60 protein-coding genes and 1 tRNA gene (2 of these 61 running past the window's edge) are annotated in these 54,978 nt (G+C 69.0%); 37 read left to right on the top strand and 24 right to left on the bottom strand.

All coding sequences use genetic code 11. From position 1 onward, the window contains the following. The 17 genes from murD to EV670_RS13530 form a co-directional block, all read left to right on the top strand. Window positions 1-1,117, top strand: partial view of a UDP-N-acetylmuramoyl-L-alanine--D-glutamate ligase gene (gene murD, locus EV670_RS13450; protein WP_130432961.1) — the 3' portion only. 740 nt of this gene lie to the left of the window's left edge; only the last 1,117 of its 1,857 coding nucleotides appear in the window; its start codon lies off the left edge, out of view; its stop codon occupies window positions 1,115-1,117. Beyond that, window positions 1,114-2,391, top strand: a complete 1,278-nt coding sequence (ftsW, locus tag EV670_RS13455; protein WP_130432963.1) for a putative lipid II flippase FtsW — start codon at window positions 1,114-1,116, stop codon at window positions 2,389-2,391. Before murD ends, ftsW begins: the two co-directional genes overlap by 4 nt. Then, a complete protein-coding gene (gene murG, locus EV670_RS13460) occupies window positions 2,388-3,476 on the top strand; it encodes an undecaprenyldiphospho-muramoylpentapeptide beta-N-acetylglucosaminyltransferase (protein WP_130432965.1) in 1,089 nt (362 codons plus the stop codon). The genes ftsW and murG overlap by 4 nt, the downstream gene beginning before the upstream one ends. Continuing rightward, window positions 3,473-4,885: a UDP-N-acetylmuramate--L-alanine ligase gene (murC, locus tag EV670_RS13465; protein WP_130432967.1), complete on the top strand. Its 1,413-nt coding sequence runs from the start codon at window positions 3,473-3,475 to the stop codon at window positions 4,883-4,885. Before murG ends, murC begins: the two co-directional genes overlap by 4 nt. 409 nt (window positions 4,886-5,294) lie before the next feature. Further along, window positions 5,295-6,266, top strand: a complete 972-nt coding sequence (locus EV670_RS13470) for a D-alanine--D-alanine ligase (protein WP_130432969.1) — start codon at window positions 5,295-5,297, stop codon at window positions 6,264-6,266. A 10-nt stretch (window positions 6,267-6,276) separates the two neighbouring features. Next, window positions 6,277-7,110, top strand: coding sequence for a cell division protein FtsQ/DivIB (locus EV670_RS13475; protein ID WP_130432971.1), 834 nt, complete (start codon window positions 6,277-6,279; stop codon window positions 7,108-7,110). A gap of 17 nt (window positions 7,111-7,127) precedes the next feature. Then, entirely contained in the window at window positions 7,128-8,360 is a 1,233-nt protein-coding gene (gene ftsA, locus EV670_RS13480; protein WP_130432974.1) for a cell division protein FtsA, read from the top strand. A gap of 89 nt (window positions 8,361-8,449) precedes the next feature. Beyond that, window positions 8,450-9,688: a cell division protein FtsZ gene (ftsZ, locus tag EV670_RS13485; protein WP_130432976.1), complete on the top strand. Its 1,239-nt coding sequence runs from the start codon at window positions 8,450-8,452 to the stop codon at window positions 9,686-9,688. A 275-nt stretch (window positions 9,689-9,963) separates the two neighbouring features. Continuing rightward, entirely contained in the window at window positions 9,964-10,404 is a 441-nt protein-coding gene (locus EV670_RS13490) for a hypothetical protein (protein WP_130432978.1), read from the top strand. Window positions 10,405-10,587: 183 nt separating this feature from the next. Continuing rightward, window positions 10,588-11,856, top strand: a complete 1,269-nt coding sequence (locus tag EV670_RS13495) for a glycosyltransferase family 9 protein (RefSeq protein ID WP_130432980.1) — start codon at window positions 10,588-10,590, stop codon at window positions 11,854-11,856. A gap of 109 nt (window positions 11,857-11,965) precedes the next feature. After that, on the top strand, window positions 11,966-12,439 hold the full coding sequence (locus tag EV670_RS13500; RefSeq protein WP_242616970.1) for a GtrA family protein: 474 nt from the start codon (window positions 11,966-11,968) through the stop codon (window positions 12,437-12,439). Then, window positions 12,436-14,202: an ArnT family glycosyltransferase gene (locus tag EV670_RS13505; RefSeq protein WP_130432982.1), complete on the top strand. Its 1,767-nt coding sequence runs from the start codon at window positions 12,436-12,438 to the stop codon at window positions 14,200-14,202. The genes EV670_RS13500 and EV670_RS13505 overlap by 4 nt, the downstream gene beginning before the upstream one ends. Continuing rightward, window positions 14,202-15,458, top strand: a complete 1,257-nt coding sequence (locus EV670_RS13510) for an exo-alpha-sialidase (protein WP_130432984.1) — start codon at window positions 14,202-14,204, stop codon at window positions 15,456-15,458. Before EV670_RS13505 ends, EV670_RS13510 begins: the two co-directional genes overlap by 1 nt. Next, the gene (locus EV670_RS13515; RefSeq protein ID WP_130432986.1) at window positions 15,455-16,093 is read left to right on the top strand and encodes a hypothetical protein; all 639 of its coding nucleotides are present in this window, start codon (window positions 15,455-15,457) and stop codon (window positions 16,091-16,093) included. Before EV670_RS13510 ends, EV670_RS13515 begins: the two co-directional genes overlap by 4 nt. A gap of 38 nt (window positions 16,094-16,131) precedes the next feature. Next, window positions 16,132-17,067: a UDP-3-O-acyl-N-acetylglucosamine deacetylase gene (lpxC, locus tag EV670_RS13520; RefSeq protein WP_130432988.1), complete on the top strand. Its 936-nt coding sequence runs from the start codon at window positions 16,132-16,134 to the stop codon at window positions 17,065-17,067. A gap of 15 nt (window positions 17,068-17,082) precedes the next feature. Next, window positions 17,083-17,268 (top strand): hypothetical protein, encoded by a 186-nt coding sequence (locus EV670_RS13525; protein ID WP_130432990.1) that lies wholly within the window; start codon window positions 17,083-17,085, stop codon window positions 17,266-17,268. 47 nt (window positions 17,269-17,315) lie between these two features. Next, window positions 17,316-17,945, top strand: a complete 630-nt coding sequence (locus EV670_RS13530) for a DUF4136 domain-containing protein (RefSeq protein WP_130432992.1) — start codon at window positions 17,316-17,318, stop codon at window positions 17,943-17,945. Window positions 17,946-17,988: 43 nt separating this feature from the next. On the opposite strand, the gene EV670_RS13535 is transcribed toward EV670_RS13530, so the two are convergent. The 7 genes from EV670_RS13535 to dusB form a co-directional block, all read right to left on the bottom strand. Beyond that, window positions 17,989-19,308: a S8 family peptidase gene (locus EV670_RS13535; RefSeq protein ID WP_130432994.1), complete on the bottom strand. Its 1,320-nt coding sequence runs from the start codon at window positions 19,306-19,308 to the stop codon at window positions 17,989-17,991. Between the two features lie 181 nt (window positions 19,309-19,489). After that, complete coding sequence (gene ruvC / locus EV670_RS13540; protein WP_130433769.1) at window positions 19,490-20,038, bottom strand: crossover junction endodeoxyribonuclease RuvC; 549 nt, start codon at window positions 20,036-20,038, stop codon at window positions 19,490-19,492. Further along, window positions 20,038-21,024, bottom strand: a complete 987-nt coding sequence (locus EV670_RS13545; RefSeq protein WP_130432996.1) for a phosphatidate cytidylyltransferase — start codon at window positions 21,022-21,024, stop codon at window positions 20,038-20,040. The genes ruvC and EV670_RS13545 overlap by 1 nt, the downstream gene beginning before the upstream one ends. 109 nt (window positions 21,025-21,133) lie before the next feature. Then, a complete protein-coding gene (locus EV670_RS13550) occupies window positions 21,134-21,760 on the bottom strand; it encodes a lysophospholipid acyltransferase family protein (protein ID WP_130432998.1) in 627 nt (208 codons plus the stop codon). Next, entirely contained in the window at window positions 21,760-23,319 is a 1,560-nt protein-coding gene (gene purH, locus EV670_RS13555) for a bifunctional phosphoribosylaminoimidazolecarboxamide formyltransferase/IMP cyclohydrolase (protein WP_130433000.1), read from the bottom strand. Before purH ends, EV670_RS13550 begins: the two co-directional genes overlap by 1 nt. Before the next feature lie 100 nt (window positions 23,320-23,419). Beyond that, entirely contained in the window at window positions 23,420-23,656 is a 237-nt protein-coding gene (locus EV670_RS13560) for a Fis family transcriptional regulator (protein WP_130433002.1), read from the bottom strand. Continuing rightward, on the bottom strand, window positions 23,653-24,702 hold the full coding sequence (gene dusB, locus EV670_RS13565) for a tRNA dihydrouridine synthase DusB (protein ID WP_130433004.1): 1,050 nt from the start codon (window positions 24,700-24,702) through the stop codon (window positions 23,653-23,655). The genes EV670_RS13560 and dusB overlap by 4 nt, the downstream gene beginning before the upstream one ends. A 121-nt stretch (window positions 24,703-24,823) precedes the next feature. Between dusB and EV670_RS13570 the strand changes: the two genes are divergently transcribed. From EV670_RS13570 to EV670_RS18695, 12 genes are all read left to right on the top strand, one after another. Then, window positions 24,824-25,306, top strand: a complete 483-nt coding sequence (locus EV670_RS13570; RefSeq protein ID WP_130433006.1) for a YqaA family protein — start codon at window positions 24,824-24,826, stop codon at window positions 25,304-25,306. Between the two features lie 10 nt (window positions 25,307-25,316). Next, window positions 25,317-25,856, top strand: a complete 540-nt coding sequence (locus EV670_RS13575; RefSeq protein ID WP_130433008.1) for a GNAT family N-acetyltransferase — start codon at window positions 25,317-25,319, stop codon at window positions 25,854-25,856. Between the two features lie 261 nt (window positions 25,857-26,117). Beyond that, window positions 26,118-28,181: a sensor histidine kinase gene (locus EV670_RS13580; protein WP_130433010.1), complete on the top strand. Its 2,064-nt coding sequence runs from the start codon at window positions 26,118-26,120 to the stop codon at window positions 28,179-28,181. A gap of 16 nt (window positions 28,182-28,197) precedes the next feature. After that, a complete protein-coding gene (locus tag EV670_RS13585) occupies window positions 28,198-28,806 on the top strand; it encodes a response regulator transcription factor (RefSeq protein ID WP_130433012.1) in 609 nt (202 codons plus the stop codon). 63 nt (window positions 28,807-28,869) lie between these two features. Next, window positions 28,870-29,256: a response regulator transcription factor gene (locus EV670_RS13590; RefSeq protein WP_130433014.1), complete on the top strand. Its 387-nt coding sequence runs from the start codon at window positions 28,870-28,872 to the stop codon at window positions 29,254-29,256. Window positions 29,257-29,345: 89 nt separating this feature from the next. Next, window positions 29,346-30,197 (top strand): bile acid:sodium symporter family protein, encoded by an 852-nt coding sequence (locus EV670_RS13595; protein WP_130433016.1) that lies wholly within the window; start codon window positions 29,346-29,348, stop codon window positions 30,195-30,197. Between the two features lie 42 nt (window positions 30,198-30,239). Further along, window positions 30,240-31,226: a formylglycine-generating enzyme family protein gene (locus EV670_RS13600; RefSeq protein ID WP_207225075.1), complete on the top strand. Its 987-nt coding sequence runs from the start codon at window positions 30,240-30,242 to the stop codon at window positions 31,224-31,226. Next, complete coding sequence (locus EV670_RS13605) at window positions 31,223-31,714, top strand: YidH family protein (RefSeq protein ID WP_207225076.1); 492 nt, start codon at window positions 31,223-31,225, stop codon at window positions 31,712-31,714. The genes EV670_RS13600 and EV670_RS13605 overlap by 4 nt, the downstream gene beginning before the upstream one ends. A gap of 120 nt (window positions 31,715-31,834) precedes the next feature. Beyond that, window positions 31,835-33,349 (top strand): arylsulfatase, encoded by a 1,515-nt coding sequence (locus tag EV670_RS13610; protein ID WP_130433018.1) that lies wholly within the window; start codon window positions 31,835-31,837, stop codon window positions 33,347-33,349. Window positions 33,350-33,446: 97 nt separating this feature from the next. Next, complete coding sequence (locus EV670_RS13615; protein ID WP_130433020.1) at window positions 33,447-33,809, top strand: DUF1622 domain-containing protein; 363 nt, start codon at window positions 33,447-33,449, stop codon at window positions 33,807-33,809. Window positions 33,810-33,903: 94 nt separating this feature from the next. Continuing rightward, window positions 33,904-34,656: a porin family protein gene (locus tag EV670_RS13620; protein WP_165393324.1), complete on the top strand. Its 753-nt coding sequence runs from the start codon at window positions 33,904-33,906 to the stop codon at window positions 34,654-34,656. A 107-nt stretch (window positions 34,657-34,763) separates the two neighbouring features. Beyond that, on the top strand, window positions 34,764-34,940 hold the full coding sequence (locus tag EV670_RS18695; protein ID WP_165393325.1) for a hypothetical protein: 177 nt from the start codon (window positions 34,764-34,766) through the stop codon (window positions 34,938-34,940). Between the two features lie 24 nt (window positions 34,941-34,964). Here EV670_RS18695 and EV670_RS13625 read toward each other — a convergent pair whose 3' ends face one another. Both EV670_RS13625 and EV670_RS13630 read right to left on the bottom strand, forming a co-directional pair. Continuing rightward, window positions 34,965-36,221, bottom strand: coding sequence for a patatin-like phospholipase family protein (locus EV670_RS13625; RefSeq protein ID WP_130433024.1), 1,257 nt, complete (start codon window positions 36,219-36,221; stop codon window positions 34,965-34,967). Between the two features lie 146 nt (window positions 36,222-36,367). Next, entirely contained in the window at window positions 36,368-36,964 is a 597-nt protein-coding gene (locus EV670_RS13630; protein ID WP_130433026.1) for a phasin family protein, read from the bottom strand. 567 nt (window positions 36,965-37,531) lie between these two features. On the opposite strand from EV670_RS13630, the gene EV670_RS13635 reads away from it, so the two are divergent. Next, window positions 37,532-39,550, top strand: coding sequence for an SDR family oxidoreductase (locus tag EV670_RS13635; protein WP_130433028.1), 2,019 nt, complete (start codon window positions 37,532-37,534; stop codon window positions 39,548-39,550). 99 nt (window positions 39,551-39,649) lie between these two features. Here the strand turns inward: EV670_RS13635 and dmeF are convergent, their stop codons facing one another. The 6 genes from dmeF to EV670_RS13665 form a co-directional block, all read right to left on the bottom strand. Further along, window positions 39,650-40,648 carry a CDF family Co(II)/Ni(II) efflux transporter DmeF gene (dmeF, locus tag EV670_RS13640; RefSeq protein WP_130433030.1) on the bottom strand — a complete coding sequence of 333 codons (999 nt, stop codon included), beginning with the start codon at window positions 40,646-40,648 and terminating at the stop codon, window positions 39,650-39,652. Between the two features lie 10 nt (window positions 40,649-40,658). Continuing rightward, window positions 40,659-41,075 carry a hypothetical protein gene (locus tag EV670_RS13645; protein ID WP_242616971.1) on the bottom strand — a complete coding sequence of 139 codons (417 nt, stop codon included), beginning with the start codon at window positions 41,073-41,075 and terminating at the stop codon, window positions 40,659-40,661. Next, window positions 41,072-41,401: a heavy-metal-associated domain-containing protein gene (locus EV670_RS13650; protein WP_130433032.1), complete on the bottom strand. Its 330-nt coding sequence runs from the start codon at window positions 41,399-41,401 to the stop codon at window positions 41,072-41,074. The genes EV670_RS13645 and EV670_RS13650 overlap by 4 nt, the downstream gene beginning before the upstream one ends. A gap of 10 nt (window positions 41,402-41,411) precedes the next feature. Next, window positions 41,412-42,038: a hypothetical protein gene (locus tag EV670_RS13655; protein ID WP_242616972.1), complete on the bottom strand. Its 627-nt coding sequence runs from the start codon at window positions 42,036-42,038 to the stop codon at window positions 41,412-41,414. A gap of 32 nt (window positions 42,039-42,070) precedes the next feature. Then, window positions 42,071-42,358 (bottom strand): copper-binding protein, encoded by a 288-nt coding sequence (locus tag EV670_RS13660; protein ID WP_130433780.1) that lies wholly within the window; start codon window positions 42,356-42,358, stop codon window positions 42,071-42,073. Between the two features lie 168 nt (window positions 42,359-42,526). Then, on the bottom strand, window positions 42,527-42,868 hold the full coding sequence (locus EV670_RS13665) for a hypothetical protein (protein WP_130433034.1): 342 nt from the start codon (window positions 42,866-42,868) through the stop codon (window positions 42,527-42,529). Window positions 42,869-42,963: 95 nt separating this feature from the next. Between EV670_RS13665 and argB the strand changes: the two genes are divergently transcribed. The 7 genes from argB to EV670_RS13705 all read left to right on the top strand — a co-directional run bounded on the left by argB (window position 42,964) and on the right by EV670_RS13705 (window position 48,461). Then, window positions 42,964-43,869: an acetylglutamate kinase gene (gene argB, locus EV670_RS13670; protein WP_130433036.1), complete on the top strand. Its 906-nt coding sequence runs from the start codon at window positions 42,964-42,966 to the stop codon at window positions 43,867-43,869. Between the two features lie 418 nt (window positions 43,870-44,287). Further along, window positions 44,288-44,956 carry a Dph6-related ATP pyrophosphatase gene (locus EV670_RS13680; RefSeq protein ID WP_130433040.1) on the top strand — a complete coding sequence of 223 codons (669 nt, stop codon included), beginning with the start codon at window positions 44,288-44,290 and terminating at the stop codon, window positions 44,954-44,956. Next, on the top strand, window positions 44,953-45,654 hold the full coding sequence (locus EV670_RS13685; RefSeq protein ID WP_130433042.1) for a pyrimidine 5'-nucleotidase: 702 nt from the start codon (window positions 44,953-44,955) through the stop codon (window positions 45,652-45,654). Before EV670_RS13680 ends, EV670_RS13685 begins: the two co-directional genes overlap by 4 nt. Further along, a complete protein-coding gene (gene slmA / locus EV670_RS13690; RefSeq protein WP_130433044.1) occupies window positions 45,647-46,351 on the top strand; it encodes a nucleoid occlusion factor SlmA in 705 nt (234 codons plus the stop codon). The genes EV670_RS13685 and slmA overlap by 8 nt, the downstream gene beginning before the upstream one ends. 32 nt (window positions 46,352-46,383) lie before the next feature. Then, window positions 46,384-47,088 (top strand): ligase-associated DNA damage response endonuclease PdeM, encoded by a 705-nt coding sequence (gene pdeM / locus EV670_RS13695; RefSeq protein ID WP_130433046.1) that lies wholly within the window; start codon window positions 46,384-46,386, stop codon window positions 47,086-47,088. A gap of 39 nt (window positions 47,089-47,127) precedes the next feature. Next, entirely contained in the window at window positions 47,128-48,027 is a 900-nt protein-coding gene (locus EV670_RS13700; protein WP_130433048.1) for an ATP-binding protein, read from the top strand. Beyond that, entirely contained in the window at window positions 48,024-48,461 is a 438-nt protein-coding gene (locus tag EV670_RS13705) for an NUDIX domain-containing protein (RefSeq protein WP_130433050.1), read from the top strand. Before EV670_RS13700 ends, EV670_RS13705 begins: the two co-directional genes overlap by 4 nt. 23 nt (window positions 48,462-48,484) lie before the next feature. Here EV670_RS13705 and EV670_RS13710 read toward each other — a convergent pair whose 3' ends face one another. The 9 genes from EV670_RS13710 to ispB all read right to left on the bottom strand — a co-directional run. Next, window positions 48,485-48,715 (bottom strand): hypothetical protein, encoded by a 231-nt coding sequence (locus EV670_RS13710; RefSeq protein ID WP_207225077.1) that lies wholly within the window; start codon window positions 48,713-48,715, stop codon window positions 48,485-48,487. A gap of 175 nt (window positions 48,716-48,890) precedes the next feature. Next, complete coding sequence (locus EV670_RS13715) at window positions 48,891-49,115, bottom strand: DNA gyrase inhibitor YacG (RefSeq protein ID WP_130433054.1); 225 nt, start codon at window positions 49,113-49,115, stop codon at window positions 48,891-48,893. Beyond that, window positions 49,112-49,867, bottom strand: a complete 756-nt coding sequence (gene zapD / locus EV670_RS13720) for a cell division protein ZapD (RefSeq protein ID WP_130433056.1) — start codon at window positions 49,865-49,867, stop codon at window positions 49,112-49,114. The genes EV670_RS13715 and zapD overlap by 4 nt, the downstream gene beginning before the upstream one ends. 55 nt (window positions 49,868-49,922) lie before the next feature. After that, complete coding sequence (gene coaE, locus EV670_RS13725; RefSeq protein WP_130433058.1) at window positions 49,923-50,537, bottom strand: dephospho-CoA kinase; 615 nt, start codon at window positions 50,535-50,537, stop codon at window positions 49,923-49,925. Between the two features lie 28 nt (window positions 50,538-50,565). After that, window positions 50,566-51,420 carry a prepilin peptidase gene (locus EV670_RS13730; RefSeq protein WP_130433060.1) on the bottom strand — a complete coding sequence of 285 codons (855 nt, stop codon included), beginning with the start codon at window positions 51,418-51,420 and terminating at the stop codon, window positions 50,566-50,568. Between the two features lie 45 nt (window positions 51,421-51,465). Continuing rightward, window positions 51,466-52,692, bottom strand: coding sequence for a type II secretion system F family protein (locus EV670_RS13735; RefSeq protein WP_130433062.1), 1,227 nt, complete (start codon window positions 52,690-52,692; stop codon window positions 51,466-51,468). A gap of 52 nt (window positions 52,693-52,744) precedes the next feature. Then, window positions 52,745-54,463 (bottom strand): type IV-A pilus assembly ATPase PilB, encoded by a 1,719-nt coding sequence (pilB, locus tag EV670_RS13740; protein WP_130433064.1) that lies wholly within the window; start codon window positions 54,461-54,463, stop codon window positions 52,745-52,747. A 179-nt stretch (window positions 54,464-54,642) separates the two neighbouring features. Continuing rightward, window positions 54,643-54,719 (bottom strand) — tRNA-Pro (locus EV670_RS13745). Window positions 54,720-54,781: 62 nt separating this feature from the next. Continuing rightward, a protein-coding gene (gene ispB, locus EV670_RS13750; protein ID WP_130433782.1) for an octaprenyl diphosphate synthase crosses the window boundary here: on the bottom strand, window positions 54,782-54,978 show its end. 745 nt of this gene lie beyond the right edge of the window; only the last 197 of its 942 coding nucleotides appear in the window; its start codon lies off the right edge, out of view; the stop codon is at window positions 54,782-54,784.

Genomic DNA, 54,978 nt, shown 5'->3' on the forward strand with positions numbered 1-54,978 from the left:
CACCATCGGCGGTGGCCCGCCCGCGCACCTGATCCCGCCGCCGCCGGCGGGCCCGGTCTTCGAGCACCTGCCCGAGGTCTGGGTGCTGGAACTCTCGAGCTTCCAGCTCGACGGCGTGCGCCTGGGCGGCGAGGGCGGCTTCGCGCCGAGCGCGGGCACGGTGCTCAATCTCACGCAGGACCATCTCGACTGGCACGGCAGCATGGCGGCCTACGGCGCCGCGAAGAAGCGCGTCTTCGGCGCCGACGAGGCCTGGGACAGCGTGATGGTCGTCAACCGCGACGAAGCCGCGGTCGAGGCCATGGTGCCGCCGCCGCTGGTGCAGAAGGCGACGCAACGCGGCGCGCGCAGCAAGACGCTCAACCGCAAGGTGCTGCGCTTCGGGCTCGATGCGCCGCGTCGGCCGGGCGACTTCGGCCTCATCGTCGAGAACGGCATGGCCTGGCTGGTGCGCGCGCTCGAGGCCGACGAGACGGTCAAGCGTAAGCGCGACGAAGAAGAAGAGATTCACCTGCAACGCCTGATGCCGGCCGACGCGCTGCGCATCCGCGGCCGCCACAACGCCTCCAACGCGCTGGCCGCGCTGGCGCTGGCGAGCGCGGCGGGCATCGCGATGGCGCCGATGCTGCACGGCCTGCGCGAGTACCGCGGCGAGCCGCATCGGGTGCAGGTGCTCGGCGCTGTCGGCGGCGTCGAGGCCGTGGACGACAGCAAGGGCACGAATGTCGGTGCCACCGTCGCCGCGATCGAGGGCCTGGGTGCCGACAAGGCGCCGGGCAAGCTGCTCGTGATCCTCGGTGGCGACGGCAAGGGCCAGGACTTCGCGCCGCTGGCGGCGCCGGTGGCGCGCCATGCGCGCGCGCTTGCGCTGATCGGGCGCGATGCCGAGACGATCGGCGCGGCGCTCGCCGCGAGCGGCGTGCCGGCCCAACGCCACGACAGCCTCGAGGCCGCGACCCGCTGGTGCTTCGAGCAGGCGCGCGAAGGCGACGCGGTGCTGCTGAGCCCGGCCTGCGCGAGCCTCGACATGTTCCGCAACTACGCGCATCGCGCCGAGGTGTTCACTGCGACGGTGCGCGAACTGGCGCTCGATCGCGGCGAGGAGTTGGCCGGATGAGCTCTGCCATCACCGCGTCCACGTCGATGTTCGCCACGCTGCGCGCACGCGTCGCTGCGCTCCTCGGCAACGGCGCAAAGAGCGGCGACGCGGTGCCTGTGCGCGACTGGATCAGCGTGTCCTCCGGCCAGCCGGCGCGCCTGCTCGGATTCGACCAGCCGCTGGTCTGGTGCATCGTGCTGTTGTTGGCGCTGGGTGCGGTGATGGTCTATTCGGCCTCGGTCGCGCTGCCCGACAGCCCGCGCTTTGCACGCTACTCGCCGACCCACTTCCTGATCCGCCACCTGCTGTCGATCGCGCTGGCCTTCGTGGCCGCGCTGGTCGCGGTGCAGATCCCGATGTCGTTCTGGGAAAAGCATGCGCCCTGGGTCTTCGTTGGCGCGATCCTGTTGCTGGTGGTGGTGCTCATTCCGGGACTCGGCAAGGGCGTCAACGGCGCGCGGCGCTGGATCCCGCTCGGCCTGATGAACTTCCAGCCCAGCGAACTGGCCAAGCTCGCGATCGCGCTCTATGCGGCCGGCTACATGGTTCGCAAGATGGAGATCAAGGAGAAGTTCGTGCGCGCGGTGGCGCCGATGGCGGTCGCGCTGGCGATCATCGGCGTGCTGCTACTGGCCGAGCCCGACATGGGCGCCTTCATGGTGATCGCCGCGATCGCGATGGGCATCCTGTTCCTCGGCGGCGTCAACGGCCGCATGTTCCTGCTGATCACCGCGGTGCTGGTCGGTGCCTTCGTGCTGATGATCAGCTTCAGCGAATGGCGCCGCGAGCGCATCTTTGCCTACCTCAATCCCTGGGACGAGAAGTACACGCTCGGCAAGGCCTACCAGCTCTCGCATTCGCTGATCGCCTTCGGTCGCGGCGAGATCTTCGGCCAGGGACTGGGTTCGAGCGTCGAGAAGCTCTACTACCTGCCCGAGGCGCATACCGACTTCCTGCTCGCGGTGATCGGCGAGGAACTCGGCTTCATCGGCGTGGCGGCGGTGATCTTTGCCTTCTTCTGGCTGACGCGGCGCATCTTCCACATCGGCCGCCAGGCGATCGCGCTGGACCGTGTGTTCGCCGGCTTGTATGCACAAGGCATCGGCATCTGGATGGGCGGCCAGGCCTTCATCAACATGGGCGTGAACCTGGGCGTCCTGCCGACCAAGGGGCTGACGCTGCCGCTGATGAGCTATGGCGGCTCGGCGATCCTGCTGAACGCGATCGCGCTGGCGATCGTGTTGCGGGTGGATATCGAGAACCGGCAGCTGATGCGAGGCGGACGAACATGACCCGCCACCTCGTCATCATGGCGGCTGGCACCGGTGGTCACGTGATCCCCGGCCTCGCCGTCGCACGCGAGATGCAGAGCCGTGGCTGGACCATCAGCTGGCTCGGCACGTCGGCCGGGATGGAGAACCGGCTGGTGGCGCCGAGCGGCATCCCGATGGACAACATCGGCTTCAGCGGCCTGCGCGGCAAGGGCATCGTCCACACGCTGACCGGCGGCCTGCGCCTGCTCAAGGCCTTCTGGGAATGCCTCGCGATCCTGCGCCGGCGCAGCGCCGACGCCGTGCTCGGCATGGGCGGCTATGTCTGCTTCCCGGGCGGCCTGATGGCGGCGTTGCTCGGCAAGCCGCTGATGCTGGTCAATGCCGACGCCGCGCTGCTGCTGTCCAACAAGGCGCTGCTGCCGGTGGCCGACCGTGTGGCCTTCGGCTTCGACGGCGCCGCGGCGGCATCGACCAAGCGCGCGATCGTGACCGGCAACCCGGTGCGCACCGAGATCGAATCGATGGCGGCGCCGGCCGAGCGCATGAGCGGCCGCAGCGGCCCGCTGCGCGTGCTGGTGGTCGGCGGCAGCCTCGGCGCCAAGGTGCTCAACGAGACGCTGCCGCAGGCGATGGCGCTGCTTGCCGCCGAGCAGCGGCCGCTGCTGACCCACCAGACCGGGCAACTCAACCGCGACAGCGTCAAGGCCGCCTATGCCGCGGCCGGGCTCGATACCGAGGACGGCCGCATCGAGGTGCTGGCCTTCATCGACGACATGCCTCAGCGCCTGGCCGAGGCCGACCTGGTCATCTGCCGCGCCGGCGCGGCGACGGTGAGCGAACTGTGCGCGGCCGGCGTGGCCAGCATCCTGGTGCCGCTGATCGTCAGCACCACCTCGCACCAGCGCGACAACGCGGCCTTCATGGCGCAGCACGGCGCGGCGACCCACCTGCCGCAGGTGGAGCTGACGGCCGAGAAGCTCGCGGAGTTTCTGCGCACGCTGGATCGGACCGCGCTGGTCGAGATGGCAGCGAAGGCGCGCTCTCTTGCGCGTCCGCGCGCTGCTGCCCGCGTCGCCGAAGAGATCGAAAGGCTCGTGCGATGAAACACGCCATCAAGCACGTCCACTTCATCGGCATCGGCGGCTCCGGCATGAGCGGCATCGCCGAGATCCTGCACAACCTGGGCTATCACGTCTCGGGCAGCGACCAGAACGACAGCGCCGTTACGCGCCGGCTCGCCTCGCTCGGCATCCGCGTCGCGATCGGCCATGACGCCGCCAACGTGGCGGGTTCCGGCGCGGTCGTCACCTCGACCGCGGTCAAGGCCGACAACCCCGAGGTCGTCGCCGCCCGCGAACTGCGCATCCCGGTGGTGCCGCGCGCCGTGATGCTGGCCGAGCTGATGCGCGTCAAGCAGGGCATCGCGATCGCCGGCACCCACGGCAAGACCACCACCACCTCGCTCGTCACCAGCGTGCTGGCCGAGGCCGGCATCGACCCGACCTTCGTCATCGGCGGCAAGCTCGAGAGCGCCGGCACCAACTCGCGCCTCGGCGCCGGCGAGTTCATCGTGGTCGAGGCCGACGAGAGCGATGCCTCGTTCCTGAACCTGATGCCGGTGCTGTCGGTCGTCACCAACATCGACGCCGACCACATGGAGACCTACGGCCACGACATCGAGCGGCTCAAGGGGGCCTTCGTCGACTTCCTGCACCGCATGCCCTTCTACGGCGCGGCGGTGGTCTGCGGCGACGACGCCGGCATCCGCTCGATCCTGCCGCTGATCTCGCGCCCGCTGGTGGTCTACGGCTTCGGCGAGGAAGCGCAGGTGCGCGCCGTCGACGTGCAGGCGCTGCCCGGCGGCCAGATGCGCTTCACCTGCCAGCGTCGCAACGGCACGGCGCTGCCCGACCTGGCCGTCACGCTCAACCTGGCCGGCGAGCACAACGTGCGCAACGCGCTGGCCGCGATCGCGGTGGCGACCGAGCTCGAGCTGCCCGATGCGCCGATCGTCAAGGCGCTGGCCGAGTTCGGCGGCGTCGGCCGCCGCTTCCAGCGCCACGGCGAGTTGGCCTGCAAGAGCGGCGGCAGCTTCACGCTGATCGACGACTACGGCCACCACCCGGTCGAGATGGCAGCGGTGATCGCCGCCGCGCGCGGTGCCTTCCCCGGCCAGCGCCTGGTGCTGGCCTTCGAGCCGCATCGCTACTCGCGCACCCGCGACTGCTTCGAGGACTTCGTCAAGGTGATGGGCGGCGCCGACGCGGTGCTGCTGACCGAGGTCTACCCGGCCGGCGAGACGCCGATCGTCGCCGCCGACGGGCGCTCGCTGGCGCGGGCGCTGCGCGTGGCCGGCAAGGTCGACCCGGTCTTCGTCGACGCGGTGGCCGAGATGCCGCAGGCGGTGGCGGATTTCGTGCGCGATGGGGATGTGGTGATCACGATGGGAGCGGGGTCGATCGGCTCTGTGCCTGCTCGTATCGTCGAGCTGTCTCTGGGGGGCGCGGCATGAGCGCCTTGCGTGCGCATCACCTCGTGCGTAAGACCGCGGCACGTACCCGCAGCGCGCTGCGGCTCCGCTGGTGTTGCGTGAGCCACTTCGTCGACGGGTTCCCTTCTTCGCTGCCGAGCAGCGCAGCGGCGGGCAGGTTGCCGAGCGCGCAGCGCTCGGTCGGCGAGGACTGTCTGAGGCCGGCCCAGGCCGGCCGAGTTCCGCAGCCGCCTTCACGGCGCGAGCAGCGCAGGGGAGTCGGTGCGCAGCGCCGACCAGCGAAGCAGGGTGCCCTTCTCTTTGGTGACTTTCTCTTGGGCACGCAAGAGAAAGTTACTCGCCCGCCGGGGCGAAATCCCGGCGCAGCCTCACTGAGTAGGCAAGCGCCAGAGCAAGCACATCCAGGAAGAGCAGTACAGGAGAGCCGTCGATGAGCATCGACACCCGCCAACTCGGCAAGGTCGCCGTCCTGATGGGCGGCACCTCCGCCGAACGTCCGATCTCGCTGATGTCCGGCAGCGGCGTGCTGGCCGCGCTGCAATCGCAGGGCGTCGACGCGCATGGCTTCGACCCCGCCGAGCGCGAGCTGGTCGAGTTGAAGCAGCAAGGCTTCAACCGGGTCTTCATCGCGCTCCACGGCCGTCACGGCGAGGACGGCAGCGTGCAGGGCGCGCTCGAGCTGCTCGGCATTCCCTACACCGGCTCCGGCGTGATGGCCTCGGCGATCGCAATGGACAAGGTGATGACCAAGCGCCTGTGGCTCGCCGAGGGCCTGCCGACGCCGCGCTACGTGCTGCTCGGTGCGGACGACCAGCAGCGCGAACGCGTGATCCAGGTGCCCGACCAGCTCGGCCTGCCGGTGTTCGTGAAGCCGCCGCACGAGGGCTCGTCGATCGGCGTCTCCAAGGTCGAGGGCTACTCGCAGATGCAGGCCGCGGTGGCGCTCGCTGCGCGCTACGACGCCGAGGTGCTGTGCGAGGAGTTCATCGACGGCGAGGAGCTCACCTGCCCGGTCATCGGCGAAGGCGCTTCGGCGCGCGCGCTGCCGGTGGTGCGCATCAAGCCGCCGGCGGCCGGCTACGACTACCAGAACAAGTACTTCACCGACGAGGTCAAGTACCTGGTTCCGAGCGGCCTGCCGGCGGTCGAGGAGGCCGAGATCCAGCGCCTGACGCTGGCCGCCTACCGCTCGCTCGGCTGCCGCGGCTGGGGCCGCGCCGACCTGATGGTTCGCGCCAGCGACCGCAAGCCCTTCCTGCTCGAGATGAACACCAGCCCCGGCATGACCGGCCACTCGCTGGTGCCGATGTCGGCGCGCGCGGCCGGCATCAGCTACGAGCAGCTGTGCGTGCAGTTGCTGGCGACGGCCGCGCTCGACGCGCCGCCCGCTGCAAAGGCCTGAAGCACCGACCATGGCCACCCGCAACAAGCCCGCCAACGCCGTCCGCGCCGATCCCTCGGCCGGAACGCCGTTCGACGTGCGGACGATGAACATCACCGCCTCGGTGCTGTTCATCGTGGCCGGCTTCGCGATCGTCGGCTATGGCCTGGCCTGGCTGATGCGGCTGCCGCTGTTCACGCTGGCCGCGGTGCAGGTCGACGGCGAGCTCTCGCGCAACAACGGCGCGACGATCCGCGCCAACGCGCTGCCGCGGCTGCAGGGCAACTTCTTCACGCTCGACCTGGCCAAGGCGCAGGCCGCCTTCGAGTCGGTGCCGTGGGTGCGCCGCGCCACCGTGCGCCGCATCTGGCCCGACAAGATCGCGGTCACGCTCGAGGAGCACCGCGTCGCGGCCTGGTGGCACCAGGACGAGGGCGAGAACAAGCTCGTCAACCGCCAGGGCGAGGTCTTCCAGGCCAACCCGGGCGATGTCGAGGACGAGGGGCTGGCCACGCTCGACGGCCCCGACGAGCCGAGTGCGGCCGTGATGCTGGCGATGCTGCAGCGGCTGCAGCCGGCGCTGGTCGAACTCGACGCGCGCATCGACAGCCTGCGCCTGTCGCCGCGCGGCTCGTGGCAGATCGAGCTCGATTCGGGCGCCGAGATCGAGCTCGGCCGCGGCGACGAGGCCGCGGTGCTGGCGCGCCTGCAGGCCTTCGTCGCGACCCTGGCGCAGGTGCAGTCGCGCTTCGGCAACCGGGCGCTGGCCGCGGCCGACCTGCGCCATGCCGACGGCTACGCGCTCAAGCTGCGCGGCCTCGGCACGGTGGCGCCCGCCGCGCCGGCTTCGAAGAACACGAATTGAGATGAGGGACGCCATCCATGGCCACTAAGGAATTCAAGGACCTGGTTGTCGGCCTCGACATCGGCACCGCCAAGGTCATGGCGGTGGTGGCCGAGGTGCTGCCGGGCGGCGAGCTGCGCGTGACCGGCATCGGCACCGCGCCGACCGCGGGCTTGAAGCGCGGCGTGGTCGTCAACATCGACGCCACCGTGCAGAGCATCCAGCAGGCCTTGAAGGAAGCCGAGATGATGGCCGACTGCAAGATCACCCGCGTCCACACCGGCATCACCGGCAGCCACATCCGCGGCCAGAACAGCACCGGCATGGTGATCGTGCGCGACAAGGAGGTCACGCCGGTCGACGTGGCGCGCGTGGTCGAGACCGCCAAGGCGATCAACATCCCCAACGACCAGCGGCTGCTGCTGGTCGAGCCGCAGGAGTTCGTGATCGACGGCCACGAGGTCAAGGAGCCGATCGGCATGAGCGGCGGCCGGCTCGAGGTCAAGGTGCACATCGTCACAGGCGCGCAGAGCGCGGCCGAGAACATCGTCAAGTGCGTGCGCCGCTGTGGGCTCGAGGTCGACCAGTTGGTGCTCAACCCGAGTGCCAGCAGCCACGCGGTGCTGACCGAGGACGAGAAGCACCTCGGCGTCGCGCTGGTCGACATCGGCGCCGGTACCACCGACGTTCAGATCTTCACCGACGGCTCGGTGCGCCACACCGCGGTGATCCCGGTCGCCGGCGACCTGATCACCAGCGACATCGCGATGGCGCTGCGCACCCCGACCAAGGACGCCGAGGAAATCAAGGTCGAGCATGGCCACGCCAAGCAGCTGCTGGCCGACCAGCACCAGCAGGTCGAGGTACCGGGGCTCGGCGATCGCGCCCCGCGCATGCTCGGCAAGCAGGCGCTGGCCGGCGTCATCGAGCCTCGCGTCGAGGAGATCTTCTCGCTCGTGCACCAGGCGATCCGCGAGAGCGGCTACGAGGAACTGCTGTCGAGCGGCATCGTGCTGACCGGCGGCTCGGCGGTGATGCCGGGCATGGTCGAGCTGGCCGAGGACATCTTCCTCAAGCCGGTGCGGCGCGGCCTGCCGACCTACTCAGGCCCGCTGTCCGACATGGTGGCCAGCCCGCGCGCGGCCACCGCGATGGGGCTGCTCGAGGAGGCCCGGCTCGGACGCACGCGCGGCATGAAGGCGGCCGCCCAGGCCGGCTCGGCCGCGGGCGTGCTGGGCCGCGTGCGCGACTGGTTCATCGGCAATTTCTGACCCGATTTTTCATCCCCAGGTTTCCTGTCCCAAAAGCAACAACAGGCTTTACCACGGCAACTGCAACACGACGACAAGGAGAGAACACCATGGCCATCGAAATGATCGAAGAGTTCGAGCTCGGCACCAGCATCAAGGTGATCGGGGTCGGTGGTGGCGGCGGCAACGCCGTCGACCACATGATCTCGGAGGGTGTGCAAGGCGTGGAATTCATCTGCGCCAACACCGACGCGCAATCGCTGCACCGCTCCGGCGCGGACCAGCTGATCCAGCTCGGCACGACCGGGCTTGGCGCCGGCTCCAAGCCGGCCGCCGGCAAGGAAGCGGCAGAAGAAGCCGAGGGCCGCATCCGCGATGCGATCACCGGCGCCAACATGATCTTCATCACGGCCGGCATGGGCGGCGGCACCGGCACCGGCGCGGCGCCGGTGATCGCGCGCGTCGCCAAGCAGATGGGCATCCTGACGGTGGGCGTGGTGACCAAGCCCTTCGAGTTCGAGGGCGGCCGTCGCATGAAGCAGGCCGAGGCCGGCCTGGCCGAGCTGGAGGCCAACGTCGACAGCCTGATCGTCGTGCTCAACGAGAAGCTGCTCGAGGTGCTCGGCGACGACATCTCGCAGGACCAGGCCTTCAAGCACGCCAACGACGTGCTGAAGAACGCGGTCGGCGGCATTGCCGACATCATCCACATCGATGCCTCGATCAATGTCGACTTCGAGGACGTCAAGACGGTGATGAGCGAGCCCGGCAAGGCGATGATGGGCACCGCGCAGGCCGGCGGCCCGGACCGCGCCAGCAAGGCGGCCGACGCCGCGGTGGCCTGCCCGCTGCTGGAGGGCATCGACCTCAGTGGCGCGCGTGGCGTGCTGGTGCTGATCGCCGCCAGCCGCAGCAGCTACAAGCTCAGCGAGAGCAAGACGGTGATGAACACGATCCGCCGCTACGCCGCGGAAGACGCGCACGTGATCTTCGGCGCCGCCTACGACGAGAGCCTGGGCGACCAGCTGCGCGTCACCGTGATCGCCACCGGCCTGGCCTCGGGCAAGGCCCAGCGCGCGCCGATCAGCGTGGTCCACAGCCAGCCCGCGCTGCGCACCGGCACCCACGACCTGCCGGTGCTGACGCAGGCGGTCGGCCAGTCGGTGGGCGCGGCCCAGGCGCCGGTCGGTGCCCACGCCGGCGCGCCGGGCGCGGCCTACGACCCGATGCACGTGCCCAGCGTCTGGCGCAGCGGCCGCACGCAAGCCGCGGCCAAGGTCGACGCGCTGGCCAGCAACGGCATGGACGAGATCGAGATCCCGGCGTTCCTGCGCCGGCAGGCCGACTGAGCGAGCGCTGCTGAAGTTCTTTTCTGTCGTGTTTCCGGCCGGGCGTCATGCTCGGCCGGCTTTTGGCGTTGCGCGGCCGCATTGGTGCGCCCATGCGCATCGCCAGCTTTCAACGGTTGTCGGCAGTACAGCGAATTCTCAGGATCACCACCGAGATCGCCTCGCAATCTTGGCATTGTCGACAAGACAAGCCGATGTCGTGCAGCAGCGGCGCAGCTTGCGTGCAAATCCGGTTCGCCCGATGACGACTCAGGCTCCACACACTGCGTCCAGCCATGCCTGCTGCGTTTGACAAGCTCTTCGCCGCGTTTCCACAGTGGCAGTCACTTGCGCGTACAGAGCTGGACGACTCAGGTCAGGCCTATGAAGTTGTCGAGATTGCAGCGCCGGCCAGCGCCATGGTCGAGCACGGACTGGTCATTGACTCTTCGAATGACGAGATCACCGTTGGCTTCGATTGCTATCACTCGCACTTTGATCAATGGCTTGGCGACGGTGCGCACTTTGGAACGACTGCAGCGCTGGAATTCGTCAAGCAGATCATGACTGAGCAGGTGGCGGTGGTTTCCTGGTGGCAGAACGAAGAGTGGCGCGGCTCTGCCCAGCTTGAGCCGCTTGATTCGGCGAAGCCGCCCTCTTGGGCGGCGGCAGGTACCTTCAATCGAATCCGCGTTCGCTCATGGAACGGCACACACAATGCCGACTTCAGCGCGTAGCCAGTCGCTGGTGTCTCGCGTAGGCGCCAGTGATTGCTCGACGCCGAGTTCGACGTAATCCGTGTTCGTGAATGCCCGATCCTGGCGACGGGAGTTGGCTAGCGCTCCCGGTGACAATCGACCCCAGAGCGAAGTGCGGGGCCACCCTGCGCCCAGGGGCGCGGCGGCCGCGAAGGTGAGTCCATGAAGATCGGTGTCCAGCGCTGGATCGACCGCTGGGTCGGCAGTGCGCTTTGTCTTGCGGTGTCGTGCATCGACGCGGTGGCGCGCCGGCTCTGGCCCGCGCCGGCGGCGCTGCCGGCGCCGCGGGCGATCGTCGTGATCCTGCTGTCCGAGATGGGCAGCCTGGTGCTTGCGCACGACATGTTCACGCGGCTGCGCAAGCGCTATCCGCAGGCCACGCTGCACGCGATGGTGTTTCGCAAGAACCGCGAGATCCTCGACCTGATGCAGCTGATCGATCCCCGCAATGTGCATGGCGTCGATGCCTCGTCGCTGCCGCGCTTTGCGATCACGGCCGGCCGCGCGCTGCTCGAGCTGCGCCGGGCCGGGGTCGACATCGCGATCGACTGCGAGCTGTTCTCGCGCGTCAGCAGCCTGCTCAGCTACTTCAGCGGCGCCCGGCTGCGCGTGGGCTTCCACAGCCGCACCCAGGAGGGGCTGTACCGCGGCTCGTTCATGAACCGGCCGGTGCCCTACAACCCCTACCAGCACATCAGCAACCAGTTCATCGGCCTGGCGCGCGCCATCGAGAGCGAGGCCGAGCCGCTGAGCAAGCTGCCGCCGGTGGGCCTGAGCACGGTGCCGCCGCAGGTGCCGCTGGAAGCCGGCGCGGTGGCCGCGATGGGACAGCGCCTGCGCCGGGACTTTCCCTCGCTGTGGACCGAAGGCGCCGCGCGCCCGCTGGTGCTGGTCTACCCCGGCGGCGGCCTGCTGCCGATCCGCGCCTGGCCGGTGGAGCACTACGCGCAGGTCTGCCGCGAGTTGATGGCCGAGGGTTGCGCGGTCGCGGTGATCGGCCTGCCCGAGGACCATGCGCTGGCGCAGCAGCTGATCGCGTTGACCGCCCCGGCAGCGGCAGCCGGGACCGCCGCGCCCTGCATCAACCTGACCGGCTACACCGCGTCGATCCGCGAGTTGCTGGCGCTGTTCCACAACGCGCGGCTGCTGATCACCAACGACGGTGGTCCGGGCCACTTCGCGGTGCTGACGCCGATCACCACGATCATGCTGTTCGGCCCCGAGACCCCGTCGCTCTACGCACCGCGCGCGCCCAACGCCCACACCTTCTACGCCGACTGGCCCTGCAGCCCCTGCCTGAGCGCCTACAACCATCGCAATACCTACTGCGACGGCGACAACCAGTGCCTCAAGCAGATCCCGGCCGCCGCGGTCGGCGCCAAGGCACATGAGCTGCTCGGGCTGCGCCGGACGCAGGAGGTGGCGGCATGAGGGCACTCGGCGAGGGGCCCCGCTTGGCGGGGATCGACGCAGCCCGAGTGCCGCCAGCGACCGACTGCGCCACCGGTTCAGATCAACTCAACGCTGCGGAGGGAGCGGCGTGAGCCGCCTGGCCACGCTGACGCGTCGCGTGATGCGCTGGCGCTTCTCGCGCTTCGCGCTGGTCGGCCTCAGCGGCACGGTGATCAATACCGTGGTGCTGTACCTGGCGCAGGAATACTGGTTCGCGCAGCTCGAGCCCTTCGCGTTCCGGCTCAACTTCTCGCTGGCGCTGGCGATCTTCGTGGCCACCGTCAGCAACTTCCTCTGGAACCGCGGCTGGACCTGGGGCGATCGCAACGCCAGCCGCGAGCGCAGCACGCTGCGCCTGTTCGGCCAGTACTGCATGGCCGCCGGCGGCGCGATCGCCATCCAGTTCGTGATGGCCAAGTGGCTGGCCGACAGCGTGCACTACCTGCTCGGCAACCTGATCGCGATCGGCGTCTCGGCACTCTTCAACTACGCGGCCAACGATCTCGGCACCTTCCGCAACCGGCGCCACAAGCCCGCGCCGGTCGAGGAGAGCCGGCCGTGATCGAGCCGGCCGCCCGCCCGCGCGCCACGGCGGCCTGGCTGCTGCTGGCGCTGCTGGCGGCGGCGGCCTACCTGCTCGGGCTGGGCGGCCAGCACATCCCGAAGAACGGCGACGAGTCGGTCTACATGCACATCGCGCGGCTGACCGCGGGCACGGGCCAATGGCTGCCGTTGCAGTCCGAGATCGAGGGCCTGGCGCGCAACACCAAGCCGCCGCTGCTGTTCTGGCAGGCGATGGTGGCCGGCAGCTGGGGCGAGGCCTGGAGCCTGTGGCGGCTGCGGCTGCCGAGCTACCTCTACACGCTGGCCAGCGCGCTGCTGGTCGGTGCGCTTGCCGCGCGCCTGGTCGCGCGACCCGGCGCGAACGATGCGCCGCGCCCGCCGCTGCAGGTGGCAGCACTCGCGGTGCTGGTCTACCTCGCCTTCTTCAGCACCTACCGCTACAGCCGGCCCTACCTGACCAGCGCGCCGGAAACCTTCTGGATGTTCGCGCCCTTCTTCGCGATCGCCTGGTCGCCGGCGCGCGTGCTCGGCTCGCGGCTGGGGTTCCCGCTGCTGGCCGGCGTGGCGCTCGGCATCGCTTGCCTCTACAAGTCCTTCGCGCTGGTGCTGCCGGTGGCGCTGGCGCTGGGCGCCTGCTACCAGGTGGCGGGGCCGCGCGGGCGCGGCCTGTTCGTGCTGCGGCGCGCCGGCTTCTGGAGCGACGTGGGCCGGGTGCTGCTGGCGGCGATCGTCGCGACCGCGCTGTTCGCGCTCTGGTTCGTGGTCGATCCGGCGCCGGCCGAGGTCTGGCGCGAGTTCGTGGTCGGCGAGAACGCCGGCAAGTTCAATGCGCGGGAGAGCTATCTCGGCAAGGCGCTGGCCGGCAGCGGCAGCATCTGGGGCCTGATCCCCGGCTACGCGGTCAACGCCGGGCTGCTGATGCCGGTGGTGGTGGGCCTGCTGTTCGCGGCCTGGCGCGCGCGCTCCGGTGCCGACGCCTCGGAGCGCGTGCTGTGGCTCTGGCTGCTGGTGCTGCTGCTGGTCTTCATGCTGCCGAGCCAGCGCTCGGCGCGCTACCTGGTGGCGGCGATGCCGGCGCTGGCGGTGCTGATGGTCTTGCACTGGCCGCGCATCGCCCGCGGCTGGTTCATCGCGACGCTGCTGATGGCGCTGCTGGCGACCCTGTTCGCGCTCAACGTGGCGCTCGGCGTGCAGGCCCTGGAGCCCTCGGCCGGCGGCTACTCGGCCGGGCTCTGGCTGTGGCTGCTCGCGATGGCGGCGGCCTGCGTGGCCGGCCTCGTGAAGGACGGCTGGACGCGGCCGGTGGCGGCGCTGATCAGTGCCGCCTTCTACGTCGCCTTTGCCTGGGTCACGGCGCCGCTCGAAGGGCCGGCCGGGCGCTACGACGATGCCGTCATCGAGCGCCTGCGCGGCGAGGCGGTGATGGTGCCGTCCAACTTCAACGGCGACTTCGAGCGCTACCAGTTCCTGCTGCCGGGCGCGCGCATCGAGCACTACTTCGCGGCCCAGCCGGTGGACTTCGACGGCCTGCCCGCGCTGCTGGCCGGGCATCGCTTCGTGATCGTGCAGCGGCGCGTCGGCCAGCCGCCGTGCGCCGACGAGCGCGCCGAGGCCTGCCGCGTCGTCGCCGCGCGCTGGGACATCCGCAGCCGCCAGACCAACGCCGAGATTCGCGCCAGCCTGCTGCGCGCACCGCAGGACTTCTGGTTCGCGCGCGAGTACCTGGTCGAGCGGCTGGCTGCCGCCGAAGGCAGGCCCTGATGGCGCTCGACCTCGCGGCCAAGACCCGGCCGGACGCGCCGCCGGCCTCGAGCCTGCTGCAGCGGCGCCGCCTGCTGTTCGCGGTGCTGGCGGCGGCGCTGGCGGTCGAACTGCTGCGCGAGCAAATCGGCGGCGGCGGCCTGCCCGAGCCGGTGCCGCTGAGGCTGGTCGTGCCCTCGCCGGCCGCCGAGCCGGTGGGTCCGCTGCGCTTGCGCGCGCTCGAGCCGATCGATGTGCCGATGCCGGCCGACACGCTGGCCGCGCACGCGAGCTCGCTGGTGGTGCAGCCCGGCGGCGAGGGGCTGCTGGCGGCCTGGTTCGCCGGTTCGCGCGAGAGCGCGCCCGACGTGCGCATCGTCGCCTCGCGCTTCGATCCGGCCGCCACGAAGTGGAGCGCGCCGCAGACCCTGGTCGACCGCGATTCGCTGGCGCGCCTGCTCGGCTTCGGCGTGCGCCGCATCGGCAACCCGGTGCTGTGGATCGATGGTCGCGGGCGCCTGCACCTGTTCGTCGTCGCCACCGGCCTCGGCGGCTGGGCCGCGTCGCGGGTGGTGCACCTGCGCGTGCTCGAACCCGGCGCCAGCAGCATCGACGCCGGCACGCCGGTCGAGGCGCGCGTGCTGCCGCTGTCGCCGCTGTGGGGCATCAGCATGATGGTGCGCGGCGCGCCGGCGCCGACCGTGGGCGGCGGCGCGCTGCTGCCGCTGCACTTCGAGATCGGCATCGACGTGCCGATGCTGCTCGAGATCTCGGAGGACGGTGCGCCGCTGCAGGTCAGCCGCATCACCAACCGCACCAACTCGCGCCAGCCCAGCATCGTCGCGCTCGGCCCGCAGCAGATGCTGGCCTTCCTGCGGGACGACGGCGAGCCGCGCGGCTACGTGCAGCGCGCCCGCAGCATGGACGCCGGCCGCCACTGGGAAGACCTGCCGGCGATGGAGCTCAACAATCCCGACTCGGCGCTCGCCGCGCTGCGCCTGCCCGACGGCAGCCTGGTGCTGGCGATCAACCCCGACGAGCACGACCGCCGGCGCCTGGTGCTGATGCGCTCGACCGACGGCGTTCAGTGGCGCGAGGAGGCCGTGCTCGACGACGCGCCCAACACCAGCGATCTCGGTGCGCCCAAGTACCGCGGCCTGACCGAGTACTCCTATCCGACGCTGGCGCTGAGCGGCAACGAGCTGCATGTGAGCTACACGCTGCACCGGCGCCTGATCCGGCACCGGCGCTTCGTGCTGGAGCCCGCCGGACCGTGAACCAGACGCTGATCAGCCTGCAGCCCGACGCGCAGGCCGCGTGGATCTACCTGCGCCTGGGCTGGGGCGTGGTGCTGGCCGCCGTGCTGCTGGCGCTGGCGCGGCGCTCGCCGGCCACGCGCCGCGCCGGCTGGCCGCTGGCGCTGCTCACGGCGGCCGCCATGTGGCTGCCGGGCGAAGCCTCGCCGGCCTGGTGGCTGGGGCTGTCGTTCCTGGCGCCGAGCCCGCTGCTGGTGCTGCTGTGCGCGCTGGCGCTGGCCGAACCCGATGCCGATTCGCGGCGCGGGCCGCTGCTCGACCGCGCCAGCGCCATGACGCTGGTGCTGGTCGCGTTACTGCTCTACCTCTCGGTGTTCGCGCTGCTGCCGCACGACCTCTACAGCTGGGGCACCGCGCCGCTGCCCTTTGCCGCGGCGGGCGCGGCGGTGGCGATCGGCTGGTTCGTGGTCGGGCAGCGCCCCGGCCACCGGCCGCTGGCCGCGCTGGCACTGGCCGGGGCGCTGCTGGTCCACGCGCTGCTGCGGCTGCCGACCGGCAATGCCTGGGATGCGGTGCTCGATCCCTGGCTCGCGCTGTGGGCGCTGGCGAGCCTGGTGGCGGGCTGGCGTCGACGGCCCGCGTCGGCCATGCCCTGAGCCGAGCCGGGCCGGCGGCGGCTACCTACAATCGACCGATGCTCCAGCAACGCACGCTGAAAACGATCACCCGCGCCGTCGGCGTCGGCCTGCACAGCGGCCAGAAGGTCGAACTCACGCTCAAGCCGGCGCCGCCCGACACCGGCATCGTGTTCCGCCGCGTCGACCTGCCGGTGCCGGTCGAGATCCCGGTCAACGCCGACTCGGTCTGCGACACGCGACTGGCCTCGACGCTGTCGCCCGGCGGCGATCCCGGCGCGCCCAAGGTCAATACCGTCGAGCACCTGATGTCGGCCTGCAGCGGCCTGGGCATCGACAACCTGGTCATCGACATCACGGCCGAGGAAGTGCCGATCCTCGACGGCTCCGCGGCCAGCTTCGTCTACCTGCTGCAGAGCGCCGGCATCGAGTTGCAGGACGCGCCCAAGCGCTTCATCAAGGTGCTCAAGGCCGTCGAGGTGCGCGAGGGCGAGGGCGCCGCGCTCAAGTGGGCGCGGCTCGATCCGCTGCATGGCTTCAAGCTCGCCTTCGAGATTGACTTCGGCCATCCGGCGGTCGACCAGACCGGCCAGCGCGTCGAGTTCGACTTCTCCGACAACCAGTACAAGCGCGACATCGCGCGCGCCCGCACCTTCGGCTTCACCAAGGACGTCGACGTGATGCGCGCGCGCGGCCTCTCGCTCGGCGGCAGCATGGACAACGCGATCGTCGTCGCCGACCGCCGAGTGCTCAACGCCGACGGCCTGCGCTACGACGAGGAGTTCGCGCGCCACAAGATCCTCGACGCGATCGGCGACCTCTACATCGCCGGACGCCCGCTGTTGGCCAGCTACACCGCCTTCAAGAGCGGCCACGCGATGAACAACAAGCTGCTGCGCGCGCTGCTGGCCGAGCCCGGGGCCTTCGAGATCGTCAGCTTCACGCGCGCGGCCGACGCGCCGCGCGGCTTTGCCGACCTGGCACCGGCCTGGTAGCGCGGAGAGCGGCACATGCTGATGTTCCGCTGGATCGTGATGCTGCTGCTGCTCGCTTCGGTGCTGTGCCTCGCGATGTCGATCGGCACCGGACAGGCCGTGTGGCGACGGCGCGGCATCATGATCCTCAAGTGGACGCTGGTCGCCGGCCTCGGCTTCTTTGCTGTCATGATCCTCGAGCGCATGGCGATGGTGATCTGAGCGTCGCCAGTACCGGGTCATAGTCAATAACACCCAGGAGAACAGCGATGCGGATGATCACTCCGATCTTTGGATGGCTCATGCCCGGCGCGGCCGCGACCTCGCTGGCCCTGCTCGCAGGCTGCGCCAGCGGCCCGACGCTCAACTCGAGCTGGCGCGACCCGGAGTTCAAAGGCCCGCCGCTGCAGAAGGTGCTGGTGATCGGCGTCAGCCGCAGCGAGACCCAGCGCCGCATCTTCGAGGACGGCTTTGCCCAGGGCCTGCGCAAAGCCGGTAGCAACGGCGTCGCCAGCCACCCGCTGCTGCCCGAGAGCGGTGTGATCCCCGACGCGCGGATTCAGGAAGCGGTCAAGCAGGCCGGCGCCGACGCCGTGATGACCACGCGCGTACTCAGCCGCGAGCAGCGCATCAACGTCGTGCCCGGCGCGCCGATGATGGGCCCGCCGATGGGGCGCGGCTTTCACGGCTGGTACGGCTCGGCGTGGATGATGGCCCCGCCGCCCGACGTGATCCAGTACGACGTGGTCACCATCGAGACCACGCTGTGGGATGTGAAGCGGGATCGCGTGGTCTGGACCGCGACCACCCAGACCACCCGCGTCGACAACCTGCCGGGCCAGACCGAGCAGCTCGCCGCGCTGCTGGTGCCAAAGATGAAGGCCGACGGCGTGCTGTAGCCGACGCGTCACGCGCGCCGCGCCGCGCCGCGCAGCGCTCGGCTCAGGCGGCTTCGGCCTGCGCCAGGTCGCTCGCGGCGGGCAGGTCGGCGTCGAGCAGCGCCGCGACATCGAGAACGCCGGTGCCGAAGGATCCCGGCTGCCAGACTGCCGGCACGCGAGCGGTAGCTCGCGCCAGGGCGCGGAAGGCCTCGATGCGTTGCCAGCGCTGCGGGTAGGCGGCGTCCAGCTCGGCCGCCCGATGGGTCAGCCACAGCGCAGCGGCGCCGGTGGTCATGGCGGTCGCGTACGAAGTACCGTCGCCGCCGAAGCCGTAGCTGAAGCTCGACGTGCCCCTGACCGAGGCCCGCCGAAGGTCGGCCGCCGGCGCGCTGAAGTCCACCTCGGGCCCGAAGCTGCTGCCGCTCCACGGCGTGTCGTCGCGCGTCACGCCGGCCACGGCGACCGTGCGCACCAGGCTGGCCGGGCCGACCACCGAGTTCACGTGGTTGCCCGCCGCGCAGACCATGATCACGCCGGCGTCGTAGGCCGCGTTCACCGCGCGCCTGAGTTCGCGCCGCATCGTGCCGAGAAACACGCCCAGGCTGACGTTGATGACGCCGACGCCCTGCGCCAGCAGGTGCGTCACCGCCTGCTCGAACTCGCGCTGCGCGTGGTTGATCAGCACGATGTCGGTGATGCGCACCTCCACCACCGGCACCTTCGGCGCGACGCCGAAGAACGGGCCACCGGACGCCGAGTCGTCGTGGCCGCAGATCGTGCCGCCGATCTTGGTGCCATGGCCGGCCGAGACGCCGATGCCGTTGTCGAGGCCGGCGCCAAGCTCGGCGATCGGCGTGGCGTCGGCGTTGTCGGAGGCCGGGAAGAAGGTCTCGGCGTTGGCCGTGTCGAGCCAGGTGGCGGGAAAGCCGAAGGCCGGGTGGCCGGTGTAGCCGGTGTCGATGTGGCCGACCTTGGTGCCGTTCCAGGCGATCGCATCCGGGCCGCCCAGCAGTTGCCAGGCCTGCGGCACCCGGACCTGCACGAGGTGCCAGTCGAGCCCGACCGCGGCTCGCGCCGCCCGGGTCGCGGCGGCAACGCCCGTTCGCGCCGGCAGGTCGATGGCATCACGCGCGGCCAGGATCGTCGCCGAGGCCTCGTCACCGATCGGCTTGAGGTCGGCGACGCCGCAGACGGCGAGCAACTGCAGCAGCGGGATCGACGGGTACTCGATCTCGAGCGCGCGCAACAGAGTGCCGCGCAGGATCGCCTGGTGCTGGCTGAACGCGAACAGGCGCACATCCAGGCCGGGCAGGTACTTCGCGAGCCGGCGTTCGACCTCGGCCAGGGGCCGGCCATCGCTGATCACAATGAAGTTGTTCATCGCTGCCCCTCGCACGCCATCGTGGCGGCGTCGAAGATTTCAGGGCATTTGCGGCCGTCGGTGCATCCCCAAGCCGGTGGACGCGCTGGCAGGCCCGGGCTCTCAAGGAAACGCCGGGCCGCCCCAAGCTTCCTTGGCCCCCCGTGGGGGGCGGGCTGGGCGCAGCCTGGCCTTGGGGGCCCTAGTAGGCCCGTCCCCGCTTGTAGGCCGCGTGCGCGCGGCGCTCGAGCGGGCTGGCCGCCTCGAGCAGCGCGAGCGAGGTGCCGGCATGGGCATGGGTGATGGCGATGCCGAGCGCGTCGGCGGCGTCCTTGCCGGGCTCGCCGGGCAGCGCGAGCAGGCGTTGGACCATCTGCTGCACCTGCTCCTTGCGCGCCGAGCCGTGGCCGGCGACCGCCTTCTTCATCTGCACCGCGGTGTACTCCGACACCGCCAGGTCGCTCGACACCAGCGCCGCCAGCGCCGCGCCGCGTGCCTGGCCGAGCAGCAGCGTGCTCTGCGGGTTGACGTTGACGAACACGATCTCGACCGCGGCGCTGGCCGGCTGGTAGCGCTGCACCACCTCGCAGACGCCGTCGAACAGGATCTTCAGGCGGCCGGGCAGGTCGCCGTTGGGCAGCGCGTCGGTCTTGATGGTGCCGCTGGCGACGTAGCGCAGCGCGCTGCCCTCGATCTCGATCACGCCGAAGCCGGTGGTGCGCAGGCCGGGGTCGATGCCGAGGATGCGCATCACGGTCCGTTGCCGGTGCCGAGGCCGAAGTACCAGCGCACCGAATGGAAGAACACCGGTGCGGCAAAGCACAGCGGCGCGATGCGGTCGAGCAGGCCCACGGCGCCGGTGACCGAACTGCGGTTGCCCCAGTAGCGCACGCCGGCGTCGCGCTTGAGCGCCTTCATCACGAACTCGCCCATGGTGCCCGCGGCGCTGGCGATCAGCGCCATCACCATCGCCTGGCCGGCCTTGAACGGCGTGATCCAGTAGAGCAGGCCGCCGACGAAGGCGGCCGAGAAGGCGCCGATCATCCAGGCGCGATAGCTGAAGCTGCGGCTGATCTGGCGCGCCACCGGCCGGCGGCGCAGGCGCCGGCTGGCGGCCTCCTGCACGATCTGCGCGGTGGCCACGACGAACACCATGAAGAACACGAGGAAGGCGCCGCGACCCTGGATGCGGGGAAAGTCGAGCAACAGCAGCGCCGGCGTGTGCGACAGGCCGAAGATGCAGACCATGATCCCCCACTGGATCTTGGCGTTGCGCTCGAGGAAGCGCTCCGGATCGCCACTGAGCGCGCTGACCACCGGCACCAGCAGGAACATGTAGACCGGGATGAAGACCGAGAACAGGTCGAAATGGCGCGTGCCGACCAGCGCGTACTGCACCGGCAGGATGAAGAAGAAGGCCAGGATCAGGCTGCGGTGGTCGCTGCGCCTGGTGTGCATCAGCGTGATGTACTCGCGCAGCGCGAGGAAGCTGAAGCCGCCGAACAACAGCGTGGCGCCGAGCGGGCCGCTGATCCAGGCCAGCCAGAACAGCGTGGCGCTGACCCACACCGCGCGCAGGTCGCGCTTGAAGCGGCGGTGGCGACCCTCCTGCTGCTCGGTGTGCTCGCGCAGCGAGACGAAGAAGGCGGCGGCGGTCGCCACCAGCAGCACGCCGAACAGGATGATGAACAGCAGGCCGATCTGCTGGCCGGTGTCGAGGTTGCGGGGATGGATCATGCCGCGGCCTCCGACGCTTCAGCTGACGGGTGCGGTACCGGAGCGTCGGCCGCTGACGGCCTTCGCGCTACGTCGATCCCCGCTGCGCGGGGCCCCTCGCCGAGTGCGCTCATGCCGCCACAGCCTCCAACGCCATCACCGCATCACGCGCGCGGTCGAGGAAGTCGCGCTTGTCCTCGCCCGGCTCCAGTTGCAGCGGCGCGCCGAAGGTCACCGAGCACAGGATCGGCACCGGCACCACTTCACCCTTGGGCATCACGCGCTGGACGTTGTCGATCCAGGCCGGGACCAAGGTGACGTTCGGGAACTGCTCGGCCAGGTGGAACAGGCCGCTCTTGAAGGCCTGCGGCACGCCCTTGTTGTTGCGCGTGCCCTCGGGAAAGATCACCAGCGAATCGCCGGCCTTGAGGGCGGCGACCAGCGGTTCGAGCGGGTCCTGGTCCTCGGTGCGCTGGCGACTCACGTAGACCGCGTTGAACACCTCGCGCGTGATCCAGTGCTTGAACTTGCCCGAGGTCCAGTAGTCCTTGGCGGCGATCGGGCGCGTGTGGGCGCGCAGGTCCAGCGGCAGCGCGGCCCAGATCAGCACCCAGTCGAGGTGGCTCTGGTGGTTGGCGAAGTAGATGCGCTGCTCGGCCTTGGGCGGGCAGCCGTACCAGTGACCCTGGGCACCGGTGACCAGCCGCGCGATGGTGGCCACCAGGATCCCCATCGCCTCGGCGAGGAGCTTGTTCATCAGTGTCTGAAGTGACGCACGCCGGTCAGCACCATCGCGATGCCGCGCTCGTCGGCGGCCTGGATGACCTCGTCGTCGCGCATGCTGCCGCCGGGCTGGATCACGCAAGTCGCACCCGCATCGGCCAGCACGTCGAGGCCGTCGCGGAACGGGAAGAAGGCGTCGCTGGCGACCGCCGAACCCTGCAACGACAGTCCGGCGTGGCCGGCCTTGATGCTGGCGATGCGCGCGCTGTCGAGCCGGCTCATCTGGCCGGCGCCGACGCCGAGCGTCATGCCGCCGCCGCAGAACACGATCGCGTTGCTCTTGACGAACTTGGCGACCTTCCACGCGAACAGCAGGTCGGCGATCTGTGCCGGGGTCGGCTTGAGCTTGCTGACGACCTTGAGCTCGCTGGCATCGAGCACGCGGTTGTCGGCGCTCTGGATCAGCAGGCCCGAGCCGACGCGCTTGATGTCATGCGTGTTGGCCGGCGCGCGATCCGTCGGCAGCGCGATCTGCAGCACCCGCGTGTTGGCCTTGGCGGCGAAGACCGCGCGTGCCTCGTCGCTGAAGGCCGGCGCGATCAGCACCTCGACGAACTGCTTGGCGACCAACTGCGCCGCGGCGGCGTCGACCGGCACGTTGAAGGCGATGATGCCGCCGAAGGCCGAGGTCGGATCGGTCTTGAAGGCCTTGGCATAGGCCTCGGCCGCGTCGGCGCCGAGCGCGACGCCGCAAGGGTTGGCGTGCTTGACGATCACGCACGCCGCACCATCGAAGCTCTTGACGCATTCCCAGGCCGCGTCGGCGTCGGCGATGTTGTTGTACGAGAGTTCCTTGCCCTGCAGTTGCACCGCGGTGACCAGCGAGCCGGGCGCTGGCTGCAGGTCGCGGTAGAAGGCCGCGGCCTGGTGCGGGTTCTCGCCGTAGCGCAGGTCCTGCAGCTTGACGAAGCGGCCGTTGCTTTGCGCAGGAAACTCCGCCTTGCTGCCGTCGGCCTGCAGCGCCGACAGGTGGTCGCTGATCGCCGCGTCGTAGTTGCTGATGCGGTTGAAGGCCGCCACCGCCAGCGCGAAGCGGGTGGCCTTGCTAATGCCGCCGGCCTTGAGCTCGGCGACGACGCCGGCGTACTGCGAGGCATCGGTCAGCACCGCGACGTCCTGCCAGTTCTTGGCCGCCGAGCGCACCATCGCCGGGCCGCCGATGTCGATGTTCTCGATCGCCTCCTCCAGCGTGCAGCCGGGCTTGGCGACGGTGGCCTCGAAGGGATAGAGGTTGACCACCAGCAGGTCGATCGTGTCGATGCCGTGGGCGGCCAGTGCCGCCATGTGCTGCGGCACCTCGCGCCGTGCCAGCAGGCCGCCGTGAATCTTGGGGTGCAGCGTCTTCACGCGGCCGTCGAGCATCTCCGGGAAGCCGGTGTGATCGGCAACTTCGGTCACCGGCAGCCCGGCCTCGGCCAGCAGCTTGGCGGTGCCGCCGGTGGACAGCAGCCTGACGCCGAGCGCGTGCAGTTCGCGCGCGAGTTCGAGGACGCCGGTCTTGTCGGAAACGGAGAGGAGGGCGGTGAGTTTCATTCTTGTCCTTGATGAACGATGACCGGCGCGCTACGCGCGACCGATGAACAATGAACTGAATTCATTCATCGTTCATGCGATGCGCAGCGAGCGTCATCATTCATTTGATCAGCTTGTGCTCGAGCAGCTTGCGCCGCAGCGTGTTGCGGTTGATGCCCAGCCACTCGGCGGCGCGCGACTGGTTGCCTTCGGCCTGCTGCATCACCACGTCGAGCAAGGGCTTCTCGACGACGTTCATCACCATCTCGTGGACGTTGTGCGGCTCGGCGCCACGCAGGTCCTTGAAGTAGGTTTCGAGGCTCTCGCGTACGCAGGCCTCAAGGTTCTTTCTGCTCATGCTGCTTGTTTTTCTGTTGGCATGTCTTCAAGGGAATCGGCCGCCCCTCCCTGAGGCAGCCGCTCGTGCTGTTCGGCCAGGCGGTCGAACCAGTCTTCGAGCGCGGCGATCTGCAGCGTCGCGCTTTCGATCACGTTGATGCGCGCGCGCAGCGCGCCGCCGCCGGGCAGGCCGTGGACGTACCAGCCGATGTGCTTGCGTGCGCTGCGCACCCCGCTGAACTCGCCGTAGAGCGAGTGATGGTCGTGCAGGTGCTCGACCAGCCAGCCCTTCACGTCGAGCGTGCGCGGCGCGGGCAGGTGCTCGCCGTGGCTGAGGAAGTGCGCGATCTCGCGGAAGATCCATGGCCGGCCCTGCGCGGCGCGGCCGATCATCACGGCGTCGACGCCGGTGCGCGCGAACAGCTCGCGCGCGCGCTCGGGCGAATCGATGTCGCCATTGGCGACGATCGGGATCTGCAGCTCGGCCTTGATTGCCGCCACCGTCTCGTGCTCGGCCGCGCCGCGGTAGCCCTGCTCGCGGGTGCGGCCGTGCACGGTCAGCATCGCGATGCCGGCCTCCTGCGCGCCGCGCGCGATGCGCAGCGCGTTCTTCGTCTCGTCGCACCAGCCGGTGCGCATCTTCAGCGTGACCGGCACGCCGTGCGGTGCGCAGGCGGTGACCACCGCCTCGACGATGCGCAGCGCCGCCGCTTCGTCGCGCATCAGCGCCGAGCCGGCCCACTTGTTGCAGACCTTCTTGGCCGGGCAGCCCATGTTGATGTCGATGATCTGGGCGCCGCGGTCGATGTTGTAGGCGGCGGCCTCGGCCATCGAGATCGGCTCGGTGCCGGCGATCTGCACCGCGATTGGCGCCACTTCACCTTCGTGGTTGGCGCGGCGCGAGGTCTTGAGGCTGTCCCACAGCTCGCGCTTGCTGGTCACCATCTCGCTGACCGCATAGCCGGCGCCGAGCTTCTTGCAGAGCTGGCGGAACGGCCGGTCGGTCACGCCTGCCATCGGCGCGACGAACAGGCGGTTCGTCAGTTCGATGGGGCCGATGCGCATGGTGGTGACAGGGGTGGGCTGCTTAAAAAAGAGGCGCGAGTATAGCGGTCCGTCCGCCCGAGTTTTTGCTGCTGTGCGCCAAGCATGGCGGCTCGAACCGGGGCCGCGAATAATGCACGTGATGCAAGCCTGGTTCGAAGCACTGCTGACCGCACTCGCCCTGCCGCAATACGGCCTGAGCACCGTGTTCATCGTGGCACTGGTCAGCGCGACGCTGCTGCCGATGGGCTCGGAGCCGGTGGTGTTCGGCCTCATCAAGCTCAACCCCGAGCTGTTCTGGCCGGCGATCCTGGTCGCCACCGCCGGCAACACGGTGGGCGGCGCGATCAGCTGGTGGATGGGCTATGGCGCCGAGCGCGCGGTCGAGGCGATCCGCCACAAGCCGGTCGAGCACCGGGTGCTCGGCTGGCTCGAGCGCTTCGGCCCCAAGGCCTGCCTGATGAGCTGGCTGCCGGTGGTCGGCGACCCGCTGTGCGCCGTGGCCGGCTGGCTCAAGCTCTCGTTCTGGCCCTGCCTGTTCTACATGGCGATCGGCAAGTTCTTTCGCTACCTGACGATGACGGTGCTGCTGCTGTGGGTGCTGCCGGGGCGCTTCACGCCGTGAGGAACATCCGATGAGCGAAGACTTCAAGGTGCGACGCGTCGGCGCGGAGGAGGCCGCGGCCGGCGCCGATGCGCTGGTCGAGGCGCTCGCCGACGTGCTCGTCGATTGCGTGGAGGGCGGCGCCTCGGTCAGCTTCATGACGCCGTTGCCACGCGAAAAGGCGGTGACCTTCTGGCGCGGTGTTGCGGGTGGTGTCGCGCGCGGCGAGCGCGTGCTGCTGGTGGCCGAGGACGGCGACGGCCGCATCGTCGGCACCGTGCAACTCATCACCGCGCTGCCCGACAACCAGCCGCATCGCGCCGACGTCGCCAAGATGCTGGTGCGCCGCAGTGCACGCCGGCGCGGCGTTGCGCAGCGCTTGATGGCGGCGCTCGACGCCGCCGCGCGCGAGGAGGGCAAGTCGGTACTCGTGCTCGATACCGTGACCGGCGGCGATGCCGAGCGGCTCTACCAGCGCGCCGGCTGGCAGCGGGTGGGGACGGTGCCGAACTACGCGCTGATGCCGGACGGCGCGCTCTGCGGGACGACCTTCTTCCACAAGCAGCTCTGAGCGGATGGGGCAGCGCGCCCCCATGCCCGGATGCCGACGAGGCCGCGGATGAAACGATATCTTCGGGTTCACACCCCTGGATGCGCCACCAGACAGGCCTGACCCGTCTCAAGCAGCCCTCATGCGCCTGTTCCTGCTCCTGTTCGTCTGCTGCCTGTCGGCCGGGCCACCCGCGACGGCGCAGACCAGCAACGTGCTGGTGCTGTTCTCCAACAACCGGCTGCTGCCGGCCAACATCGAGGCCGATCGCGGCCTGCGCGGGTGCTGGCGGCCTCGGACGGCGGCAAGGTCGAGCTGTTCTCGGAGTTCCTGGACCAGCCCACGTTCTCGGGGCCGGGCTACGAACAGACCTTCGTCACCTACCTCGGCGAGAAGTACGTTTCGCGGCCGCCGAACGCCATCGTCGTCGTCGGCCAGTTCGCGCTCGACTACCTGCTGCGCCATCGGGCCGAACTGTTCGCGGACGTGCCGGTGGTTCATATCGGCGTCGACCAGTCCTTCGTGCGCTCGCTCCAGCCGCTACCAGCGGGCGTGGTCGGCGTTCCGGTCGTCTACGACTATGCCGGCACCATCGAGCAGGCGCTGCTCTGGCACCCGCAGGCCAGGCGCCTGGTGGTGGTGACGGGTGTGAGCTCCGTCGACCACGAGAGGAATGCCACCACGCGCGCCGCGATCGCCAGCCTGGCGCGGCCACCGGCGGTCGAGTTCCTCACCGGCCTGCCCAGCGACGTGCTGGCCAGCCGTCTGGCCGCTCTCGGCACCGGCGACGTGGTGTTCACCCCCGGCTACTACCGCGACGGCGCCGGCCGCGCCTTCGCGCCGCGCGAGGCCGCCGAGCTCATTGCCGCGGCCTCGGGCGCGCCGGTCTATGGTCCGTACAGCACCTTCATCGGCACCGGCGCTGTTGGTGGCCGCATGCCGACCTTTGTCGAGATGGGACGGCAGGGCGCCAGGACCCTCAATGCCGTGCTGGCCGGTACTCCGCTGACGAAGCTGGACCTGCCGGAGGTCATTCCGGCACAGGTGCAGATCGACTGGCGCCAGGCGCGCCGGTGGGGCATCGGCGCGGACGCGATCCCTGCCGATGCCATCGTCCACTTCAAGGAACCCAGCTTCTGGGGTCGCTATCGCGACCAGGCCCTCCTCATGGTCGCGGTGCTGCTGATCCAGGCCGCGCTGATCGCCGCGCTGCTGGTCGAGCGGCGCTCACGCCGGCGCACGGCGGCGGCGCTGGAGGAAAGCGAGACCCGCATGAGTCTCGCGACACGCGCGGCGAGCATTTCCATGTGGATCTGGGACGTCGCCCGCGACAGGATCTGGACGACCCCCAGGGCGGCGCAGCGGGCCGGCTTGCCGCAGGAGTCCGCGATCCAGTTCGAGCAGGTTCTCCAGACCGTGCACCCCGCCGATCGCGAGGGCTTCGACCGCGCGGTGCGGCAGGCCGTTGCGAAGCGCGTTGAACTGGACGTCGAGTACCGCATGCTCCAGCCCGGTGGCGAAGTGCGCTGGATCGCCGCGCGCGGGCGTGCCGAGAACGGCGCCGGCGAGCGCGTGACCGGCGTGGCGCTGGACATCACCGAGCGCAAGACGGCCGAGCTGCAGGCGCAGAAGGATCGGGCCGCGCTGACGCACATGACCCGCGTCTCGATGATGGGCCAGCTGTCCGCGTCGATCGCGCACCAGCTCAACCAGCCGCTGGCGGCGATCCTCGGCAACGCCGAGGCGGCGCGCAAGATGCTCGAGCGCCCGCAACTCGACCTGGACGAGCTCAAGGACATCTGCGACGACATCGTCACCGAGAACAATCGCGCGGCGGAGGTCATCCGGCGCCTGGGCGCGCTCTACAAGCGCGGCGAGATGAAGTTCGAGCCGCTGGACCTGAACGAGCTGGTGTACGAGACGCTCGATCTGGTGCACACGGAAATGATGAACCGGCACGTGGTGGCGGCCACCGACCTGGCCGACTCGCTGCCGGCGGTCGACGGCGGGCGGGTCCAGTTGCAGCAGGTGCTGCTGAACCTCATCCTGAACGCCGCCGACGCGATGAGCGGTATCGAGGTGACGCAGCGCCGGCTGGTCGTGCGGACCGAGCTCCAGGGGACGAACGTGCGGCTGTGCGTCGTCGACCGCGGCACCGGCATCGCGCCCGAGGACGTCCGCAACGTGTTCGACGCGTTCTGGAGCACCAAGGCCGGCGGCATCGGCGTCGGCCTCGCGATCTGCCAGTCGATCATCAAGGCCCACCGTGGCACGCTGACGGCGAGCAACAACGCGGACGGCGGCGCGACCTTCTGCGCCAGCTGGCCGGTGCGGCAGCAGGACTGATCCGGCAACGCTGCGCATGGAAACCATCTTCCTGGTCGACGACGACCCCGCGATTCGCAAGTCCCTTTCGCGGGTGCTGCGCGAGGAAGGCTGGGAGGTCGAGGCCTTCGAGTCCGCCGAGGCCTTCCTGGCGCGGGCGGACGGACCGGCGCGCGGCTGCCTGGTGCTCGACGTCAGCATGCCGGGCCTGGACGGACTGGCGCTGCAGCGCCGGCTGGCCGAGGCAGGGCAGGCGCTGCCGATCGTCTTCCTCACCGGGCATGGCGACATCCGGATGACGGTGCAGGCGATCAAGGCCGGCGCGGCGGACTTCCTGACCAAGCCGGTGGCCGCGGCGGCGCTGCTCGGCGCCGTGCGCGCGGCGATCACGCAGGAGGCGACGACGCGCCGTGCGCGAGCCGAAGTGGCGGAGTGGGAGCAGCGGCTGGCCACGCTGTCGTCGCGCGAGCGCGAGGTGCTCGCGGCGCTGGTGAAGGGCCGGCTCAACAAGCAGATCGCGGGCGAACTGGGCATCGTCGAGCAGACCGTCAAGTTCCATCGGGCGCGGATCATGGAACGCATGCAGGCGCACACGGTCGCGGAACTGATGCACATCGCGGCCCGGCTGGGCATCGGCAGCGACTAGCGGCAACAGGCGCTAAACCAAAGACCAGTGTCCGGCTGCGGCGCGCGGCAGTACTGTCGCGGCGTGACCAGCGCTGATCCGATCATCGCCGTGGTGGACGACGAGTCGCCCGTGCGAACCATGCTCGGGCGCCTCTTGCGACTGGCCGACTACCGGGTGAGCGCCTTCGCCTCCGGCGAGGAGTTCCTCGCCTCGCTGGCCGCGCAGCAGCCGGCCTGCGCGATCCTCGACATCCACATGCCCGGGCTCTCGGGTCTCGAGGTGCAGTCGCGACTGCGCGCCGCGCACATGCCGATCCCGGTCGTGTTCATCACGGCGAGCGACGACATCTCGCTTGATCGCTCGGCCTCCGAGATCGGCGCGGTGCGCCTGCTGCGCAAGCCCTTCTCCAGCGACGAACTGCTCGAGGCGGTCGGCCTCGCGTTGCGCAGTGCGGGCGACCGCACTTAACCAAAGACCAGTTTCCGGCGTGGGAACGGCACGGTACAAGGCCCATCGGACTCGCCGCGCCTGGCACCTTGTCACTTCTGCTGCACGACATGGATCTCGTCTCCATCCTGCCGCACCTCATCACGGTGAGCGTCATGCTGGTGGTGTTCGGCCTCGGCCTCGACGCGAGTCGACAGGATGCGCTTTCGCTGTTTCGCAATCCGGGCCTGCTGCTTCGCTCGTGGCTGTCGATGAACGTGATCATGCCGCTGGTCGCAGCCGGCTTCGTCGTCGCGTTCGACCTGCCGACGCCCGTGGACATCGCGCTGGTGGCGTTGGCGATATCGCCGGTGCCACCACTACTGCCGCGCAAGGAGATGAAAGCCGGTGGCCAGGAGTCGTACGCGATCGGCCTGTGCGTGGCGATTGCCCTGCTGTCGATCATCACGGTGCCGATCGCCGTGGCGCTGTTCACCGGCGCCTTCGGTCGTGCCGGCGAGATCTCGCCGCTGCAGGTCGCCAAGAGCGTGCTGATGACCGTGGTGGTGCCGCTCACGGTGGGCATCGTGTTGCGCCGCCGGGTGCCGGCGCTGGCGGAGAAGCTCGCGCGCCCGGTGGCGCTGTGGGGCATGGTGCTGCTGGTTCTCAGCGCTCTGCCGCTGGTCTACGCCTTCTGGCCCGGGGTCAGCGCATTGTTCGGCAACGGCACCGTGCTGATCATTGCCGCCATGGCCACGATCGGGCTCGGCGTCGGCCATGTGCTGGGTGGCCCCCACGCTCACACGCGAACCGTTCTTGCGCTGTCCACTACGTCGCGGCATCCTGCGATCGCGCTGGCAGTGGCCGTGGCCGGCGGTGCCGAGACGAAACCGGCGCTGGCGGCGATCCTGCTCTACGTGATCGTCGCGACGCTGATCTCCGTCCCGTACGTCGCGTGGCGCAAGGCGGCAGGCGCCGACTGATGCAGCAAGTGCTTCGATCGCGAGGTAGTCGAATTGAATGACATGGTGCACACCGAACCGACGCAACCGACCACTGGCCGGCCGCCGGCCGACAACATGGCGTGGGTCCCCGGCGGTACCTTCCTGATGGGATCGGATCACCATTACCCGGAGGAGGCGCCGGCGCATCGCGTGACGGTGAATGGCTTCTGGATGGACCGCACGACGGTGACCAACACCGAGTTCCGCCGCTTCGTAGAGGCCACCGGCTACGTGACGCTGGCCGAGCGCCCGGCCAATGCTGCCGACTACCCCGGCGCCGATCCGGCGCTGCTGGTCCCGTCGTCGGTCATGTTCCAGAAGGCCGCGCATCCGGTCGAGTTGCGTGGCCGCCCGAGCTGGTGGACCTACGTGGCGGGCGCGGACTGGCGCCACCCGCGCGGCCCGGCCAGTTCGCTGCAGGGCCTGTGGAAGCATCCCGTGGTGCATGTGGCCTTCGAGGACGCGCAGGCCTACGCGGACTGGGCCGGCAAGCAAATGCCGACCGAGGCCGAGTGGGAGTTCGCGGCGCGAGGCGGCCTCGACGGCGCCGAGTACGCGTGGGGTGCCGAGTTCACGCCCGGTGGTCGGCACCAAGCCAATACCTGGCAGGGCGAATTCCCCTGGCAGAACCTGCTCGACGACGGCCATGAATGGACGGCGCCGGTCGGCTCCTACCCCGCCAATGGCTACGGATTGTTCGACGTGGCCGGCAACGTGTGGGAGTGGACCACCGACTGGTACCAGGAGCACGCCAGGATCAAGCACGCATGCTGCACGCTCGACAACCCGCGCGGCGGCGATCCCGAGCAGAGCCACGACCCGGGCATGCCGAACATTCGCATTCCGCGCAAGGTGATGAAGGGCGGCTCGTACCTGTGCGCGCCGAACTATTGCCGTCGCTACCGGCCGGCCGCGCGCATGCCACAGGCGATCGACACCTCGACCTGCCACCTGGGCTTTCGCTGCATAGTGCGCGCCCCTGCATCGACCGGCGAGGTCGTGCCATGAGCAGAGCATCGAGAAGCACTTCGGGAAAGCGCCCGGCGTCGGAAGACTGGATCTCAGGCGACGCGTCGACCGAACTGTCCGCGCGCCGGACCGGCATGTCGTTCCAGCGAACGCGCCTGAGCGCCGACCGCACGCTGATGTCGGTCATGCGCACATCGCTGTCGCTGATCGGCTTCGGCTTCACGATCTTCCAGTTCTTCCAGAAGCTGGCGACGTCGGAGGTGCTGAAAAACAGCGCCGCGCCGCGCAACTTCGGCGAGGCGCTGGTCTGGCTCGGCCTCACGATGCTCATGCTGGGCATCGGCTATCACGTCGCATTCATGCTCGGCCTGCGCAGGGAGCGTCAGCAACTGAAGGCCGAGGGCCTGATCCACGCCGAAACCGGCTTTCCGCCGTCGCTCACGCTGATCTTCGCGCTGCTGCTGCTGTTGGTCGGATTCCTGGCCGTTGGCAGCATCACCTTCAACGTCGGGCCGTTCACGGGCTAGCGTGCAGCAACAAATGGGAGGCAGATCAGCCGTCGCCGCCTCGGTGGCTGTGAGTCGTCGTAGCAGAGGCAATCGTGTTCGCCGCATTGCGCGGGACTGTTCAACCTAACAGGAGTAGTCATGGCAAAGAAGGACAAACAGCCGAACATCTTGGTGATGTGGGGCGACGACATCGGTCAGTCGAACCTCAGCTGCTACACCAAGGGGATGATGGGCTACAGGACGCCCAACATCGATCGCATTGCGAACGAGGGGATGGTCTTCACCGACGCGTACGCCGAGCAGAGTTGCACCGCCGGCCGCGCCTCGTTCATCACGGGGCAATGCGGCCTGCGCACCGGCTTGACCAAGGTCGGCCTGCCCGGCGCGGAACTGGGCCTCAAGGCCGAGGACATCACCATCGCCGAGGCGCTCAAGCCGCTCGGCTACCGCACCGGCCAGTTCGGCAAGAACCACCTCGGCGACCGCGACGAGCACCTGCCGACGATGCACGGCTTCGATGAGTTCTTCGGCAACCTCTACCACCTGAACGCCGAGGAAGAACCCGAGCACGTGGACTACCCGAGCAAGAAGGACTTCCCCGACTTCAAGAAGAAGTTCGGCCCGCGCGGTGTGCTGCATTGCTGGGCCGACGGCAAGGGCGGCCAGAAGATCGAGAACACCGGCCCGCTGACCAAGAAGCGCATGGAGACCTGCGACGACGAATTCATGGCCGCGGCCAAGAAGTTCATCAAGGCCGCCCACAAGGCCGGCGAGCCCTTCTTCGTCTGGTTCAACACCTCGCACATGCACGCGTGGACTCACGTCAAGCCGGAAAGCCTTGGCCAGTCCGGCCGCTGGCAGTCCGAGTACCACGACGTGATGATCGACCACGACAAGTGCATTGGCGAAATGCTCGACTTGCTGGACGAACTCGGCATTGCCGACAACACCTTCGTCAAGTACAGCACCGACAACGGGCCGCACATGAACACCTGGCCGGATGCCGGCACGACCCCATTCCGCAACGAGAAGAACTCGAGCTGGGAGGGCGCGTACCGCATCCCCTGCATGGTCCGCTTCCCCGGCAAGATCAAGGCCGGAACGGAGTCGAACGAGATCGTCAGCCACCTCGACTGGTTCCCCACCATCCTTGCAATCGCCGGTGAGCCCGACATCAAGGGAAAGCTGAAGAAGGGCCACAAGATCGGCAAGAAGACCTACAAGGTCCACCTCGACGGCTACAACCTGGTGCCCTACCTGACCGGCAGGGAGAAGAAGAGCCCGCGGCCTGGCTTCATCTACTTCACCGACGAAGGCGACGTCGCCGCGCTGCGCTACGACAACTGGAAGTTGATGTTCATGGAGCAGCGTGTCCGGGGCACGCTGCAGGTCTGGTTAGAGCCGTGGGTGGTGCTCCGCGCGCCATACATCTTCAACCTGCGGACGGACCCGTACGAGCGCGCACAGATCACGTCAAACACCTACTTCGACTGGCATTTCCGGCATATCTATATGTGCGTGCCGGCGCAGGCCATCGTCGCGGAGTTCCTCGAAACCTTCAAGGAGTTCCCGCCGCGGCAGAAGGCGTCGAGCTTCAGTCTCGATCAGGTCCTGGAGAAGATGACCGAGGCCGCGGGCGGCGGAGGTCACTGAAGTCTGCCGAAGCAACCGCGGGCATCGAGCGCGCCGATGGTTCCGCAAGGAACCATCGGCGCGGCATTGCGACTGAGCACTGCAACGAGGGCGTCGAATGGAATCCATGCTGCACGAGATCGCCCACTATGTCGCACTCGCCATCGAGGTGATCGCGATCGCGGTCATCGCGATTGGCGCCGTCGAGGCGGTGTTCGGGCTGGTGCGGATCGGCATTCGGTCCGAGAACCCGGACCGGGATCGGCGCGCCGTCTGGCTGAACTTCGCGCGCTGGCTGGTCGCCGGCCTGACCTTCCAGCTCGCTGCCGACGTGGTCAACACCTCGTTCGGACCGACCTGGCATGAGGTCGGGCAGTTGGCCGCAATTGCCGCGATCCGCACCTTCCTGAGCTACTTCCTCGATCGCGAGATGCGCGAGAAGAGCGAGTTGCAACAACCGCAGGCGGAGCGTTCGCACTGAGCGTCGACGCCGGCAGACCGGAGCTACGCTGATGTTCGCCAGCCATTCATCGGCACGACGATTGCCCTCTTGCCGCAAGGCCGGTGCCGGGCTGGTGGCAAGCATCGTACTGGCCGCGCTGCAGATGCCCGGTCACGCGCAGGATGTCGGCAGCGATCGGTGGCAATTCGAGCTGACGCCCTATCTCTGGGCCGCCGGCATGGACGGCACGGTGCGCGTCAACAACAGGCCCGAAGCGGGTCTCGCGGTGGAGCAAAGCTTCTCGGACATCTTCAAGATCCTCGAGTTCGCGCTGATGGGCGAGTTCGAGGCCCGCAAGGGCCGCTGGGGCCTGACTGCTGACGGCGTCTATTTCAAGGTCAATGACGAGGGTGCCGTTTCGGGCCCCCTGGGATTCGTCACGCTGGGCGCCAATGCCAATCTCACGCAGCAGATGTATTCGCTGGCCGGCAGCTACCGCCTGGTCGAGGGCGGCACCCCGGTCGACCTGTTCGGCGGCTTGCGCTACACCTCGGTGAAATGGGACATCGACATCGCGGCCTCGGTGCCCGTCGTGGCCGACAGGCGCCTGGTGAGGAATAACGACTGGATCGATCCCTTCATCGGCGTGCGGGTCCAGCATGCGCTGGATGATCGCTGGTCGCTGGTGGGCTATGCCGATGTGGGCGGCTTCGGGGTGGGGTCCGATCTGGCGCTGCAGGCGATGGCTGGGGTGCGCTACGCCTTCAGGCCCGACATCGTCGGCAAGTTCGGCTACCGCTACATATCGGCCGACTATGACCGCCACGACTTCCAGTACGACATGGCCAACGCCGGCTTCTATCTGGCGGTCGGGTTCCGCTGGTGACGTCGCGCCCGTGGCAGGTCGAGGCGGCACCTTAACCAAAGCTAGTTTCGGGCGCCGGAACGCGCGGCGAGACGTACGCGTTCGATCGTCCGAACGACGGGCAGATCATGACCAGCCAGCTGACGCTGGCCGACACCTCACCGTGGAGCGGCAGCCTGCGTCTCGGGCTGCGCAGCTTGGTGGCGCGCTCGCTGATCGTCGAGGCGAGCCTCGGCTACCTGAGCATCGGGCAGAACGGCCTCGACACCTGGGAAGGCCGCCTGTTCGTGTCGTACGGGTTCTGAGCCAGGCCGCGGGGCCGAGGACGACTACGCCGCCAGCCGCGTATCGAGTTCGTCGAGCACCGCATCGAGCCTGCGCAGCGCGACTTGCGCGCGCCCGCGCGGCGCGGCGCGGGTGTCGAGCAGGCGCTGCAAGGGATCGTTCAGAACCGCCTCGTCGAGTCGCAGTCCGTGGACCGCGAGCGTCGCGCCGAGCGTGGCCTGGCGGCGGCGCAGCTGCGCCCGCGTGGCCTGATACGCGTGCTCGGCCATGCGCTTGCGCTGCGAGTAGCTGAAGGGGTTGCTGAAGAAGATGCTGGCGTCGCCCGGATCGGGCTCGAACAGCACGATGTCGGTGTCGGGGTACTGCTTGCCGTAGCGGCCCAGGCCGAGTTCCATGCGCGAGCGGATCATCGAGCGGAAGGTCTGGCTCAGCACCTGCGGCAGGCCGCCATCGACGAGGCGCCGGATCGGTGCCTCGCCGAGTTCGAGCTCGACGCCGGCCTGCTCGCTGACGCGGCCGTCGTAGGGCACCAGCGGGTTCAGGCACAGCAGCAGGTCCAGGCCCTCGTCGAGGATCACCGAGGCGTGCAGGGTCTTGCGCAGCGCGCCGTCCACGTAGCAGCGGCCGTCGATCTCGAGCGGCGGGAACAGGCCCGGCAGCGCGGCGCTGGCCTGCACCGCCAGCGAGATCGGCACCTCGTCATGGCCGGGCATGCCGAAGGGGCGCGCCTCGCCGCTGTCGAGGTCGACCGCCACCAGCACGAGGCGCCGGTCGAGCGCGCGAAAGTCGTTGCTGCGCCCGGGTGCCGAGAACACCCGCGACAGATGCTCGTGCACGGTGGTGTTCGAGAACAGCCCGGTCGGCACGCCGCGGCCGAGGCGGTCGAGTACCTGCGAGCGCGAGGCGATGCCGAGCGAGTAGTCGAGCGCGGCGATGGCGGCCAGCGCCGGCAGCTTGGAGACGCGACTGATGATCTCGCCCCAGGCCGGGCGCATCAGGATCGCCGGGTCGAAGACGTCGCCGGGCGGGCCTTCGTTCTCGATGAAGGAGCGGCACAGCTCGCGCGGGCCGATGCCGTTGGCCAGACCGGCCGCGACGAAGCCGCCGGCCGAGACGCCGACGAAGGCGCAGGCCTCGGTCAGGCGCAGGCCGGGAATCGAGTCCTCGAGCGCGCACAGCGCGCCGATTTCCCAGATCGCGCCGAGCGGGCCGCCGCCGGCGAGCGCGAGGCCGATGCGCGGCGGCGAAGAGCGTGTGTTTCGAGTGGAACGCGGCAGCGTGGAGACGGAAGCAGAAGCCATGAATCGAGTCTATGCGGGCACCTTGCAGGCCTCGCGGGTGGTGCCTCTAGCGGCGCTGCGGACTTACCCGCGCGGTTTGTCGTGCGCCCATGAGAAAGGGGCGCCGAGGCGCCCCTTGCACGATCCGGTCTGAGCCGGGTTCGGACTCAGGCGGCGGTCGCGGGTGCGGCCACCTTGGCGGCAGCCTTGCGGCGCGGCGCGGCAGCCTTCTTGGCGACCGGGGCCTTCTTGGCGACAGCCTTCTTCGGCGCGGCGGCAGCCTTCTTGGCGACCGGGGCGGCACGCTTGACCGGCGCGGCCTTGGCGCCGCCGAGCTTGGCAACCTGGGCCGAGAGCTTGTCGATGCGGCCGATCAGGGTCTCGATTTCCTTGCTCGACGGCACGCCGAGCTTGGCCAGGGCCTTGGCGACGCGCTCCTCGAAGATGGTCTCGAGCTTGTCCCACGAGTGGCCGGCCTTGGTCTGCACGTCGCCGGCCAGGTTGCTCATCCTGCTGGCGACTTCGCCGATCTTCTCTTCGGCCACGGCCTGCGTCTTGCGCTGGATCGAGACGCCTTCCTTGACCAGGGTCTCGAAGACCTTGCCGCCTTCGCCCTGGGCCTTGGCAAACGCGCCGAGGCCGGCCAGCCAGATCTGCTGGGCCGAGTCGCGCACGGTGGTGGCGAGTTGGCTGTCGAGCAGCTGGCCCATGCCGCTGCCGCCGGCAGCCTTCTTGGTGGCGATGTTCTTGAGCTTCTTGACCATGATGGTTGTCCCTTGTGATGAAGTTGAGAGCAAGCAGCGCCGTCTGCTCCTGCACGCAGTGGTGACGCCTCGCAGTTCACTTTAGGACCAAGCTTGTGGAGCGGGCTGCCTAAAGCGCAGCGGCGCGCTAGGCAGTGATCTCTAGCAGGCTGTTGAAATACCCCCAGAGGCCGCGGCGGGTCTCTGCGGGATGAGCGGCAAGGCGCAGGCCGCAGCGAGGGCTCGACGCCCTCGCAAGGGCTGCAACGCCGCCGATCGCCCGCAGAGCCCCGCCCCGAAGGGTTCGCGAGATAAAGGGCCCGCTGCGTCGTTGGCCTGCTCGGCTGTCGACCCTCGGGGTCGACCTTCGCAGTCCGCCTGGCATCCGGCCCTTTCTCTCGCGAACGCGACCCCTGCGGGTACTTCAACAGCCTGCTAGCCCGCCAAGGGCCCGGCGTGCCCTTGGCTCGGGTAAATCCGGAGCCAGCCGCGAGCTGTGGAGCACCGCCGTCGCGGATCGCTGGCAAAGAATGGCACAGTGATCGCGGTGCGCCGCCGGCCACGTCAAAGAACCACGAGGAGTCCTCCATGCATTACTTCGTCACCGGTGCCACCGGCTTCATCGGCAAGCGCCTGGTCAAGGCGCTGCTGGCCCGCAAGGGCAGCACGGTGCACGTGCTGATGCGTGCCGGCAGCGAGGCCAAGCTGCCCGATCTGCTGGCGTACTGGGAGCTGCAAAGTGCGGCCGCCAGGGCGCGCGTGGTGGCGGTCACGGGCGACCTCACCGGCAAGAAGCTCGGCGTGGCAGGCGAGACGATCAAGGCGCTGAAGGGCCGGATCGACGCGGTCTATCACCTGGCCGCGATCTACGACCTCGGCGCCGCCGCCGACACGCAGGTCGAGGTCAACATCGAAGGCACGCGCAACGCGGTGGAGTTCGCAAAGGCGATCGACGCCGGGCACTTCCATCACGTGAGCTCGATCGCCGCGGCCGGCCTCTACGAGGGCGTGTTCCGCGAGGACATGTTCGAGGAGGCAGAGAACCTCGAGCACCCGTACTTCATGACCAAGCACGAGAGCGAGAAGATCGTGCGCAAGGAGTGCAAGGTGCCGTGGACGGTGTACCGCCCGGCGCTGGTGGTCGGCGACTCGAGCACCGGCGAGATGGACAAGATCGACGGCCCCTACTACTTCTTCAAGCTGATCCAGCGCATGCGCCAGCTGCTGCCGCCGTGGATGCCCTCGGTCGGCATCGAGGGCGGGCGGGTCAACATCGTGCCGGTCGACTTCGTCGTCGCCGCGCTCGACTACCTGAGCCACCTGGACAAGGTGGCCGGCCGCTGCTTCCACCTGGTCGATCCGGTCGGCTACCGCGTCGGCGACGTGCTCGACATCTTCAGCAAGGCCGCGCATGCGCCGAAGATGAACCTGTTCGTCAACGCGGCGCTGTTCGGTTTCATCCCGCGCGGCGTCAAGAAGAGCCTGATGGCGCTGGCACCGGTGCGCCGGGTGCGCAACGCGGTGCTCAAGGACCTCGGCCTGCCCGAGGACATGCTGACCTTCGTCAACTACCCGACCCGCTTCGACTGCCGCGAGACCGTGGCCGCGCTCAAGGGCAGCGGCATCGCCTGCCCCAACCTCAAGGACTACGCCTGGCGGCTGTGGGACTACTGGGAGCGCCATCTCGACCCCGACCTCTTCATCGACCGCTCGCTCAAGGGCACGGTTGGCGGCAAGGTGGTGCTGGTCACCGGCGGCAGCTCGGGCATCGGCCTGGCGGCGGCCTGCAAGTTCGCCGAGGCCGGCGCGACCACGATCATCTGCGCGCGCGGCGAGGACAAGCTGGCGGAGGCCGTGAAGGAGATCAAGGCCTTCGTGAAGGCCGCCGGCGGCAGCGAGCCCAAGGTGCACAGCTTCTCGGTCGACATTGCCGACGAGGCCGGCTGTGCCGAGTTCGTGAAGACCTTGAACGAAGAGTTCGGCGGCGTCGACTTCCTGATCAACAACGCCGGCCGCTCGATCCGGCGCGCGATCGAGAACAGCTACGACCGCTTCCACGATTTCGAGCGCACGATGCAGCTCAACTACTTCGGCTGCCTGCGCGTGACGATGGGCCTGCTGCCGGGCATGGCGAAGAAGAAGAAGGGTCACGTGGTCAACATCAGCTCGATCGGCGTGCTGACCAACGCGCCGCGCTTTTCCGCCTACGTGGCCAGCAAGGCCGCGCTCGATGCCTGGACCCGCTGCGCCAGCAGCGAGTACGCCGACGTGGGGATCAGCTTCACGACCATCAACATGCCGCTGGTGCGCACGCCGATGATCGCGCCGACCAAGCTCTACAACAACGTGCCGACGCTCTCGCCCGAGGAGGCGGCCGACATGATCGCGCAGGCCTGCGTCTACAAGCCGGTGCGCGTTGCCACGCGCCTGGGCATCACGGGCGAGGTGCTGCACGCGCTGGCGCCGCGGGTGGCGCAGATCGCGATGAACACCAGCTTCCGCATGTTCCCCGACAGCGACGCCGCCAAGGGCGAGAAGGGCGACAAGCCCAAGCTCTCAGCCGAGGCGATCGCGCTGCAGCAGATGATGCGCGGGATTCATTTCTGATGAGCGCTCGCCTGCGGCGTCGCATGAAGACGCCTCAGGCGCCAATGAACGATGAAGGATGAACGAAGCCGCGGAGTGCGTCGCTTCATTGTTCATCGTTCATCTTTCATTGCACGTGGGGCAGCGATGTACCTCGATGCCGGCATGCGCGAGTGAGGGCAGGTCGGCCAGCCGCGCACGGTAGGCATCGGCATCGGCCGGCCGCTCGGCGACCAGCGTCAGCTGCAGCGCGAAGCGGTCGCCGCCGACGCGCGTGAGGTGAAGGTCGGCGACGCGGGTGTCGCCGTCGGCCTCGATGCGTTCGCGCACCTGTGCCGCGAGCGGATGGTCCATCTCGCGGTCGAGCAGGATCGTCGCGCTCTGCGCCAGCAGGCCGCGCGCCCAGTGCAGGATCAGCGCGGCGCCGAGCAGGCCGACCAGGGCGTCGGCCCACAGCCAGCCGAACCACTTGGCGGCCAGCAGCGCGCCGATCGCCAGCACCGAGGTCGCGGCGTCGGCCACCACGTGCAGGTAGGCGGCGCGCAGGTTGAGGTCGTGGTCGGCGTGATGCTCGTGGTGCTTGTGCGCGGGGGCGTGATCGTGCTCATGCTCATGCCCCGCGTGATCATGGGCATGTCCATGATCGTGGCCATGGTCGCCGTGATGCAGCAGCCGCGCGCAGACCAGGTTGACGATCAGGCCGACGACGGCCACCGCCAGCGCCTCGTTGACGCCGATCGGTCGCGGCTCGTAGAGGCGCAGCACCGACTCGACGCCGACCGCCAGCGCCACCACCACCAGCAGCAGCGCGCTGGTGTAGGCGCCGAGCACCTCGATCTTGCCGGTGCCGAGGCTGAAGCGAGCATCGCCGGCCCAGCGCCGCGCCAGCGCGTAGCTCAGTGCCGTGACGCCGATGGCCACCGCGTGGGTGCCCATGTGCCAGCCGTCGGCCAGCAGCGCCATCGAGTTCGACCACCAGCCGGCGGCGATCTCGGCCACCATCATCACGAGCGTCAGCGCGACGACCCAGCGGGTGCGGCGTTCGCTGCGGCTGCGGTCGGGCGCGTAGTCGTGGCGATGCTGCCAGCGGCTGAGGTCGTGGCTGTGAGGTGTGCTCATCGATTGCAATTTACGCCAGCGCGGGTTGAATGAAAGCGAACCAGCCGCCGCCCAGAAACAGCGCGACCGACGCGAGGTAGACCCGCGCCGAGAGCTTGCGGATGCGCAGGCAGGCGTCGCGCAGCGCCGGGTCGATCGGGCATGGCGCACTGCGCGCGCGCCACTGCAGCACGCCGGCCAGCGCCAGCATTGCCGCGGCGATGCCGAACACCGCCGCCTTGTGCTCGCTGAGCCAGACCAGCTGCGGCACCGCGGCCACCAGCGAGGACAGCACCGCACCGGCGCCGAGCGCCACCAGCATTGCCGGCAGCGCACAGCAGACCAGCGTCGCCGAGCTGGTCAGTAGCGCCGCCGCGGCGGCCGCGAAGCCGCCGCGGCGGGCCTGGCTGCCGTCGTCGGTCGTCGGCACGACCGAAAGGCCGCTCACTTCTGGTCCTTCATCGCGCGGCGCACCTGCTCGACGCTCTGCTCGACCGTCTCGACCTTGACCACCTCGTAGCCGGCGTCCTTGACGGTGGCGCGCAGCTGTTCGGCGTCGAGGGTCTGGCCGGCCTTGGCCTCGACCGCGACGATCTTCTGGCCGAGGTTGACGTAGACCGCCTGCGTCTGCGGCATCGCGCCGATCTTCTTCTCGATGCCCTGCGCGCAGAAGGCGCAGACCATGCCGTTGACGGTGAGCTTGGTGGTGGTGGCAGCCTGCACGGCACTGGTGGCGGTCAGCAGGGCGAAGACGATGGGGCTGAGTTGCTTCATGGTGGAACTCCTAGAAGATGTACATGAAATTGAAGCGGGCCTGCTTGTGCAGATTGATGCCCGCCTCGACGAAGTAGTTCTTGTTGATCAGCCGCAGCATCGGCGTGATCTCGGTCTCGTCCGACAGGTTGCGCATGCGCCGCGCCTCGACGATCAACCACGGTTGCGTCTCTTCGTACTCGGCTTCAAAGAACGAGAAGCCGCCGCGCACCGCCGCGTAGTCGTGGTTCAGGTGCTCGGCCCGGTACAGGCGCACGAAGCTGGAGACATAGACCCGCGTGGTCTCGTAGTCGAGCTGAATGCCGGGCGCGATCAGCGCCCGCGTGCCCTCGAAGTCGTTGCCGCGAATGCCACCCGCGCCCAGCACCAGCCAGGCGTTGGCCTGCGCGTGCGGCAGGTTCCAGCGCGCCAGCAGCCGGGTGTAGTTCAGCTCGGCCGCAGTGCGGGTGCGCGTCTCGTCGTCGGAGCGCATGTAGAGCCCGCCGATGCCGAGCGCGTCGCGCGGCGTGAAGGCATGGTTGACCCAGGCCTCGCGCCAGTTGGGACCGAAGTCGCCCATCGCCATCTGGCTGCCCTCGAAGCCCATCGGGCCGGCGCGGACCGGCAGCGACGCCAGCGCCGCCGCGGTGACGGTCACCGCCAGCGCGAAGCCGCGGCGGCGGTGCCCGCCTAGGGCTTGCGGATTGCGGTCAGCGTGAACTGGCCGTTGATCTTCTCGGCACTGAACTTCACCTTGTCGCCGGGCTGAATCCCGTCGAGCAGGGCCGGATCCTTGACGCGGTAGGCCATGGTCATCGCCGGCAGGTCGAGGCTCTTGATCTCGCCGTGAGCGAGCGTGATCCGCTGCTGGGTCTTGTCGACCTTGCGCACCTCGCCGTCGGTGGTCTGGGCCAGGGCCGGCAGCGCCAACGTGGCGCCAGCCAGGACGAGGACTCGAAGGATGCGGTGCTTCATCATCGGGGCTTGAACTCCGTGCAACTGGTGCCGGCAGGCAGGCCGGCGATCCCGCTCGCGGCGGTGGTGCAGCAATCATCATGACTCCGATCTGCGGACGACCGGCGCGACGGGTCGCGGCGGTCATGGCTCACCCGGCGCCGGTGGCGCACGGGTCGGGCAGGGGTGGAGTCAGGCGCGAGGTGGGCGGAAGGGTCCATCCGGCTGCTGGCGGCCGGCATCGAGCGAGGAATCGGACTGCGGCGGTGCCTGCGGCTGCGGCTCGGCCACTGCCGCTGGCGCGCTGGCCGGTGCCGTCACGCCGTGGCACAGGTCGCACATCTGGCAGCCGGCGGAGGCGGGTTGAGCGTCGGTGGCCGCGACATGGCAGGGCGGCAGCACCGTCTCGGCGATCTGCGTGACCGAACTCGCCCCGACCGCGCCGGTGCCGAGCATCACCGCATGCGCGAAGCCGCGCATCGGCAGCAGCGCCAGCGCGATCCAGACGACGAGGACGGTCCAGCGACGGGTCATGAGAATCAGTGTAGTGCGCGGGTCGGTGCGGCGACAGCGCAGGGTCATGCTGCGTTCCTACAATCGCGCACAAGTTCCACGCCGAAGGCCGCGCCATGACCGAGACGACCACACACGACCTGTCCCACATCTCGGCCCGCGACCAGGCCGAGATCCTGGCCCAGGCGCTGCCCTACATCCGGCGCTTTCACGGCAAGACGCTGGTCATCAAGTACGGCGGCAATGCGATGACCGACCCGGCGCTGCAGGCCGACTTTGCCGAAGACATCGTGCTGCTCAAGCTGGTCGGCATGAACCCGATCGTCGTCCACGGCGGCGGGCCGCAGATCGACGAGGCCCTGACCCGCCTGGGCAAGAAGGGCACCTTCATCCAGGGCATGCGCGTGACCGACGAGGAAACCATGGAAGTGGTCGAGTGGGTGCTCGGCGGCGAGGTGCAGCAGGACATCGTCGGGCTGATCAACGCCGCCGGCGGCAAGGCGGTGGGCCTGACCGGGCGCGACGGCGGCCTGATCCGCGCGCGCAAGCTCAAGATGACCGACAAGGACGACCCGAGCAAGGAGCACGACGTCGGCCAGGTCGGCGAGATCACCGCGATCGACCCGAGCGTGGTCAAGGCGCTGCAGGACGACCGGTTCATCCCGGTCATCAGCCCGATCGGCTTTGGCGAGCACAACGAGAGCTACAACATCAACGCCGACCTGGTCGCCAGCAAGCTCGCAACGGTGCTCAAGGCCGAGAAGCTGATGCTGCTGACCAACACGCCGGGCGTGCTCGACAAGCAAGGAAAACTGCTGACCAACCTGAGCGCGCGCGAGATCGACGAGCTGTTCGCCGACGGCACCATCAGCGGCGGCATGCTGCCGAAGATCGCCGGTGCACTGGACGCGGCCAAGAGCGGCGTCAACGCGGTCCACATCATCGACGGGCGGGTGCCGCATGCGATGTTGCTGGAGATCCTGAGCGACCAGGCGTATGGGACGATGATTCGGTCGCATTGAGCCGCGCCGAAGAGTCATGGTGCCGACCCCGCAGTTCACTGCAGAGTTGCAGTTTCACTTCCGAGAGCATGGGCCAGATCGTCGCCAGTGGTTCATGTTCGATGAGTCGCTGCACCGGCGATTGCCAATGCAGATGGTCGGAGTGGACGGCCTGAATACCGTTGGGATGTGGGTTGACGAGGCAGGCACGTTCAAAGCGGGGGACTCGACATTCGTTCGATGTGTGGTCCTTTGGCCGGAGCTGTACGACTCAGCGGTGAGACCGGGAGTCGAGTTTGAGCTTTGGGACGCGGGCTTCTTTGCGACCGGAATCGTCCGTGAGCGCATTGAGGCAGGTTGGCCGAATGAGGTCTGACTCACCGCTCAAGCCGGCGACAGGCGGCGAGCGCTCGTGAGCGGCTTGGCTTCATCTTCATCGATGACCGGCCCACGCGCGTTCTGCTCCTGGAGCGGCGGCAAGGACTCGATGCTGGCGCTGCATCGCTCGCTCGACGCCGGCGTGCGGGTCGAGGCGCTGCTGACGATGTTCGACGAGAGCGGTGCCCGCTCGCGCTCCCACGGCGTGCCGCCGGCGCTGATGCGCGCGCAGGCGCAGTCGCTCGGCATCCCGCTGGTCGAGGGCCGCGCCGGCTGGAGCGACTACGAGGCGGTATTCACGCAGCAGTTGCGCACCTTCGCGGCCGAGGGCCTCACACACGGCGTGTTCGGCGACATCGACCTGCAGCCGCATCGCGACTGGGAAGAGAAGGTCTGCGCCGGCGCTGGCCTCGAAGCCCTGTTGCCACTGTGGCAGCAACCGCGGCGGGCGCTGGTGGATGAGCTGCTAGCACTGGGCTACCGCTCGCGCGTGGTCTGCGTCGATGCGCGTTACCTCGACGCATCCTTCTGTGGCCGCGAATTCGACGCCGCCTTCATCGCCGACCTGCCGCCCGGCGTCGATGCCTGTGGCGAGAACGGCGAGTTCCACACTTTCGTCTTCGACGGCCCTCGTTTTGCCCGGCCGGTGCCGCACCGGCTGCTGCGGGTGCACGAGCTGCGCTCCTCGACACCGGCCACCGGCCATCACTTCATGGCCGAACTCGCATGAGCCCGTCGTCAAGAACGGTCTGGCTCTTCGACCTCGACAACACCCTGCACGACGCCTCGCACGCCGCCTTCGGCCTGCTCGACGCGTCGATGAACGCCTACATCGAGCGCGAGCTGGCGGTCGATGCCGCGCAGGCCGACCACCTGCGTCGCCACTACTGGCGCCGCTACGGCGCCACGCTGCTCGGGCTGGAGCGTCACCATGGCGTGCGGGCGGAACACTTTCTGGAGCACACCCACCGCCTGCCGGAACTGGAGGCGCGCCTGCGCGGCAACGCCCATGACCGCGCCGCGCTGGCCCGCCTGCCCGGCCGCAAGTTCGTGCTGACCAACGCGCCAGCCGCCTACGCGCGGCGGGTGCTCGATGCGCTGGGGCTGAGCCGCCATTTCGACGGCCTGATCAGCATCGAGGACATGCGCATGTTCGGCGCACTCCGCCCCAAGCCCGACGCGCGCATGCTCAGGCGGGTGCTGGCGCGGCTGAAAGTGCCCGCCGCGCGCGCATTGCTGGTCGAAGACACCCTGGCGCATCAGCGCGCCGCAATGCGGATCGGCCTTGATTCGGTATGGATGCAACGCTACCTGCGAAGCAATTCACACGGCCCCGAAGTAGGCACGCGCTTGCATCGAAAACCCTTTTATGTGTGTGCAAGAATCAATTCGCTTCAACAGTTGCGAACCCTGCGCCGGCATGCCTGACCAGCCCATCCACGGCCCCGACTCGGCGCCTGCGAACCTTCCCCCGACCGACGCCCCCGAGGCACTGCCCACGGCAACAACCGTCGCCGACGAGGGCGTCAGCACGCCCGGTCGCAAGCGGCCTAAACCCGGCGAGCGTCGCATCCAGATCCTGCAGACGCTGGCGTCGATGCTCGAGCAACCGGGCGCCGACCGCATCACGACGGCCGCGCTGGCGGCCAAGCTCGAGGTCAGCGAGGCCGCGCTCTACCGCCATTTCGCCAGCAAGGCGCAGATGTTCGAGGGGCTCATCGAGTTCATCGAGCAGAGCGTGTTCACGCTGGTCAACCAGATCGCCGAGCGCGAGCAGCAGAACGAGCGCGAGGCCGTGGCGCGCATGCTCGCCGTGCTGCTGCAGTTCGGCGAGAAGAACCCGGGCATGGTGCGGGTGATGGTCGGCGACGCGCTGGTCTTCGAGAACGGCCGCCTCAACGCGCGCATGAACCAGTTCTTCGACCGCCTCGAGTCGCAGTTCCGCCAGGGCCTGCGCACGGCGGCCGAGCAGGCCGGCTCGAGCACGCCGACGGTCGATGCCAACGTTCAGGCCTCGGTGCTGACCAGCTTTGCAATCGGCCGCCTGCAGCGCTACGCTCGCAGCGACTTCAAGCGCCTGCCGAGCGAGCATCTGGAGTCGGCCCTGCGCCAACTGCTGGGCTGACCGCTCGCGGCGGCGCATCGCCGCCCGAGCCCATGCATACCACCGCCATCTCCCGTCCCACGCAGCGCGTGCGGCTGCGGCTGGCGGGCGAGCTGCTCGAGCTCTGGCCCGAGCGCGTGATCCTGCTGCCCGAGCACGGCCTGCTGCTGGCGGCCGATGTGCACGTCGGCAAGGCCCAGGCCTTTCGCGCGCTCGGCGTGCCGGTGCCGGCCGGAACCACCGAGGACACGCTGGCCCGGCTGTCGGCGCTGGTCGACGCCAGCGGCGCGCAGGAACTGGTGCTGCTGGGCGATTTTTTGCATTCGGCTCACGTGCAGTCCTCGGCGGCCACGTTGACGGCGCTGCAGCGCTGGCGCACGCGCCATTCCGGGCTCGGCGTGCGGCTGGTGCGCGGCAACCACGACGCGCATGCCGGCGACCCGCCGGCCGCGCTCGGCATCGAGGTGGTCGACGAACCCTGGCCGGTCGGCGACGCGCTCGCGCTGGCGCATCACCCGCGGCCGGTGGCCGGACGCTACGTGCTGGCCGGTCATCTGCATCCCTGCGTCTGGCTCGGCGGCCGCGCCGGCGACCGGCTGCGGCTGCCCTGTTTCTGGTTCGGCGACGAGACCGAGGACGAGCAGGCGGTCGGCGTGCTACCGGCCTTTGGCGCCTTTACCGGGATGCACGCGGTCGAACGACGGGCCGGAGACCGGGTCTACGCGATCGGGGCCGACGCGGTGCGGCCGCTGGTCTGAGCGGCCGTAGCGATAGCAGCGCGCCTAAACTGCGCGCCCATGTCCTCTGACGCTCCCGACCTCCAGAACCTGTTCGCCAAGGCCGATCGGCTGCTCGACCGCCTGCATGCGCTGCTGCCCGCCGATGGCACGGCGGCAATCCATGCGCCCGACTGGCAGGCGGCGCCGGCCTTCCGGCTGCGGCGGCGTCCCGGTGCGTTAGCGCAGGCGGTGCTCGAACCGGTGCTGGCTCGCTCGGCGATCCGGCTCGACGATCTGCAGCAGATCGACGCCCAGAAGGAGCGCTTCGTGCGCAACCTCGAGAGCTTCGTCGCCGGCCGGCCGGCCAACAACATGCTGCTGACCGGCGCCCGCGGCACCGGCAAGAGCTCGCTGGTCAAGGCCGGGCTCAACGCCTTCGCCGCACGCGGGCTGCGCCTGATCGAGGTCGACAAGAGCGATCTGGTCGACCTGCCCGACCTGGTGGCGCTGGTCGCGGCGCGGCCGGAGCGCTTCATCGTCTACTGCGACGACCTCAGCTTCGACGAGGGCGAGCGCGGCTACAAGGAGCTCAAGTCGGTGCTCGACGGGTCCATCGCGCAGGCCAGCGACAACCTGCTGGTGGTCGCGACCAGCAATCGCCGCCACCTGCTGCCGGAGTACATGAAGGACAACCTCAGCGCGACCTACACCGACGACGGCGAGTTGCACCCCGGCGAGGTGGTCGAGGAGAAGATCTCGCTGTCGGAGCGCTTCGGGCTGTGGGTCAGCTTCTACCCCTTCAGCCAGAGCGAGTACCTGGTGATCGTCGATCAGTGGCTGCGCAGCTTCGGGCTCGACGAGGCGGCGATTGCCGCCGCCCGGCCGCAGGCGCTGGTCTGGGCGCTGGAGCGCGGCTCGCGCTCGGGGCGCGTGGCCTGGCAGTTCGCGCGGCACAAGGTCGGGGAGTGCGGCGCATGACGGCGGTGGCGGGGGAGCGAACGCCGGTCGACGTGGCGGTCGGCGTGCTGATCGATGGCGACGAGCGCTTCCTGCTGACCTCGCGCCCGCCGGGCAAGGTCTACGAGGGCTACTGGGAGTTCCCCGGAGGCAAGCTGGAACCGGGCGAAGGCGTCGAGCAGGCGCTGGCGCGCGAGTTGCACGAGGAACTCGGCATCACGATCGACGGCGCCGAGCGCTGGAAGGTCGAGCTGATGGACTATCCGCATGCCCGCGTGCGGCTGCATTTCTGCAAGGTGCGCCGTTGGCATGGCGCCTTCGAGATGCGCGAGGGCCAGCAGATGGCCTGGGAGCAACTGCCGGTGGCGGTGCGGCCCGTGCTGCCGGGCACGGTGCCGGTGTTGCGCTGGCTGGCCGAGGAGCGCGGTCACGCCGGCCTGACGCACGCGGCCTGAGGCGGCGTGCGGTCGTGACCGGCTCAGCGGGTAGGAGGGCTGCCTGACGTTCGACCCTTGCCGGTGTCGGTGGCCAGGAAGTCATCCGGAACGGTATCGAGTTCGGCGACGACCAGGCCTCGACGCAACTCCCAGGACGAGTCGAACCAGTTGTCGCGCTGCGACGGCGAACCATCGGTTTCGTCGAAGCGCGTTGGTTCGGCCGCCGGCCAGCCGGGCCGCACAGGGGGCTTGCTGCTCGTGAACTTTCCCATCGACATCTCCTCGCCCCGGGCCATACGGCTGCCCAGGGTCTGTGTCGGACGAGTTTCGTCCTCGATCCAGGAGATCGACATCCCTTGGTGATGGGACCCCAGGCCACGCCTGGGTCGCCGGGCGCGAACTGCGTCACGCCAGCGCCAAGCGCGTTGGCTCGCCCGGCCGGGGGCCTCAGTGAGCCGGTGCCGCGGGCTCTTCGCCGTCGTCGCCTGGGCCGGCGTCGCCAACCCGGTAGTGCTCGCTGGCCCAGGCTCCGAAGTCGCGCTGCTTGCAGCGCTCGCTGCAGAACGGGCGCCAGGGGTTGTCGAGCCGGTAGACCACCTGCTCGCCGCAGCCGGGGCAGGCGACGACCGGCCCGTTGCCCTCATGCCGTGACGGGCCGCCTTGCCGGCTCATGAGCACAGCGTGAGCTCGAAGCTCGCGTCCTCGTTGGCCGGTCGCAGCCGGCCCTCGGCATCGGCGCGCATCAGGCGGATCGAGACCAGCAGCCGGTGGCCGCTGATCTCGGGCACCAGCCGCGCCGCCACCGGCAGGCGCACGCGCAGCAACTGGAAGACACGCCCGGGCTGCAGGCTCTGCTGGTACAGGCCGCCGCTGGCGACCACCATGTGCGGATGACCGGAGTCGCGCAGCAGCTGCAACAGGGCCTCTAGCGCCTCCGCCAGCGGCGTCAAGGTCGCGGCCCAGCGCCGCAGGTCGGCGCGGCGGTACTCGCCGTCCTCGTGCTGCCAGGCGTAGTAGGCCGGCAGGTCGAACTCGCAGGTGCCGCCCGGGATGCTGATGCGGCTGCGGATGCTCATCAGCCACTCGTTGCTGGTGAGCTGCTGGCCGGCCTTGCCGGGCAGGGCGTTGAGCGCCTGGTAGGCACGCTCCAGGCTGCCGATCACGCCCTCGAGCGTGGCCTCGGCGATGGCCGGGTTGCCGCGGTACTGGCTGAGCTGGGTCTTGTGGCGCTCGAGTTCCTTGAGCAGGTCGCTCTTGAGGTCGGCGCGCGCGGCCACATCCATGATCTCGAACAGCGCGGCGATCGCGTGATGGTGGTCCATCGCGGTGTCGCGTTCGATCAGCACCTGCAGGCGCTCGAACAGGTGCTCGAGTCGCAGCATCGTGCGGATGCTTTCGTTGAACGGGTGTTCGTAGAGGATCAAGAGCGCGGGCCTCGTAGCGGTCGGGCGCGATTGTTCCACAGCGCCCGCACTGCGGTCACGCGAATGCCGAGTGCCACTGCCGCCAAAGTGCGGTCAGTCCCTGTTCGAGGGCTGCTGGATCGTCGCGGCGGTTGTCGACGACGGCATCGGCGGCGGCGCGACGCCGCTCGCGCGTGGCCTGCTGGCCGATCACCGCGAGCGCTGCCTCGCGGCTCCAGCCGGGCCGCCGCATGACCCGCGCCAACTGCACCTCGGGCGGGCAGTCGATGACCAGGACCCGCTGCACGCGGCCTCGCCAGTGCGTCGACTCGACCAGCAGCGGGACGTCGAACAGCAGCGTTGCCTGCGGACCCGCGAGCGCGGCCAACCGGTTGGCGCGGGCGCCGATCAACGGATGCAGGATGGCTTCCAGACGCCGGCGCGCGGTGGGGTCGGCGAAGGCGTGAGCGCGCATCCAGGCGCGGTCGAGCGCGCCATCGGCGCCGATGCAAGCGCTGCCGAAGGCCGCTCGCAGCGGCTCGATCGCGGCGCCTCCGGCCAACGTGAGTTCGCGCGCGATGGCGTCGGTGTCGATCAGCGTCGCGCCGAGTTGCTGCAGGATCGCCGCCGCGGTGCTCTTGCCGCTGCCGATGCCGCCGGTCAGGCCGATGCGTGTGATCGCCGCATCCATGGCGTTTCCTGCCACGTTTTCGCGGGCCTCAGGCCCAGCCCATCCAGCCGCGAACGCGCTCCGGGCCGGCGTAGAGCACGACCAAGCCGGCGCCGGCGAGGAAGGGCCCGAAGGGCACGTAGCGACCCTCGCGCAGCGAGCCGCCGAACTTCATCGCGATGCCGACGACGGCCCCGAGCAGCGAGGCGGCCAGCACGATCGGCAACAGCATCTGCCAGCCGAGCCAGGCGCCGAGCGCGGCGAGCAGCTTGAAGTCGCCGGCGCCCATGCCCTCCTTGCCGGTTGTGAGCTTGAACAGCCAGTAGACCGACCACAGCGCCAGGTAGCCGGCGACCGCGCCCCAGACCGCGGTGGACAGCGCGATGCCGGTCCAGCCGAGCGCCGCGGCGATCAACCCGCCCCAGAGCAGTGGCAGCGTGATGCTGTCGGGCAGCAGCGTGGTGTCCCAGTCGATCAGCGCCAGCGCGACCAGCGCGGCGACGAAACCGCACCAGACGAAGGTCGGGGCCTGGGCCGGGAAGCGCCAGGCAAGTGCCGCAAAGAGCAGGCCGGTGGCGAGTTCGACCAGCGGATAGCGAGCCGAGATCGGCGCCTTGCAGGCGGAGCAGCGGCCGCGCAGCGCGATCCAGCTCAGCAGCGGGATGTTCTCGTACCAGCGGATCCGGTGGCCGCAGTGCGGGCAGCGCGACGCCGGCTTGCTCAGCGTCAGCGGTGCGACGTCGGGCGCCGCGACGCCCAGCATCTCGGCGCTTTCGAGCTTCCAGGCGCGCTCCATCATCAGCGGCAGCCGATGCACCACCACGTTGAGGAAGCTGCCGATGCACAGGCCGAGCAGGGCCAGACCAAGGGGCGTCAGCAGCGCCCCGAGTGCGTCATCGATCATGAAGCGGAAACGCTGACGGCGAAGAGCGACCTGCGCTCCGCTCGATCAGACGACCTGGCCAAGCTTGAAGATCGGCAGGTACATCGAGACCACGATGCCGCCGATGATGGTGCCGAGCACGACGATGATGATCGGCTCGAGCAGGCTGGACAGGCCCTTGACCGCCTCGTCGACCTCGTTCTCGTAGAACTCGGCAGCCTTGCCGAGCATGTGGTCGAGCGAGCCCGATTCCTCGCCGATGGCGGCCATCTGCAGCACCATCGTCGGGAAGATGCCGCTGGTCTGCATCGCGGTGGTCAATGCGGTGCCGGTCGTGATGTCCTTCTGGATCTGCTCGGTCGCCTCGGCGTAGACCGCGTTGCCCGAGGCGCCGCCCACCGAGTCGAGCGCTTCGACCAGCGGCACGCCGGCGGCGAACATCGTCGAGAGCGTCCGCGTCCAGCGCGCAACCGCCGACTTGTTGACCAGGTCGCCGAAGATCGGCACCTTGAGCAGCAGCCGGTCCATCGTCTTCTGCATGCGCTCCGAGCGCTTCCAGGTCTGGAAGAAGAAGTAGGTGCCGAAGCCGATGCTGCCGAAGATCAGCCACCAGTAGGCGACGAAGACCTCGGAGATCGCCATCACGACCAGCGTCGGCGCCGGCAGGTCGGCGCCAAAGGAGCTGAACACCTCCTTGAAGGCCGGGATCACGAAGATCATGATCACCGCGACCACGACGAAGGCCACCACCAGCACCGCTACCGGGTAGATCAGCGCCGACTTGATCTTGGACTTGATCTCGAGCGTCTTCTCCTGGTACACGGCGAGTCGGTCGAGCAGTGTTTCGAGAATACCGGCGGCCTCGCCGGCCTCGACCAGGTTGCAGTACAGCGCGTCGAAATGCAGCGGGTGCTTGCGGAAGGAGGCCGCCAGGCTGGTGCCGGTCTCGACGTCGGAGCGGATGTCGGTCAGCAGCTTGGTCACGCGCGGGTTGGTGCTGCCGCGAGCGACGATGTCGAAGCTCTGCAGCAGCGGCACGCCGGCGCGCATCATCGTCGCCAGTTGGCGCGTGAAGATCGCGATGTCGCGCTGCTTGATCGACGAGCCGCCGCTGGTGCGGCGCTTCCGGACCTTCTGGACCAGGATGCCCTGGCGACGCAGGCTGGCGCTGACCATCGCTTCGCCGCCGGCGCGCATCTCGCCGCGCACCAGCTTGCCGTTCTTGTCCTTGCCTTCCCACTCGAAGACAAATTCCTTGCCGGCTTTAGCGCCCGCCGCTGTTGCAGTGGCCATGGTCCGTGCGATGCTCCCGTTGTACTGACTGCCGCGTGCTCGTTGTCGCGGCTTATTCGTTGGTGACCGAGATCACTTCTTCCAGCGTCGTGACGCCTGCTCTGACCTTGACCAGTCCGCTCTCGCGCAGATCGCGAACGCCGTCCTTCTTGGCCTGCGTTGCAATGTCCATCGCGTTGCCACTGGTCAGGATGATGCGTTGAATCTCTTCGCTGATCGGCATCACCTGGTAAATGCCAACGCGACCCTTGTAACCGTTGTTGCAGGCCGAACAGCCGACCGCGCGATACGGCTTCCAGATGCCGTCGAGATCGCCTTCCTTGAAGCCGGCTTTCAGCAAGGCCTCGCGAGGATAGTCAGCCGGCTTCTTGCAGACTTCGCAGAGGCGTCGCGCAAGTCGCTGTGCCGTGATGAGGATCACGCTCGAGGCGATGTTGAACGGCGCCACGCCCATGTTCATCAGACGGGTCAGCGTGGTCGGCGCGTCATTGGTGTGCAGCGTCGACATCACCATGTGGCCGGTCTGGGCGGCCTTGATGGCAATGTCGGCGGTGTCGAGATCGCGAATCTCGCCGACCATGATCACGTCGGGATCCTGGCGCAGGAATGCCTTGAGCGCGACCGAGAAGTTCATCCCGGCCTTGTCGTTGACGTTGACCTGGTTGATGCCCGGCAGGTTGATTTCGGCCGGATCCTCGACGGTTGAGATGTTCACGCCCGGCTGGTTCAGGATGTTCAGGCAGGTGTAGAGCGAAACCGTCTTGCCCGAACCGGTGGGGCCGGTCACCAGCACCATGCCGTAGGGACGCTTGACGGCGTCCATCAGGCGCTCCTTCTCTTCCTTCTCGTAGCCCAGCGCCTCGATGCCCACCTTGGCGCTCGACGCGTCAAGAATCCGGATCACGACCTTCTCGCCGAACAGCGTGGGCAGCGTGCTGACGCGGAAGTCGATCGCCTTGTTGCCGAACTTCAGCTTCATGCGACCGTCCTGCGGCACCCGCTTCTCGGCAATGTCCATGCGCGAGATGACCTTGATGCGGGAGGCCAGCTTGTCCTTGATCGCGATCGGCGGCTGCGTGATCTCGCGCAGTTCGCCGTCGATGCGGAAGCGCACCCGGTAGTGGTACTCGAAGGGCTCGAAATGAAGGTCGGAGGCGCGGGCGTTGATCGCGTCGATCAGCATCTTCTGCAGGAATCGGACGACCGGCGCGTCCTCGACTTCCTGCGTGACGTCGGCCGACTCCTGTGCGGTCGCATCTTCTTCGGTGACGTCGAACTCGAAGTCACCGCCGGCCAGGGCCTCGAGCGCTTCTCCGGCGCCGGTACTCGCGGCATCGACCAGCTTGATCAGCTTGTCATGCTCGACCACGACCCACTCGGGCGTGAGCTGGGTGGCGAACTTGATGCGCTCGGCCGCCTCCTGATCTGTCGGATCGGCGCCGCCGATGAAGATGCGGTTGCCGCGCTTGCCGAGCACCAGCACCTGGTACTGGGCGGCGAGCTTGTTGTCGATGACGTTGCGCGGCAGCTTCTGCGGGTCGACCGACGCCAGGTCGAGCAGCGGCATGGCCAGCACGCTCGAGAGGGTGTGCGCGAGGTCGGCCGGCTGAACCGCGCCGGCGCTGAGCACCGCCGCGATGAAGCTCCGCTTCTGTTCCTTGGCGCTGCGGACCAGGTCCTCGGCCGACTTGACGCTCAGCTTGCCGGCATGCACCAGCACCCGGGCGACGCCAGACAGCGAACTATGAGCGGTATCGGCAACGGTATCCACGGGCGTGGTCGATTCGGCGAGGGGGTGACTTGGTCATGATCGCCGATTCGCTGTTGCCTGTAAACGACGATGCGGCACGGCCGTCGGTCATGGCCCACATCGTGTGAGAAAGGTGGCGCGCGCAGCGATGCCGAACGCATACGCGATGCGTCCGGCACAGGTCGTTGCGGGAAAAAAACTGGTCGGGGTGAGAGGATTCGAACCTCCGGCCTCTACGTCCCGAACGTAGCGCTCTACCAGGCTAAGCTACACCCCGATGCGGCCCTCTTGGGAGCCCTCTGTCGTCAAGCAGTAGGAGTCGGGAGACTCCGACACCGATCAATGCGATCGATGCAACGACAGAGCACATAAGTGTAGCAGAGCCGAACGGTACTCGCTGTGGGGGAGCGCGTCGAGACAGCGCTCGGCGCGCTCGATCTCGGCTTGTGCCGCCTCGCGCGTGGCCTGCAGCGCACCAGTGGCGCGCACGACCTCGACCACCTCGCCAAGCCGATCGACTTCGCCGTGCTCGATCG

The sequence above is a fragment of the Rivibacter subsaxonicus genome, assembly GCF_004217215.1.
Taxonomy (GTDB): Bacteria; Pseudomonadota; Gammaproteobacteria; order Burkholderiales; family Burkholderiaceae_C; genus Rivibacter; species Rivibacter subsaxonicus.

Bases quoted from the DNA above. Each gene is read 5' to 3' on its own strand.
- ftsW (WP_130432963.1), top strand. From the start codon at position 1,114: ATGAGCTCTGCCATCACCGCGTCCACGTCGATGTTCGCCACGCTGCGC.
- murG (WP_130432965.1), top strand. From the start codon at position 2,388: ATGACCCGCCACCTCGTCATCATGGCGGCTGGCACCGGTGGTCACGTG.
- murC (WP_130432967.1), top strand. From the start codon at position 3,473: ATGAAACACGCCATCAAGCACGTCCACTTCATCGGCATCGGCGGCTCC.
- EV670_RS13470 (WP_130432969.1), top strand. From the start codon at position 5,295: ATGAGCATCGACACCCGCCAACTCGGCAAGGTCGCCGTCCTGATGGGC.
- EV670_RS13475 (WP_130432971.1), top strand. From the start codon at position 6,277: ATGGCCACCCGCAACAAGCCCGCCAACGCCGTCCGCGCCGATCCCTCG.
- ftsA (WP_130432974.1), top strand. From the start codon at position 7,128: ATGGCCACTAAGGAATTCAAGGACCTGGTTGTCGGCCTCGACATCGGC.
- ftsZ (WP_130432976.1), top strand. From the start codon at position 8,450: ATGGCCATCGAAATGATCGAAGAGTTCGAGCTCGGCACCAGCATCAAG.
- EV670_RS13490 (WP_130432978.1), top strand. From the start codon at position 9,964: ATGCCTGCTGCGTTTGACAAGCTCTTCGCCGCGTTTCCACAGTGGCAG.
- EV670_RS13495 (WP_130432980.1), top strand. From the start codon at position 10,588: ATGAAGATCGGTGTCCAGCGCTGGATCGACCGCTGGGTCGGCAGTGCG.
- EV670_RS13510 (WP_130432984.1), top strand. From the start codon at position 14,202: ATGGCGCTCGACCTCGCGGCCAAGACCCGGCCGGACGCGCCGCCGGCC.
- lpxC (WP_130432988.1), top strand. From the start codon at position 16,132: ATGCTCCAGCAACGCACGCTGAAAACGATCACCCGCGCCGTCGGCGTC.
- EV670_RS13525 (WP_130432990.1), top strand. From the start codon at position 17,083: ATGCTGATGTTCCGCTGGATCGTGATGCTGCTGCTGCTCGCTTCGGTG.
- EV670_RS13530 (WP_130432992.1), top strand. From the start codon at position 17,316: ATGCGGATGATCACTCCGATCTTTGGATGGCTCATGCCCGGCGCGGCC.
- EV670_RS13535 (WP_130432994.1), bottom strand. From the start codon at position 19,308: ATGAACAACTTCATTGTGATCAGCGATGGCCGGCCCCTGGCCGAGGTC.
- ruvC (WP_130433769.1), bottom strand. From the start codon at position 20,038: ATGCGCATCCTCGGCATCGACCCCGGCCTGCGCACCACCGGCTTCGGC.
- EV670_RS13545 (WP_130432996.1), bottom strand. From the start codon at position 21,024: ATGATCCATCCCCGCAACCTCGACACCGGCCAGCAGATCGGCCTGCTG.
- EV670_RS13550 (WP_130432998.1), bottom strand. From the start codon at position 21,760: ATGAACAAGCTCCTCGCCGAGGCGATGGGGATCCTGGTGGCCACCATC.
- purH (WP_130433000.1), bottom strand. From the start codon at position 23,319: ATGAAACTCACCGCCCTCCTCTCCGTTTCCGACAAGACCGGCGTCCTC.
- EV670_RS13560 (WP_130433002.1), bottom strand. From the start codon at position 23,656: ATGAGCAGAAAGAACCTTGAGGCCTGCGTACGCGAGAGCCTCGAAACC.
- dusB (WP_130433004.1), bottom strand. From the start codon at position 24,702: ATGCGCATCGGCCCCATCGAACTGACGAACCGCCTGTTCGTCGCGCCG.
- EV670_RS13570 (WP_130433006.1), top strand. From the start codon at position 24,824: ATGCAAGCCTGGTTCGAAGCACTGCTGACCGCACTCGCCCTGCCGCAA.
- EV670_RS13575 (WP_130433008.1), top strand. From the start codon at position 25,317: ATGAGCGAAGACTTCAAGGTGCGACGCGTCGGCGCGGAGGAGGCCGCG.
- EV670_RS13585 (WP_130433012.1), top strand. From the start codon at position 28,198: ATGGAAACCATCTTCCTGGTCGACGACGACCCCGCGATTCGCAAGTCC.
- EV670_RS13595 (WP_130433016.1), top strand. From the start codon at position 29,346: ATGGATCTCGTCTCCATCCTGCCGCACCTCATCACGGTGAGCGTCATG.
- EV670_RS13600 (WP_207225075.1), top strand. From the start codon at position 30,240: ATGGTGCACACCGAACCGACGCAACCGACCACTGGCCGGCCGCCGGCC.
- EV670_RS13605 (WP_207225076.1), top strand. From the start codon at position 31,223: ATGAGCAGAGCATCGAGAAGCACTTCGGGAAAGCGCCCGGCGTCGGAA.
- EV670_RS13610 (WP_130433018.1), top strand. From the start codon at position 31,835: ATGGCAAAGAAGGACAAACAGCCGAACATCTTGGTGATGTGGGGCGAC.
- EV670_RS13615 (WP_130433020.1), top strand. From the start codon at position 33,447: ATGGAATCCATGCTGCACGAGATCGCCCACTATGTCGCACTCGCCATC.
- EV670_RS18695 (WP_165393325.1), top strand. From the start codon at position 34,764: ATGACCAGCCAGCTGACGCTGGCCGACACCTCACCGTGGAGCGGCAGC.
- EV670_RS13625 (WP_130433024.1), bottom strand. From the start codon at position 36,221: ATGGCTTCTGCTTCCGTCTCCACGCTGCCGCGTTCCACTCGAAACACA.
- EV670_RS13630 (WP_130433026.1), bottom strand. From the start codon at position 36,964: ATGGTCAAGAAGCTCAAGAACATCGCCACCAAGAAGGCTGCCGGCGGC.
- EV670_RS13635 (WP_130433028.1), top strand. From the start codon at position 37,532: ATGCATTACTTCGTCACCGGTGCCACCGGCTTCATCGGCAAGCGCCTG.
- dmeF (WP_130433030.1), bottom strand. From the start codon at position 40,648: ATGAGCACACCTCACAGCCACGACCTCAGCCGCTGGCAGCATCGCCAC.
- EV670_RS13650 (WP_130433032.1), bottom strand. From the start codon at position 41,401: ATGAAGCAACTCAGCCCCATCGTCTTCGCCCTGCTGACCGCCACCAGT.
- EV670_RS13660 (WP_130433780.1), bottom strand. From the start codon at position 42,358: ATGATGAAGCACCGCATCCTTCGAGTCCTCGTCCTGGCTGGCGCCACG.
- EV670_RS13665 (WP_130433034.1), bottom strand. From the start codon at position 42,868: ATGACCCGTCGCTGGACCGTCCTCGTCGTCTGGATCGCGCTGGCGCTG.
- argB (WP_130433036.1), top strand. From the start codon at position 42,964: ATGACCGAGACGACCACACACGACCTGTCCCACATCTCGGCCCGCGAC.
- EV670_RS13680 (WP_130433040.1), top strand. From the start codon at position 44,288: ATGACCGGCCCACGCGCGTTCTGCTCCTGGAGCGGCGGCAAGGACTCG.
- EV670_RS13685 (WP_130433042.1), top strand. From the start codon at position 44,953: ATGAGCCCGTCGTCAAGAACGGTCTGGCTCTTCGACCTCGACAACACC.
- slmA (WP_130433044.1), top strand. From the start codon at position 45,647: ATGCCTGACCAGCCCATCCACGGCCCCGACTCGGCGCCTGCGAACCTT.
- pdeM (WP_130433046.1), top strand. From the start codon at position 46,384: ATGCATACCACCGCCATCTCCCGTCCCACGCAGCGCGTGCGGCTGCGG.
- EV670_RS13700 (WP_130433048.1), top strand. From the start codon at position 47,128: ATGTCCTCTGACGCTCCCGACCTCCAGAACCTGTTCGCCAAGGCCGAT.
- EV670_RS13705 (WP_130433050.1), top strand. From the start codon at position 48,024: ATGACGGCGGTGGCGGGGGAGCGAACGCCGGTCGACGTGGCGGTCGGC.
- EV670_RS13710 (WP_207225077.1), bottom strand. From the start codon at position 48,715: ATGGGAAAGTTCACGAGCAGCAAGCCCCCTGTGCGGCCCGGCTGGCCG.
- EV670_RS13715 (WP_130433054.1), bottom strand. From the start codon at position 49,115: ATGAGCCGGCAAGGCGGCCCGTCACGGCATGAGGGCAACGGGCCGGTC.
- coaE (WP_130433058.1), bottom strand. From the start codon at position 50,537: ATGGATGCGGCGATCACACGCATCGGCCTGACCGGCGGCATCGGCAGC.
- EV670_RS13730 (WP_130433060.1), bottom strand. From the start codon at position 51,420: ATGATCGATGACGCACTCGGGGCGCTGCTGACGCCCCTTGGTCTGGCC.
- EV670_RS13735 (WP_130433062.1), bottom strand. From the start codon at position 52,692: ATGGCCACTGCAACAGCGGCGGGCGCTAAAGCCGGCAAGGAATTTGTC.